Here is a 57,671-nt window from a genome sequence, read left to right as displayed (position 1 = left end):
TTCCGGTGCGGGCTCCGCGGAGGGTGTGTGGCGGAAAAGGGGCGGGAACGAGGGCGGCCGGAGGTGCGAACGACGGGTTTCACAGGGCTGATGACCACGGCGGCGCTCGCGTTAACCCCCGAGCGGGTGTGATGCGGGTCACGGGGAGGGTCCGCCGTTCAGTTCCCGCCCGCTCCCCGCGAGATGATGGGGCGAGGTGGCCGTTTCGGGCGCCGGGAACCCTCGTAGGAAGCGAAGCATCGGAAATGGCGCAGATCAACCCCAGCATCCTGTCCGCGGACTTCGCCAGGCTCGCCGACGAGGCCGAGGCCGTCAGGGGTTCGGACTGGCTGCACGTCGACGTGATGGACAACCACTTCGTGCCCAACCTGACCCTGGGCGTCCCGGTGGTCGAGGCCCTCGCCCGGGCCACCGGCACGCCGCTCGACTGCCACCTGATGATCGAGGAGCCGGACCGCTGGGCCCCGCAGTACGTCGAGGCCGGCGCCGGCTCCGTCACCTTCCACGTCGAGGCCGCGGCCGCGCCCGTCCGGCTCGCCCGGGAGATCCGGGCCAAGGGCGCCCGCGCGTCCATGGCGTTGCGGCCCGCCACGCCGATCGAGCCGTACGAGGACCTGCTGCCCGAGCTGGACATGCTGCTGATCATGACGGTCGAGCCGGGCTTCGGCGGCCAGGCGTTCCTGGACATCATGCTGCCGAAGATCCGCCGCACCCGGCAGCTGATCGACAAGCACGGCCTGGAGCTGTGGCTGCAGGTGGACGGCGGGGTCTCCGCGAGCACCATCGAGCGCTGCGCCGAGGCCGGCGCGGACGTCTTCGTGGCCGGCTCGGCGGTGTACGGCGCGGAGGACCCGGCCGAGGCCGTCGCCAAGCTGCGCGCGCTCGCGGACGCGGCGACCGCGGACTCCTGGTGGGCCTGCAAGCACTGAGTCGTCGGGGACACCGCCCCCGGGCCGCGGTGACGAGTTGTTGATCAGCTGTGACGGACACGGTGCGGCCCGCGGGCCGGGCCCGACGTACAGTGCCGGCTGACTGTCGGAGGGGAGAACCGTGGACCTGGACCAGCAGGGGAGTGGACACGCCGGAGCGGTGGGTGTCGGAGCGGTGGGTGTCGGGGTGGCGGGCGGTGTTCCGGTGCCGCCGCCCCCCGTCGCCCCGCCGCCGCCCGTGATGGCGCCGCCGCCCGCCGCGCCGCCCGTGATCGGCGTGACCGGCCGGGCCCGCACGGGCTTGTTCGGCCCGGGGGCGTTCGGCCCCGGCACGCTCGGGCGGCGCCGGCTGCTCAGGGCGGGCCTCGGCCTCGGCGGCCTCGCCGTCGTCGGCACCGGTACCGCGGTGGCCCTGTCCGGCGGTTCGGACGGCCCGGGCAGCCGGTCCGGCGGCTCCGGTGGCCCGGGCGTGCCCTCCGCCGCCGGTACGACCCCCGCCACGGCGCCCACCGGTACGGCGGCACCGTCCGGCGCCACGGCCGTCGTCCCCTCGCTCCGCAGCGAGGAGCAGCACTCGGCGGCCCGGAACGGCGCCGCGGTGAAGATGATAACGATCGTCCCGGAGGGCATCGCCCGCCCGGCCGACCTGCCGGTCTGCGTCGCCCTGCACGGGCGCGGCGCCACCGCCCAGGCGTGGACCGACCTCGGACTGCCGCAGATCCTGGTGGCCGCCATCGCGGCCGGCGTCCCCCCGTTCGCGGTGGTCGCCGTCGACGGCGGCGACGCCACCTACTGGCGGCGCACACCGTCCGGCGACGACCCGCAGAAGATGCTGCTGGAGGAGCTGCCGGGCTGGCTCGCCAAGCAGGGGCTGCGCGCGCCCGACGCGGCGATGGGCATATCCATGGGCGGCTTCGGCTCGCTCCGCTACGCCCGCAACCGGGGCGCCGGCTTCGGCCCGGTCGCGGTACTCAGTCCGGCGCTGTTCCGCAGCTGGGGCGACGCCAAGGCGGTGGGCGTCTTCAAGGACGAGGCCGACTGGCGCGAGAACGAGCCGCTGCTCCACCAGGACCAGCCGCACGGCCGCCCGATCGGCGTCTGGTGCGGCACCGAGGACCCGTTCTGCGACGCGGCCCGCAAACTGGCCGGCGACACCGTCCAGGCCCGCTTCACCCCCGGGGTCCACGACGCGGCGTACTGGCGCAAGGTCCTGCCGGACGCGGTCGCCTTCCTCGGCCGCGCGCTGGCGGGCCGCGGCGCCGGCTGACGGGGCGGGGCGGGGGGCCGGCTGATCGGCTCACCGGGGGCCGGCCGTCCGGAGTGGGTGGAGCGCCGCCCCCGCATGGTGGATGATCATTGTCGACGCCCCTCCGGCCCGGACCGCACGGCCCCGGCCGGCCCCGACCCGTACGGTGGTGGATCCGCGACATGAGCAACCTCGACCAGAAGCCCGCTCCGACCCCCTGCGGCGGCGAGTCCGGCGCCGGACCGGTCCGCGAACTGCTGACCGGACGCCAGGTCCCGCTGGGTGAGAGCACCGTCGTGCGCCGCCTGCTGCCCAACCTCGGCCGCCGGATGGTCGGCGCCTGGTGCTTCGTCGACCACTACGGCCCGGACGACATCGCCGACGAGCCCGGCATGCAGGTCCCGCCGCACCCGCACATGGGCCTGCAGACGGTCAGCTGGCTCCACCAGGGCGAGGTCCTGCACCGCGACAGCCTCGGCAGCCTGCAGACCGTCCGCCCCTACGAGCTGGGCCTGATGACCTCCGGCCGTGCGATCTCCCACTCCGAGGAGTCCCCGCGCGCGCACGCCCGCTTCCTGGAGGGCGCCCAGCTCTGGGTCGCCCTCCCGGACGCCCACCGGCACACCGCCCCCGCCTTCGAGCACCACGCCGACCTGCCCGTCGTCACCGCCCCCGGCCTGCGCGGCACCGTCATCCTGGGCAGCCTCGACACCGCGACCTCCCCCGGCACCGCCTACACCCCCCTGGTCGGCGCCGACCTCGCCCTGACCGAGGGCGCCGACCTCAAGCTCCCCCTGGAGCCCGGCTTCGAGTACGCCGTGCTCGCCATGTCCGGCAGCGTCGACGTCGACGGCGTCCGCGTCGAACCGGGCTCCATGCTCTACCTCGGCACCGACCGCCGCGAACTCCCCCTCCTGGCCCGCACCGACGCCGCCGTCCTCCTCCTCGGCGGCGAGCCGTTCGAGGAGAAGCTGGTCATGTGGTGGAACTTCATCGGCCGATCCGGTGAGGAGATCCTCCAGGCGCGCAACGACTGGGAGAAGAGCTCGCGGTTCGGCGAGGTCCACGGCTACGACGGCGCCCGCCTGCGTGCGCCCTCGCTTCCCGACATCCCCCTGAAGGCTCGGGGTCGAGTGCGCTGACCTGCGGAAATAGAGGCCATTGACCTCGTCCCGGCTGGATTACATGCTGCTCGGCGCCGCCGAGTGAGCACCGGCCGCACGAAAGAGCCGGTGGAGCGGCTGGGAATCCCCCTGCCCGGCCGCTCCGCCACCACCCTGGCTGCGGCGGTCACGGTGCCCGATGGCCGGCCACCGGACGCGGTCGCCGTGCTCTGGCTTGCGCTCGGCGTCAAAGCCGCCCCCTAGCTAGGGGGGATCCGACATGTCATCGAAAGCTATTCCAGGTACGCGTGGAACGGCCTGTTTCTCTGGGCCGTCCGGGAGCCGGCACGTCGACGAGGGCGTTTGGGGCCGGGAGGCGGGCGAGGCGGGTTGCGGCAGGGGGCCTGGGGAACCCGTTCCCCGCGGAGGCGCACCGGCGGATGATCGCCCAGGTGGCAGCGCCGCACCTGGCGCCGACACCGGTCGCGGACGGTTCGGGCACCGGTGCGGTCAGCGCAGACTCGGCGGAGCCCAGTCGGCATGCCGCAGGATGGCCCGGACGGTCACCCTGGAGGGGACCAGCCGGAGTCCCGTGTTGCGCACGGCCACAGCCAGAGGGTGCGTCAGCTGCTGCCCCATCCGGCCGGCCTGGCGCGCCGCCCGCGCCACTGACTGGCTGCGTGGGCGGCGCACCGCGTCGTAGCGGGTCAGTGCTGATTCGACGCTGGGTTCGGTGGAGAGCGCGGCGGCCAGGGTGGCCGCGTCCTCCAGGGCCTGGCAGGCGCCCTGACCGAGGTTCGGGGTCATGGCGTGTGCGGCATCACCGAGCAGCGCGACCCGGCCCGCGGTGAAGGCGGGCAAGGGCGTTGCCAGTTCGCGGATGTCGTGGTGCAGGACTGCGTCCGGCCGGGTCGCGTCCAACAGTGCGGGGATCGGATCGTGCCAGCCGCCGAACCGGCGGCGCATCGCGGCCAGGGCGTCCCCATGCCGTGTGCCGGGCGGCGAGTTGAGCACCGCGTGCCATTCGGCCCGACCGTCTGTGAACGCGATGTGGCCGAACTCGGCGCCCTTTCCCCAGGTCAGTTCGAAGTCCGTACGCAACGGCACCGGATGCTCGGTGATGGCGCGAAGGACCGTGGATCCGCTGTAGACCGGGCCGGGATGGCCGGGGAACAGCTGGCCGCGCAGACGACTGTCCACTCCGTCGGCCGCCACGACCAGATCCGCGTCCAGGAGGCCTTCCTTGACCGGCACCCGCACCCGGCCGGGGTCCGAGCAGTCGACGGACATCACCTCGGCCCCGATGACCAGGCACTCGGGAGGCAGGGCCTCGCGCAGCAGGCGGTGCAGCACGGCCCGTGGGATGCCGACGATCGGCGTGCCCAGTTCGCGCTCCAGTACGGCTCCGTCCATCCGAGCCAGCCATCCGCCGCCGGGAGCGCGGGTGCCTCCGGTGTACTGCGGCCGCGCGGCCGCGCGTACTGCTTCGCCGACGCCGAGGACGTCCAGCGCGCGGATGCCGTTGGCGTGCAGGGAAATGCCCGCGCCCACGTCAGCCAGGACCCGAGCCCGTTCGACGACCGTCACCTCCCAGCCGATCCGGCGCAGGCCGATCGCCGCGGCCAGCCCGCCGATGCCTCCTCCGACCACCACTGTCCTGCCGCCCATCCCCAGCCCCTCTCCTGCCGCCTTGCCGCGTGTTTCTACAGGTGTAGAAGGAGCGTATCCCGGGTCCTACAGGTGTAGAAATAGGGGGTGCCCGATGATCGACGTACCGTTCTTGCCGACACGGCCATCGCAGTGCTCGCCGATACCGGGATGCGAGGACTGACCCACCGCGCGGTGGACCGGGCGGCGGGCCTGCCGCCCGGCACCACCTCCGCCTACTACCGCACCCGCCAGGCCCTTCTCACCGCACTGGTCCGGCGCTTGGTCGTCCTCGATCAGACGGAACTCCAGGACATCGGGAGCCGGACACCGGTACCGCGCAGTGCCGAGGAACTGGTGACCGGGATCGCCGCTTTCCTCGACCGGCGACTCACGGGAGAGGGGCGGCGGCGCTCCCTCGCGCGCTACGCGTGCGCCATCGAGAGCGTCCATCACCCCGAGCTGCGGGAGATCCTCGTGCCGCGCGCGAACGCGGGGCGACAGGTCGTGTGCGACTTCCTGACCGCGCGAGGCATCGCGGATGCCGAGAGCCGTACCGTCACGTTGCTGACGTGCGTCGACGGGTTGGTCTTCGACCGCCTGGTGACTGGCGGAAGTGTGTCCGACGCGGAGATCCACGGGCTGGTGGCGGCGGCTCTGCGATAACCCGCGTCGGGCGGGAAGCGATCTGTGGCCGATGCCGTGCGCACCGCGTACCCGGAGGGCCGGTCCATCGCCGCCCTCGCCCGCGAGTACGACGTCAGCCGCGGCGCCATCCGCACGGCCGTCGCCGACCTCCTGCCCGACCGTGATGCGAAAGTGGCGATCGCTCGTCGGAGTAGCCGGGACCGCGACGGCGGGCGGTGCGACGCGGGCCCCGCCGCCCTGTTCCGGCCCCCGGCTGCGGCGTACCGTCGGTGGTGAGGGTCGGCACGGTGCGCCGCGGCGTGCGGTGGGCACTGCGGAGGTGACCGGATGGGCGTCGGCGGGCCGGGTGCGGGTGAGGCGCCGTACAGGGGCGACGCCTTGCTCGGGGCGGTGCTGGCGCGGGTGCTGGAGGCCTCGCACCGGATCGCACCGCAGGAACTCCCCGGCCTGGTGACCGGTGCGGCGCGGTCGCTGGGCCTGGGACCGGCGGAGGTCTACCTGGCCGACCTCCAGCAGCGGGTCCTGGTGCCGTTGCCCGATCCGGAGCTGCGCGAGCCGCCGGAGGCACTGGACGTGGACAGCACGCTGGCGGGCCGCGCCTACCGCACGGCGCTGACGGAGACGGCCGCCGGGCCGCCGGAGGTGGGCTGGGTGCCGCTGGTCGACGGCATCGAGCGCGTCGGCGTGCTGCGCGTCGGCGTGCACGTCCGCCCCGGGCCGGTGCTGGACCGGGCCCTCGCGCTGGCCTCGCTGGCCACGCTGCTTCTCGTGTCGAAGTCCACCTTCGGCGACGTTCTGGTGCGTACGGTCCGAACCCGCCCGATGAGCCTGCAGTCGGAGCTGCTGTGGGCGTTCGTACCCCCGCGCACCGTCGGGACCAGGCGCGTCACCTCCAGTGCCGTCCTGGAGCCCGCGTACGAGGTCGCGGGAGACGCCTTCGACCACAGCCTGGCCGACGACCTCCTCCACCTCACCGTGGTCGACGCGATGGGGCACGACCTCGCCTCCGGCGGGGCGAGCGCCGTCGCCCTCGCGGCCTGCCGCTCGACCCGCCGCGCGGACGGCACCCTCGCGGACATCGCGGAGGCGATCGACACCACGCTGACCCGCTGGATCCCGGACCGGCTGCTGACGGCGGTGATCGCGGACCTCGACACCGTCACCGGGCGCCTGTCCTGGGTCAACTGCGGCCACCCGCCGCCGCTGCTGATCCGCGCGGGCCGTGTCGTGCCCGGCGCGCTGGAGCGCCAGGCGCACCCCCCGCTCGGCATCGGTGGGCACCAGCGGCCGGTGCCCGTCCACCAGGCCCGTCTGCAGCCGGGTGACCGCATCCTGGTCCACACCGACGGCGTCACCGAGGCCCGCTCGGCCGCCGGCCAGCTGTTCGGCGAGCAGCGCCTCATCGACACCGTCGTCCGCGCCACCGCCGGCGGCCACCCCGCGCCCGAGGCCCTGCGCCGGCTCATGCACGCCCTCCTGGCCCACCGCGACCACCGCCTGCGCGACGACGCCACCGTCGTGCTCGTCGAATGGCACCCCGACCGGTGACCGCGCGCCGCCCGCGGCACGTCGGCCGCGGGCGGCCGACCCGCGCCTGGCAGGGCCGGTACGGACCTGACCGCCAAGGACTTCCGGACGTGGAACGCCACGGTCCTGGCCGCCGTGGGCCTGGCCGTCTCCGAGCCGGCGGTCGGGGAGTCGCCGGCCCGACGGCGCCGCGCCGCCGCCCGGGTGGTGCGCGAGGTCGCCGACTACCTGGGCAACACCCCGGCCGTGTGCCGCGCCTCCTACATCAACCCGCGGTTGATCGAGCTCTACGACGAGGGCCGGACGATCGCCGCGGCCCTCGACGGCCTCGGGGCGGCGGGAGGTCCGGTCGCCACCCACGGGCCGGTTGAGGACGCCGTCCGGGACCTGCTCGGGTAGGGCCGGGGGCGGTGGGTGGACCGCCCCCGGCCCGGACACTGCCCGGCCCGGACACTGCCCGGCCCGGACACTGCCCGGCCCGGACACCGGTCGGGCGCCCACCGCGCCGCGGCTGATCGGGCCTCCCGGTCGCCGCCCTCCGCGGTGCCGGTGGTGGTTCGTGAGTCGGCTCGACGCCCCGCCGCCTCGGGGCGGGGGATCTTCGGAGGAGTCGGGGTGCGTCGTATTCCGCGGGCCCCGCGGCGCGGCTCCGTCCGGTCGGTGGCGACGTCATCCGTCGTGCGAGTTCCGACGGCACGTGGCTACGATCGGAGGGAGCCCTTCCGGATGGTGGTGAGACGGAAGCCAGGTCGCCGATGCCCCCGAGGTCCGTCCAGTGGCCGCCGTATGTGCGGGCCGCGCCGTGGTTGCTGATCGTCGGCGGGCTGGTGTGGAATTCGCTGGATCCGGCCGACTACTGGGGTGACCCGTTGCTGGCCGCCGCCGCCGTGTTGTCCGGGGCGCTGCTGACCTTGCGGGACACCTGTGCGGTCGGACTGGCCAATGTGACCGGGATCCTGGTGCTGTCCACCCAGGACGGGTCGATCGGGACCGCCGACGGGTTCCTGGAGCTGGCCAACACGGCCTTCGCCGCCCTGCTCGGGGTCGGGGTGAACCGTGTGGTGGCCCGGCACGGGCGGCGGCTGGCGCGGGTGCGGTCGGTGGCGGAGGCGGCGCAGCAGGCGGTGCTGCCGGAGCCGCCGGGGCGGGTGGGGGAGCTGTCGGTCGCGGCCTCCTACCACGCGGCCCAGGACGAGGCGCTGATCGGCGGGGACGCCTACGCGCTGCAGACCACCCGCTTCGGCGTCCGGGTGCTGATCGCGGACGTGCGGGGCAAGGGGCTGCAGGCGGTGGGGGCGGTCTCGGTGCTGCTGGGCGCCTTCCGGGAGGCCTCGCACCGGGTGGCGGACCTGGCGGCGCTCGCGGACGCGCTGGAGGACTCGCTGCTCCGGGAGGCCGACCAGATGAGCGAGGAGCTGCGGATGGAGGGGTTCATCACGGCGCTGCTGGTGGAGCTTCCGCTGGGGGAGGGGGTGGTGCGCACGCTCGACTGCGGGCACCCCGGCCCGTACCTGCTGAGCGCCGACGCCCGTCCCGCGCCGCCCGTGCTGCGGTTGGACGCGGCCGACCCGGGGCTGCCGCTGGGGATGGGCGGCCTGGGGGTCGCGCGGCCCGCGCCGGAGAGCCGGCCGTTCCCGCCCGGGTGCACGCTGCTGCTGGTGACCGACGGCGTGACCGAGGCCCGGGACGCGGCGGGGGAGTTCTACGACCCGGTGCTCGGGCTGGCCGGGCTGGGGCCGGTCGCCGGGCCGGGTGAGGTGCTGGACGCGCTGGTGGCCGGTGTCGAGCGGTGGACCGGCGGTCCGCGGGACGACGACATGGCGGTGCTGGCGATCACCCGTCGGTCGGAGGACTGAGGGCGCGGCAGGTCGGGTGGACAGGTGGACAGGCGGCCGGACGGACGGGTCGATGTTTTGGACGGCGGCCACCGTCGGTCACGCCCATATCACGGTGGGGTGACGTCCTCGCGGTACTCCACGGAATCCGGCCAAGTTGAGTGGTGGCGTCCGATGGCCGGAAAGTAGGGGTCCGAATATCGGACGGAGAAATGGACGACCGACCGCCGACGGGTCCCGGGTGCTCCTCGGCCCGTGCCGCCTAGGCCGACCGGCCGCGTGCGCCCCGCGCCCGGGCCATAAGGGCGCGTAAGAGGCCTGCAAGGGGTGGTCGGGGGAGTGGCGGGATCCGGCCGACCGGCGGTTCGTCCGGAAACGGACCCGGTGGTTGCCCGGTGTCGAAGGGGTGACGGAAAGTCGAACCAATGAACGAGAAGCCTCACCCCCGTCGGGCCCGTCTGTTCGGCCACCGCGACTTCCGGCTCCTGCTGACCGGCGCCGCGGCGGCCCAGACGGGCAGTCAGGTCACGCTGGTCGCGCTGCCGTTGGTGGCGGTGGTGGTGCTGGACGCCACCCCGTTCGAGGTCGGCCTGCTGACCGCCGCCGAGACCGCCGCCTTCCTGCTGGTCGGACTGCCGGCCGGAGCCTGGCTGGACCGGATGCGCAAGCTTCCGGTGCTGATCCGCGCCGACCTCGTGCGCTGCCTGGCGGTCGGGACGATCCCGCCGGCGGCGGCGCTCGGGGTGCTGACCATGCCGCAGCTCTACCTGGTGGCGCTGGTCACGGGGGTGGCGACGGTGTTCTTCGACGTCGCCCACCAGTCCTTCCTGCCCGCCGTTCTGCCGCGCGAGCAACTGGTCGACGGGAACGGGGCGTTGGAGACGGTCCGGTCCTCGGCGCAGATCGCCGGACCGGGCCTCGGCGGCGGACTGGTCCAACTGCTCGGCGCGCCGCTCGCCATCGTGGCCGACGCCTTCGGCTACCTGGTCTCCGCACTGCTGCTCGCCCGGATCCGGGTCGAGGAGCCGCTCGCGGAGCCGGAGCCCGGGCGCTCGCTGCGCGCCGAGGTGGGGGAGGGCGTCCGGTTCGTGCTCGGGCACCCGCTGCTGCGGGCGATCGCGGCCGCCACCGCGGTGTCCAACCTGTTCGCGGCCGTGCTGATGGCCGTGCAGACCGTCTTCTGGGTGCGGGTGCTCGACCTGGCACCGGGGGCCATCGGCGTGCTGCTGTCGGTCTCCGCCGTCGGCGGGCTGGCGGGTGCGCTGTGCGCCGGCCGGCTGGCGCGGTGGGTCGGACAAGCCCGGCTGATCTGGCTGTCCACGCTGGTGACGGCGCCGTTCGCGGTGCTGTGGCCGCTGTCCGACGGCGGCCTGGGCGTGGTGCTGTTCGGCCTCGCCTCCGGGGTGGTGCTGTTCGGGGCGGTCGCCTACAACGTCGCCCAGGTCAGCTTCAGGCAGAGCGTCTGCCCGCCGGAGCTGCTCGGCCGGATGAACGCCACCATGCGCTTCCTGGTGTGGGGCACGCTGCCGATCGGCGCGCTGGGCGGCGGCATCGTCGCCGACTCGGCCGGGCCGCGGGCCGCGCTCTGGCTCTGCGCGGTCGGGTTCCTGCTCGTGCCGGTGCCGCTGCTGCTCTCGCCGCTGCGGCGGATGCGGGAGCTGCCGGGCGGCCCGGACGGTACCGGGTCGACCGCCGCTGGCCGGGACGCCACCGCGACCACAACCGACAGCGCCGCCGGGGGCAGCCCCGATCGCGCCGCCGAGGAGCCCGCCGTGAGCCCCAGCACCCACTGACCGACCCCAGACCTGCCGAGCCGCGACCGGAAACCGGAGACCGTTCCCGTGCACGCCAGCATCACCTCCGCCTACCTCGCCCGGTACCGCAGCGCTGCCGCGGACTCCCCGGCTGACCTGCTCCCGCTGACCGGAGCCCAGCGACGGTTCCTGATCACCCGTCGACTCGCGCCGCACGACCGCTCCGACGTCGTCCCGCTGTTCTTCGCCTACCCGCGGGGCACCCTCAACGTGGAGCGGCTGGCCCGCGCCGCGGCCGCGGTCGCCGCCCACCACCCGGCCCTGTCCGGCGGCTTCGCGACCGTGCGCGGCACACCCGTCCTGCGGGTCGGCGGCCCCTCGGCCGAGGCCGCCCGGATCACCGTCGCCCCCGGCGACACGGCCCGCGCGGCGCTGCGCCGGGCTTTGCTGGACCGCCCCGCCGGCGGCCCCGCGCTGCGCCTGCTGGTGGCCCGGGACCCGGACGGCGAGGAGGAGCTGCTCGCCCTCGCACTGGACCACGCGGCCTGCGACGAGCAGTCGCTCGGGGTGCTCACCGCCGAGCTGAGCGAGGCCTACGAGGGCGGTGACGCCCCGGCGGCACGCCCCGGCCCGCAGGCGCTGGCCGACTACCGCCAGGCCGTCGAGCTCCAACTGGCCGCCGAGGACGCCGCCGGCGGGGCCGCCGCCCAGGCCCACTGGGGCCGTCGGCTCGGCGCCCTGACCGGGGCGGGCGGCGGCGCGGCCACGTCCACCGGGATGCTCACCGAGCGGCTGCCCGCCGCCGAGGGCGCCGCCCGCGGCGCGGTCTTCCCGGCCCTGCTGGACGCCGTCGGGGCCGCCGCGCACCGGCTGCACCCCGTGGACGGCCCGCTCGCGCTCGGCTACCCGTGGGGCGGCCGCCCGCCCGGCGCGCCCGCCGCGCTCGGCTGCTTCCTCAACACCCTGGTGCACCCGGCCGGTCCGACCCCCACGGACGACCTGGACGCCCTCGCCGACGCCTGGTGGGACGACCTCGACCACGCCGGCACCCCGTTCGACGAGGTGGTGCGCGCCGCACGGACCGCGGGGGCGGCCTGGTCGGGCGCGCTGGACGCCATGCTCACCCTGGAGGACCTGCACCGCCGCCCGCCGCTGGTGCTCGGCGGCACGCCCGGCCGGGAGACCCACCTGGCCGGACGACCGCTCGCCGCCCCGCTCGCCGTCTCCGCCTCGCACGGCGACGACCTGCTGGTCCGGCTCGCCTGGGACAGCGACCGCTTCGCCGAGACCGACGCCCACGCCGCCTTCGCCGACCTGCTCGCCGTCCTGCGGCAGCACCTCTACGCCCGGCCCCGCCCGGGCGCGCTCGCCTGATCCGCTTCCGAGGTACGGCGTCTGACGTTCCGTCGGGCGCCGGCGCCCGACCTGCCACCGGTATCCGGCGGCCGACCTGGCGCGGGTCTTCCACAGCCGGGCCACCGGGCCGAACGCGCCCGCCCCGGCCGGGGCTCGCGCCGCACCGCTCCCGCGCCCCACCGCGAGGGCCCGACCTCCCACGGCCCGACCTCGCACGGCCCGACAGCCCTTAGCCGGCCCCCACGGCCCGACCTCCCGCGCCCTCCCGCGCGGGCCTGAGCTCCCCCACCGGATCCGCCTCGCCGGATCCACCGCGCCTGGACGCGCGGGCCCTGACGGGCCCGACCGTGCAGATGCCCCGACCCGGGACCGCACCGTCACCTCGGTGCGCCCCGGTCGCCAGCCGGAACGGGACCACCCCACGCCCGCCGCCGGCGCCACCACCGACGTGCCGACAAGCCCACCACACAAGGGAACCGCCCATGTTCGCACTCTCTCCGTCGCAAGAGATCGTCTGGCTGCACGAACAGATGCTGCCGGGCAGCCGCGCCTACAACTTCACCGCCGTCCTCGACCTGTACGGCACCCTCGACCGGGACGCGCTGCACGCGGGCCTGGCCGCCGTCCTGGACCACCACCCGGGCCTGCGCCTGGAGTTGGTGCCCCGGCCCGAGGGCCTGCCCGGCCAGCGGGTCGCCGAGGGGTGTCGACCGGAGCTGCGCCACAGCGACTTCACCGCCGAGGACGACCCGGACGCCGCCTTCCGGCGACTGCTCGCCGCCGAGGCCGAGGAGCCGGTGGACACCGAGCGGGCGCCGGTGCTGCGCTGGCACCTGGTCCGGATCGCCGAGGAGCACCACCGGCTGATCCACGTCGAGCACCACCTCGTCCACGACGGCCACTCCTTCGCGATCCTGCTGCGCGACCTGTTCACCGTCTACCGCGCCCAGGTCCTCGGCGAGCCCTACGAGCTGCCCGCCGCCCCCTCGTACGAGGAGCACGCGCGGACCGCCGCCGACGTGTCCCGCGAGCGCGCACTCGACTTCTGGACCAAGGAGCTGGCCGACGCGCCGCGCGAGGTCACGCTGCCCGGGCTGGCCCGGCCGGGCGCCGAGCGCCGCCACCGGGGCGGCCAGCTGCGCCAGTCGATCGGCGCCGACCTGGCCGAGCGGCTGCGCGAGCGCAGCAAGGCGGACGGTCACACCCCGTTCAGCACCATGCTCGCCCTGCTCGCCGAGCTGCTGCGCCGGCACAGCGGGCACCGCGAGCTCGTGGTCGGCACCGCCGTCGGCAACCGCCCGGAGGGCTTCGAGGGCACCGTCGGCATGTTCGTGAACACCGTGCCGCTGCGCCTGCGGCTCGATCCCGCCGCGCCCGGCACCGAGGCGGTGGACGAGGTGACCGACGTCCTGATGCGCGCGCTGCCGTACCAGGACCTGCCGGTGCAGGAGCTGACCCGCCGCCTGGGCCTGCACACCAGCGGCGCCGACAACCCGCTGTGGAACGTGATGTTCAGCGCGCACGACGCGGCGCTGCCGGACGTCCAGGCGCCCGGGCTGGAGGTCTCGCTGTACGAGGGCTTCAACACCGGCACCACCCGCTTCGACCTCGACCTGGTGCTGCTGCCCGACGACCGCCGGGTGGTCGGCGAGAAGCACGGCGTCGCCGGCATGACCCTGGTCTGGGACTACGACGCGGACCTGTTCCGCGAGTCCGAGGCCGTGCTGCTGTCCGAGCGGCTGCTGGAGCTGCTGCGCTGCTACCTCGACCGCCCGCTGGCGCCGATCGCCGAGCTGGCCCCGGCGCCCGCGGCAGAGCCGCCCGCCACCGTGCCCGCGGACGCCCCGGCCGGGCCCGCCGACGCCTCGGCGTTGCTCGACCCGGCCGCCGCCCACGATCCGAGCGCGCTCGCCCTGCTGGCCGGCAGCGAGCGGATCAGCTACGGCGAACTCGACCGCCGCGTCGCCGCGCTGGTCGAGCGGCTGCGCGCCGCCGGGGTCGCCCCCGGTCAGCCGGTGGCCACCGTCCTGCCGCGCGGCGCGGACAGCGTGGTCGCCCTGCTCGCCTGCCTGCGCCACGGCGCCGTCTACGCCCCGCTGTCCACCGAGGACCCGGCCGCCCGGCTCGGCCTGCTGCTGGAGCGGCTGAGCCCGGCCCTCGTCCTGGCCACCCGGCAGAGCGCCCTCGCGCTGCCCGCCGAGGGTGTCACCCCGGCGCTCCTGGACGGCCCGGCGTTCCCGAAGGCCGAGCCCGCCGAGGTGCTGGACGGCGCCGCCTACCTGATCCACACCTCCGGCTCCACCGGTGTGCCCAAGCCCGTCCGGGTCGGCCGTGAGGCGCTCGCCGGCTACGTCGCCGCGATCGCCGCGCGCTACGAACTCACTTCCGCCGACCGGGTGCTGCTGTTCGCCCGGCCGTCCTTCGACGTGGCGCTGGAGGAGGTGCTGCCCGCGCTCGCCGTCGGCGCCGCCCTGGTCGTGCCGCAGCGCGAGGTGCCCACCGGGCCCGAGCTGGTGGCCGTCCTCGCCGCCCGCGGCGTCACCGTCGCCAACCTGCCGACCAGCTACCTGCTCGCCGTCCGCGAGGACCTGTGCGAAGCGCTGCGCGACGACCGCTGGTCGCCCCGGCTGCTCGTGCTCGGCGGCGAGCGGCTGCCCGCCCGGGCGCTCGCGGACCTGATCGAGCACACCACCGTGCTGAACGGCTACGGCGTCACCGAGGCCACCGTCACCTCCACCGTGTACCAGGTGACCGCCGCCGACGTCGCCGCGGACGCCGAGGTCCCGCTCGGCACCGAGCTGGACGGCGTCCGGATGTACGTCCTGGACGACACCCTGCGCCCGCTGCCGGCCGGCTGCGTCGGCGAACTCGTCGTCGCTGGGCCGATGCTGGCCGACGGCTACCTCGGCCTGCCGGAGCCGACCGCCGCCCGCTTCGTCAGCGTCCCCGCGCTCGACGGCGCCCGCGTCTACCGCACCGGCGACCGCGGCTACCGCGACCTGGACGGCCGGCTGTGCTTCCTCGGCCGGGCCGACAACCAGGTCAAGCTCCGCGGCCACCGCATCGAGCTGGAGGAGATCGAGGCCGCCGCCTCCGCCGAACTCGGCGGCCGTTCCTGCGCGGTGGTGCTGCACACCGACCCGCAGACCGGTCCCCGGCTGCTCGGATTCCTGGAGGGCACCGACCGCCCCGACCAGGCCGGCCTGCACGAGGCGCTCGCCCGCCGGCTGCCCGGCGGACTCGTCCCGGCGAGCTGGACCGCCGTCGCGGCGATGCCGACCCTGCCCGGCGGCAAGCCCGACCGCGCCGCCCTCGCCCGGCTGGCGGACGAGGCCGAGGAGGCCGCCGACGCGGAGACCGCGCCGAGCGCCTTCGCCGACCCCGCCCAGGAGTTGATCGCCGCCGCCTGGCGCGAGGTGCTCGGCCACGACCGCTTCTCCGCGGACTCGCACTTCTTCGAGGTCGGCGGCCACTCGCTGCTCGCCGCGCAGCTCGCCGCCCACCTGGAGCCGCACCTCGGCAGCCGCCCGCCGCTGCGCACCCTGTTCCGCCACGCCGTGCTGGCCGACCAGGCCCGCGCCCTCATCGGCCAGAAGTGAAAGGCGGCACCGAGATGACCGCGCCCTCCGCCGTCCTGGAAGACGGCCACCGCGAACTCGTCGAGGCCTTCGAGAGCTTCGTCCGCCGCGAACTCGTCCCGCTGGCAGCCGAGTTGCCCGAGACTGCCGACCAGGTTCCGGGCGACCTGCGCAGCTACGTCCGCAAGCGCTCCGCCGCGCTCGGCTTCTACGCCGGCGACTACCCGGAGGAACTCGGCGGCTCCGGCATGCCGTTCACCGCCGTCGTCCTGCTGCACCACGCCGCCGGGCGCAGCGGCTGCGTCCTGGCCCCGTACGCGCTGGCCGGCTCCGACGGTCCCAGCCCGCTGCTGCGCCACGGCACCCCCGAGCAGATCGAGCGCCACCTGATCCCGCTGGTGCGCGGCGAGCAGACCCGCTGCCTCGCCCTCACCGAGCCGCACGCCGGTTCCGACGCCTTCCGGCTCACCACCACCGCGCGGCGCGACGGCGACCGGTGGGTGCTGAACGGGCGCAAGACCTTCGTCAGCAACGCCGAGCACGCCGGGATCGCGCTGGTCGTCGCCGCCACCGACCTCGGCGACGGCGCCGGTCCCACGACCGGGTCCACCGCCTTCGTGCTGCCGATGGACCAGCCCGGGCTGCGGATCGGCCAGCGCTATGAGGGCATGTCCGGCGAGCCGCTGTTCGAGCTGCTCCTCGACGGGGTCACCGTCGGCCCGGAGGCCGTGATCGGCGGCGAGGAGGGGGTCGGCGCGGCCACCGCCCTCGCCATGGACAGCCTCTCGCGCGGCCGCCTGGTGGTCGCCGCGATGTGCAACGGCATCGCGGAGTACGCGCTGCGCATCGGCGTCGAGTACGCCAGGGACCGGCGTGCCTTCGGCCGGGTGATCGGCGAGTACCAGCACGTCCAGGAGCACCTGGTGTCGACCCGGGCCGAGGTCGAGTCCTCCAAGCTGCTCACCCTCGCCTGCGCCCGGCTGGTCGACGAGGGCACCGAGTCGCCCGAGAACGCCGCGCTCGCCAAGCTCACCGCCTCCGAGACCGCGGTGCGGGCGGTCGACCGCTCGCTCCAGGTGCACGGCGCCACCGGCTGGGTGCGGGGCCACCCGCTGGAGTTCCTGTACCGCTACGTGCGGATGACCACGATCATCGAGGGCACCTCCGAGGTGCAGAAGGTCATCATCGCCCGCTCCATGGGCCTGAACTGACGGTTCGTCAAGACTGAGGAGACCATGATGGAATCCCTGAGCGTCGCATCCGGCCGTCCGTACCGGGACGGCGCGATCCTCGACCTGTTCACCAGCTGGGCGCAGCGCACCCCGGACGCCCCCGCACTGATCGACGGCGAGCGGACCTACAGCTACGCCGAGCTCGACCGCCTCGCCGACAGAACGGCCGAAGCCCTGCGCGGCAAGGTCGGCCCGGGCGACCTGCTCGGCGTCTGCCTCGGCCACTCGGTGTCGCTGGTGGCCGTCACCCTGGCCGCCGCCAAGCTCGGCGCCGTCCACCTGCCGCTCGGTCCGCGCCCCGGCGAGCGCCGGCTGCGGGCCGTCGCCGAGCAGCTGCGACCGGCCTGCCTGGTCGGCGAGCCGGACCTGCTGCCGCCGGGTGGCGAACGCCTCGCGCTGGACCTGCCCACCGAGGGCGTGGTGGCCGCCCTGGCGTCCGGCACGCAGGTGCCCGTCCCGGCCGGCACCCACTACGCGGTGCTCACCTCCGGGTCCACCGGCACCCCGAAGGCCGTCGCCGTCACCGGGCCCGCGCTCGGCGCGATGCTGCGGTGGTACCGCGAGCTGACCGGCCTCGGCCCCGGCGAGCGGCACAGCCTGCTGATCGGCGTCGCCTTCGACCCGCACGTGATGGAGCTGTGGGCCGGTCTCACCTCCGGCGCCGCCCTGGTGGTGGCCCCCGAGGCCGTCCGCTGGGACTCCGGCGCGCTCACCGACTGGTGGGGCGAGGCCGGCATCACCGTGGCCGTCCTGCCCACCCCGCTGGCCGAGCCCGTCCTGGGCCGCCCCTGGCCCGCCGGGCTGGCGCTGCGCCACCTCACCGTCGGCGGCGACCGGCTGCGCCGCGCCCCCGGGCGGGACGTCACCGCCACCGTCCACAACGCCTACGGCCCCGCCGAGGCCACCGTCACCACCACCGTGCACACGATGGCCCCCGGCGGCGACCACGGCGACGGCGCACCGCCGATCGGGCTGCCGATCGCGGGCGCGGTCGTGCTGGTCACCGACGAGGACGGCCGGCCGGTGCCGCGCGGCGTCTCCGGTGAGCTGCGGATCGGCGGACGCGGCCTGGCCGCCGGGTACCTCGACCCCGAGCTGACCGCCCTCCGCTTCCTCGATGCCCCCGAGGGCGTGGACGGCACCGACCGGGTCTACCGCACCGGCGACCGGGTCGTCATGCGTGCGGACGGGGTGCTGGAGTTCCAGGGCCGCCTGGACGACCAGGTCAAGGTCAGCGGTGTGCGGATCGAACCCGCCGAGGTCGAGGCCGCGTTCGAGCGCGACCCGCGGGTGCGCCGGGCGGTCGTGGCCGCCGAGCAGGCGCCCGCCGGTGGCGTCCGGCTGCTCGCCTTCGTCCAGGTGGGCGACGGCGGGGAGTCCGGCGGGGCCGCCTCCGAGGGCGGCATCGACCCGGCGCGGCTGCTGGACGCCGTCCGGCCCTGGCTTCCCGAGCAGGCGGTGCCCTCCGCCGTCCGGTTGGTGGACCGCTTCCTGCTGGACGCCAACGGCAAGGTGGACCGCCGGGCGCTGCTGGCCGCGGTGCCACCGGAGCCCGCGGCGGCGGAGGAGGGCGACACCCCTGCCGAGCGCACCGTACTGAAGCTCTGCCGTGAGCTGATCGGCCGTGCCGACCTCGGCCTCGCCGACAACTTCCTCGCCTCCGGCGGCAACTCGCTCGCCGCCGCCCGACTGCTGGAGGCGCTCGAAAGCGCGTACGGGATCCGGCTGCGCGCACCCCTGGTGCTGCGCCAGCCGGACCTGCGGGCCGTCGCCCGACTGGTCGAGGAGCGGGCGGCCGCCCCGGCCGCGACCGCCTGACCCTCCCGCACCGCCTCACTGGGGCGCCCCGGCCGTACCGCCGGGGCGCCCGGAAGGGAACACCATGACCATCGCGACCTTGCCCGCGCTGATCGCCCAACAGGCCGAACGGCAGCCCGACGCGCTCGCCGTGACCGACGGCTCCACCATCCTCACCTACCGCGAACTCGTGGACGCCGCAGCCAGGTTGGCCGCCGTCCTGACCGCCCGGGGAATCGGCCCCGGCAACGCCGTCGGCCTGCTCTGCGCCCGCTCCACCCGCCTGGTCGTCGCCCAGCTCGCGATCTGGCGCACCGGCGGCCACGTCCTCCCGCTCGACCCGGCCTACCCGCGCCCGCGCATCGCCGAGATGACCGCCGACGCCGGAGTCCGGCTCGTCCTCGGCGACAAGGCGCTGCTCGCCGAGGCCGGCCTCACCGAGGACCGGACCTTCGTGCTGACCGAGCACGGCACCGACGCGACCGGGGCGGTGGCGCCCGACGCCGCCGACCCGGCCGCGCCCGCCCTGGTCTTCTACACCTCCGGCTCCACCGGGCGGCCCAAGGGCGTGCTCGTCCCGCACGCCGCCGTCACCGACCTGGTCACCGCCCCGGACGCCATCGCGGTCGGCCCGCGCGACCGGGTGCTCTTCCACTCCGCCGTCACCTTCGACGCCTCCACCTTCGAGCTGTGGGCCCCGCTGGCCCGCGGCGCCGCCGTCGCCGTCTCGCCGGCCGACCGGCCGACCGCGGAGGACCTGGGCCGCGACGTCGAGCGGTTCGGCGTCACCACCCTGCTGCTCACCAGTGCGCTCTTCCACCACCTCGCCGCCCGGCAGTCGCGGATCTTCGGGGTGCTGCGCACCCTGGCGGTCGGCGGCGAGGTGCTGTCGCCCGAGCACGCGGGCTCGGTGCTGCGCGCCTTCCCGTGGCTCGAACTGGTCAACGTCTACGGACCGACCGAGGCCACCACCTTCACCACCCTGCACCGGGTCACCCAGGCCGACTGCGCCGGCGCCGTTCCGATCGGCCGGCCCTTCGGCGGTGCCCGCGTCCTCGTCCTGGACGAGCGGCTCGCGCCGGTCCCGCCGGGCACCGTCGGCGAGCTGTGGATCGCCGGTGAACGCCTCGCCCAGGGCTATGTCAACCGGCCCGAGCTGACCGCCGAGCGCTTCCGCGAGCTGCCGGACGTCGGGCGTGCCTACCGCAGCGGCGACCTGGTGCGCGAACTGCCCTACGGCACGCTGGAGTTCCACGGCCGCACCGACGAGCAGGTCAAGGTGCGCGGCTTCCGGATCGAACCGGGCGAGGTCGAGCACGCGCTGCTGCAGCTCCCCGAGGTCGCCGAGGCGGCCGTCGTGGTCCGCAGGGCCGGGCAGGACGACGCCGCCCTCACCGCCTGCGTCGTCCTCGCCGAAGGCGCCGGCCAGGCCGTCGGGACGTTGCGCGCCCGACTCGCCGAGCGACTGCCCGCCCATCTGCTGCCCACCGCCTGGACGGTGCTCGCCGCGCTGCCGCTGACCGGCGCCGGAAAGGTGGACCGGCGGGCACTGGCCGCCGCCGACGAGGTCGGGCAGCGCCCCGCCGAGCGCGTCGCGCTCACCCCGATCCAGCAGGTCGTCGCCGAGGCCTGGAGCCGGGCCCTGGAGCGTCCGATCACCGACCCGACCGCCGACTTCCTCGCCGAGGGCGGCCACTCGCTGCTCGCCATGTGGGTCGTCGACGACCTGCGGGAGGACCTCGGCGTCGAGCTGTCGCTCGGCGACTTCCTCGACCACCCGACCGTCGCCGGGCAGGCGAAGCTGCTCGAACGGGGCCTGCGGGCCGCCGACGGCGTGGGCGGTGCGGGAGCTCCCGCCGCGACGGGCCCCGCCGCCGCTTCGGACGAGGCGCCGGGAGCGGGCCGGTGACCGCCGTCGACCAGGCCGACCTGCTGCGCCGCGCCCGTGGCCGGCGCAGCGCCGCCGCCCCGCCGCGCCGCCCGACCGTGCCCGACGGCCCGGCCCCGCTCTCGCACGCCCAGCAGCGGATGTGGCTGATGGACCACCTCGGCCAGGGCGGCGCCCTGTACAACGTCCCGATCGCCGCCCGGCTGCGCGGTCCGCTCGACCGGGCGGCCCTCGCCGCCGCGCTCACCGGGCTGACCGAACGGCACGCCGTCCTGCGCACCCGCTACCCGAGCCGCGCCGGACAGCCGTACCAGCAGACCGACCCGGTCGCCCCGGTGCCGCTGCCGGTCGTGGACGCCACGACGGACGAGGCGGCCGCGGTGCGGCTCGCCGCCGAGGCCGCCCGCCCGTTCGACCTCGCCACCGGACCGGTGCTGCGCGCCCTCCTGCTACGGAACGGGCCGCAGGACCACACCCTGGTCCTGACGATCCATCACATCGCCGTCGACGGCGGCTCGCTGCCGGTCCTGGCCGCCGACCTGGCCGCGCTGTACGAGGCCGCTCGCGACGGCACGCCGCCCCGGCTCCCGGCGCCCGGACCGTCGTACGCCGAGTACGCCCGCCAGGAGCGCGCCCGGGACGCCGAACTCACGGCCGCCGCCGACGCGCTCGCCGCCCGGCTGACCGGCGCCCGCCCGCCGGCGCTGCTGCGGGCCGTCCCGCCCGGCGCCCGCGAACGCCGGGCCGCGCTGCACGCCGCTCCGCTGGACCCCGCCGTCCTGGACCGCCTGCGCGGCCTCGGCGCCCGGCACGGCGCCACCCTGTTCACCGTCGTCCTGGCCGCCGCGTTCGCCACCCTGCGGACCGCCTCCGGGCAGGACGACCTCGTCCTCGGCTGCGCCAGCGGCCACCGCGCCCGGCCCGACCTGCGGCACACCGTCGGCCTCGCGGTCAACACCCTCGCCGTCCGGGTCGACCCGGCCGGAGACCCGTCGTTCGCGGAACTGCTGACCGCCGTACGGGGCCAACTGCTCGACGCCCAGCGGCACCACGACGTGCCGTTCGACCTCGTGGTCGAGCGGCTCGGCGCGGCCTCCCGCGGCGCCGACGGCACCCCGCTGCTGTCGGTCACCTGCGACCTGATCCAGCCCGCCGCACCGCTGACGCTGCCGGGCCTGACCTCCGAGAACGTCGAACTCGACCTGGGGCTGGCCAAGTTCGGCCTGGCCCTGCTCGTCGAGGAGGGCCCCGCGCCGCGCTGCCTGGTGCAGCACGACCGGGACGTGCTCGACGAGGCCACCGCCGTCCACCTGCTCGACGCCTTCGCCGCCGTGCTCACGGCGGTGGCGGGGGAGGCGGACCCGCACCTGTCCGAGCTGCCGGGACGCCTCCTGGCCGCCGCCGAACACCCGGTGGTGGAAGGCCTGCTGGCCGACCCCGGCGTGGTCGAGGCGGCCGTGATCGAGCGCGCCGACGGCCCGCCGCTCGCCTACGCGGTGGTCCGCGGACCGGTCGCCCCGACCGGCACCGAGCTGCGCGCCGCCCTCCGCGGACGCCTCCTGGCCGCCGAACTCCCGCACGCCGTCACCCTGGTGGACCGACTGCCGCGCCACCCCGACGGCGCCCCCGACCCCGCCCGGCTGCCGGGCGCCGCCACACCTCCCGGTGACGGACTGCCTCCGGACGGCCCGGTGGACACCGTCCGGGAGGCGTTCGGCGAACTGCTGGGCACCACCCCGCCCGCCGACGGCGACTTCTTCGCCCTCGGCGGCCACTCCCTGGTCGCCGTCCAGCTCGCCGAACGCCTGCGGATCCGCACCGGGCTGCCGCTCACCGGCCTCGACATCCTGGAGCAGCGCACCCCGCGCGCCCTCGCCGCGGTGCTCGCCAGCCGCGAGGACGAGCGCCGCGCGGCCCTCGCCCGGACCTCCGGCGCCCGCCCGCGCACCCGCTCCCGCACCGGCACCGTGCTGCTCACCGGCGCGACCGGCGGGGTCGGCGCGGCGGTCCTCCAGGAGCTGATGGCCCAGGGCAGGCCGGTCCGCGTGCTGGTCCGGCCCGAGTCCGCGCACCTGGCCGCCCTGAACGGCGCCGAGGTGGCGGAGGGCGACCTCGCCGACCCGGACAGCCTGCGGCGCGCCGTCGAGGGGGCGGACGCCGTGATCCACTCCGCCTGCACCTTCACCGACCACGCCACCGACCTCGCCGCGATGCGCGCCCTGGTCGACGGCTGGCGGGGCGGCGGCCCGTTCGTCTTCGTCAGCAGCATCGACGCGTACGGCCGCCCGACGGGCACCCAAGTCCCCGAAGGCAGCCCCAGCGGCGCGGCGGTCACCCCGTACGGGCAGGCCAAGCTGGACTGCGAACGGATCCTGTTCGAAGCCGCCGCCACCCGGAGCGGTCAGGCCACCGCCGTGCGCGCCCCGATCGTCTGGGGCCCGCACCACCGCCTGCGCGACCAGCTCCGCTGGGGCTCCACCGGCGCCCTCTACCAGGCCGCCCTGGCCGGCCGCCCGATCGCCCTCCCGGTGGCCGACCACTGGTACGGCGCCTCCTGGGTGCACGCCGCCGCCCTGGCCCGCGCCCTCGCCGCCTGCACCACGCCGGGGCACCCGGCGGCCGGCCGGGTCGTCAACGCGGTGAGCGGACACGTCTCCTGGGCGGAGTTCACCGCCGAACTGGTCCGCCTCCTCGGCACCGACAGCCCGATCACCACCGCCCCCGACACCGACGAGGAACTCCGCCGCCCCTGGCACTACCTGACCGAGACCCTGACCGCCCCCCTCACCCCCGAACCGGGCGAGGACTGGCGCACCGTCCTGGCGGCAATGGTCGGCTGAGCCGGCCCGCAGCACGTCAAGGAGCCCCGCCAGAACTCCTTCTGGCGGGGCTCCTCGGATCTGTTCTACGGCCGACGACCCCCGGTTCCTGGGCAACGCCGACCGGGTCGCCCACCGGGACGAAGTCGACGCCGTCGTGCGGGAGACCACCCCGGGCCTGAGCACCGCGGACCTCGTCGACCGGTTGGACGAGGCCCCGGCAGGCGTGTCCGTCCCGCGAACAGAGCCGTCCGCCACGTGTCTGTCACGGCCGCGGGCCAGTGCCTACCGTCGATCCCGAGCCGGGCGGGAGCCTCCCGCCCGGGCAGGACGAAGGAGTGAGAGCGTGACGGTGACCGACCTCGCGGCCCTGGCCGAGCAGTACGCGGAGAACGGCTACGTACTGGTCAAGGGGCTGCTCGACCGCGCGGAGGCGGCGGAGCTGCGCCGCGGCGCCCACCGGCTGCTGGCCGCACTGGACACCGGCGAGGACCCGACCTGGGGCGCGGCGGCCGACCTCGCGGCCGGCCGGCCGACCCGCCTCCAGCACCTGCACGACGCGCAGTTCCACTCCGCGGCCTTCTCCCGGCTGCTGGTGGACGAACGCTTCACCTCCGTCGCGGCGGCGGTGCTGGGCGGTCCGAACGTGCAACTGCACCACACCAAGCTGTTCGTGAAGCCCCCGGAGAACGGCTCGCCCTTCCCGCCGCACCAGGACCACCCGTTCTTCCCGCACACCCGCCACCGGGTGGCCGCCGCGATCTTCCACCTGGACGACGCCCCGGAGGAGAGGGGCTGCGTGCGGATCGTCCCGGGCAGCCACCTGCTCGGCCCGCTGGAGCACGTGGAGGAGGGCGGTCACCACCTCCCGCAGGTGCCGTCGGCCTCGGCGCTGCCGCTGCCCGCCGAGGCCGGGGACGTGCTCTTCTTCTCCTACCTGACGGTCCACGCCTCCGGGGTCAACACCAGCGAGGAGGCCCGGACCACCTGGCTGGTGCAGTTCCGCGACCCGGCGGATCCGCCGGCGGTCCGCACGCATGACCACTCGCTTGGCCAGGGCATGATGCTGGCCGGGGTCGACCCTACGGGCAGGAGGAACGCTTGACCCTGGAACAACTGGCGCACGCCGGGGCCTTCGGCGAACTCACCGGCGTCCTGCGGAGCTGCCAGGTGGACGACTTCCGAGCCGACTTCGTCCACCTGGGGTTCTATCCGACCTCGCCGTGGCGCAACTACTGGCACCGGCACTCCTTCTACGAGGTCTGCCTCGCCTACGGCGGCGCCGGCCGGTTCAGCGCAGGCCAGGAGCACCACGAGGTCGGAGCGGGGGACGTCTTCGTCGCCCGCCCCGGCGTGGTGCACGAGATCGAGTCGAGCCGCGCCGAGCCGCTCGGCATCGTCTACTGGGGGTTCACCCTGCGGGAGGGGCGGCCCGGGCCGCTGCCGGGCGAGCGGGGCTGGTGGTCCGGACTCACCGACCTGGCCGGGCCGGCGGTGTCGCGGAGCACCGGGTCGCTGGCCTCCCTGGTGGCCGCCCTCGCCGAACAGGCGGTCCCGCTGCGCTCCGGCTACCAGGCGGGGCTGACCGGTCTCGGCACTGCCCTGGTGGTGGAGACGGCCCGGGCCTTCGCCACCGAGGAGGACCTGCGGGTGGCGGCGAGCCCCGGTACCCGCCTCTCGCCACCGGTGGTGCTGATGCGGCGCTACCTGGCCGACAACCTGGCCCGACCCGTCACCGTCCGCGACGTGGCGGCCGCCGCGCACCTCTCCGCACGCCATGCCGAACGCCTCTTCCTGGCCGAGACCGGTTCCTCCCTGATGGCCTCGCTGCGCCGGATGCGGCTCGACCTGGCGGCGATGCTGCTTCTGGACTCCGCCACCGGCATCGCCGACATCGCCCGGTCCTGCGGCTACCTCGACACCCGCGCCTTCACCACCGCCTTCCGCCGCCACCACGGCCACCCACCCGCCGCCCACCGCACGCTCCGGGGGACCCTGCACCTCTGAGCCGCCCGGCGGGGCGTTCACTCTCGATCCGTTGCAACGAATGGATAGCGGCTCGTTGCATGAGGCGCGAAGCCATTGCAATGAAATCACCGCAGCTGCCCACCGTCGGCCGGCTCAACGGCTCCGCACTGCTCAGCACCCGCAAGGGCGACCTGCGGATCACCGAGGCCACCGGCGGCACCCTCGACCTGCGCACCGACGCCGGCGCCATCGAGATCGGCGCCGCCCGCGGCGTCTGCGCGACCCTCGACGCCGGCACCGCCCACGGCCGGATCCACAACACCCTCCAGAACACCACCGGCACCGACGCCGCCCTCACCATCCGCGCCACCACCTCCCACGGCGACATCACCGCCCGCAGCCTCCGAACCGCCCGCAGCCCCGAACCGCCCGGAGCCCGGTCATCAGGCCGACGGTCGTGACGTCCCATCAGGTGAATTTCGCGGCGGCCGACCCCCGCCGACTCTTCGCACGGGAACGAATCGACGCAATCGAGGCCGTACCGCCCGCCTCACGCTGTCGAGGGAGCACCCCCGTGTCGCGTTTCCCGCACGCCAAGAAGTCCGCCGCCGTGCTGTGCGGCTCGCTGATGCCGGCCGGCGGGTGCTTCGTCGGGAGCTCCAGCGGGGTGGGGGACAGGCTCGGGGTGGCGTTCCCGGCCACCCGGGACTGACGCCCGTCGGCCCCGGCGCCCTGCGTCCGCCCGGGTGGGGCCGTCCACGGTCCCGCCTGCGAGGACCGAGGGTCTCGCCCGCCACCTCCGCCCCCCCGCACGACACCCGCTCCGGCGTCCGGCTCTGAGCCGGGCGGCCTCCTCGGCAGCCTCGGGGACCCCCGATCCAGGATCAGAAGAGAGAGCAGCACCTTGCCCAGTCCCTTCCGTCCGAGTTCGTTCCTCCCCCCGCTGGCCCTGGGCGCGGCTCTGCTGCTCGTCGCACCGGCCCATGCGACCGCCATGCCGGGCCTCGCCGTCGGCTCCCTGCCTCTCGGTACCCCGGCGGTCGGCGGTCACCCTGTCGCTACCCCCGCCGTCGGAGCTGCGCCGCTCGGTGCCACGCCCCCGGGTGCCACGGCTGCCGGCCCCCCGCCCCCGGCTCCCGTGCCGCTCGGTGTCGTGCCCGCGAGCGCCGTCTCCCGCGGCTCCACGGGCCCGGTGCGGCCGCCGATCCACCACCGCCCCGGGTTCCCGGCCCACTTCACCGCCCCCTACCTGGAGACCTGGAACTCGCCCGACGCACTCGCCGAGGTCCGCAGGAACACCGGTCTGAGCTACTTCACCCTCGCCTTCGTCGTCAGCGACGGCGGGTGCAACGGCGCCTTCGACGGCACCATCCCCGTCGACGACCCGGAGTGGCTGTCGGCCCTGCGGGGTCTGCGGACGGCGGGCGGCGACGCGATCGTCTCCTTCGGCGGGGCCGGCGGGCGTGAACTCGCCCAGGCCTGCGACACGGTGAGTGCCCTGAAGGCCGCCTACCGGCGCGTGGTGAACACCCTGGGCGTCACCAGGATCGACCTCGACATCGAGGGCGCGGCGCTGGACGACCAGCAGTCCGACGACCGCCGCAACCAGGCGCTCGCCGAACTGCAGCAGGAGTACCGCCTGCTCGGCCGCCCGCTCGACGTTGACTACACCCTGCCGGTCAACCCCTGGGGCCTGTCCGACAACGGGGTGTGGCTGCTGACCAACGCGCGGCAGCACGGACTGGACGTGGACGTGGTCAACGTCATGACGATGGACTACGGGCCCGACCTCGACATGGGCGCCGCCGCGATCGGGGCCGCGACCGGACTGCACGAGCAACTCGGGCGGCTCTGGCCGGAGAAGAGCCCCGAGCAGCTGTGGGCGATGCAGGGCAACACCCCGATGATCGGGGTCAACGACGCCGTCAACGAGGTCTTCTCCACCGAGGACGCCGCCCGCCTGGCGAGGTTCGCGGCCGAGAAGGGCATCCGGCTGCTCGCCTTCTGGTCGGTCGGGCGGGACCGGCCCTGCGCGGTGGCGGGCACCCTCTCGGAGCGGTGCAGCGGCACCGCCCAGGATCCCGCCCACTTCTCCCGCATCCTCGACCCGTTCCCGCGCACGCACTCCCGGCCGTGGACCGCCCGCACCCCGGACGCCTTCCGGAAGACCCCCCGGTGACGGTGACGGTGGCGGCGGGCCGTTACTCCCGGCCCGCCGCAGCGATCACCGGGCGGAGCAGGTCGAGCACCCGGGTCCAGTCGTACGCGGCGCCGGCCCCCTCGGCCTTGGGCTGGTGGGGGGTGGCGTCACCGATCAGGACGCCCATCGACCGGAGCCGGGTCAGGCTCTCCGCGTAGGCGGGGTGGGCGGCCTGGGCGGCGTTGAGGTAGGGCTGGACGGCCACCGGGATGCCCAGGCCGTACGCCTCGCAGAGGATGCCGAGGGCGAGGGTGTCGGAGATGCCGGCGGCCCACTTGTTGATGGTGTTGAACGTGGCGGGCGCCACCGCGATGGCGTCCGCCGGGGGCAGCGGCCGGGGGTCGCCCGGCGTGCGCCAGGCGGAGCGGATCGGGTAGCCGGTCCGGGCTTCGACGGCCTTCCGGTCGATGAACCCGAGTCCGTTGGGGGTGGCGATCACGCCGACTCCCCAGCCCTCGGCCCGGGCGGCGGTGATCAGCTCGTCCACCCCGCCGGCGATGCCCGACGCGCAGACGACGATGTAGAGGAACGGCTCGCGATGCGCGCTCACACCTGAACTCCCGACTCTCCCGGCCGCCATGGTGAAGCCCCAGGGCGGCGCTCCTGCGGCCAGTCTGCCCTGCCGGTGGGGCCAGTACAGTTGGGTGAGGCATACCTTACGAACATCCGACCGGATCGTCTACGACCATGTAGTCGGCCGTGGTGAGGGCGCAGGCGTCGCCGGGTTCGCTGTACGTCTGCCCGGCGGCGCGGCCGTGGACGGGAGACATGGTGGACGACAGTCGGGACACGAGGCGGCCGCACGGCGAGCTGGTCGCGGACGTACTGGCCGTGCTGTGGGCGGCCGAGCGGCCGCTGACGGCGCAGGAGGTCAACGAGGCGCTCGACCGGGGGCTGGCCCGGACGACGGTGGCGACGGTGCTGGGCCGGCTGCACGAGAACGGGACGCTGCAGCGCAGCCGCCCGGGGCGGGGCTTCGCGTACGCGCCGGTCGCCGACGCCGCCGGTCTGGTGGCCGGGCGGATGCGCCGTGAACTGGAGAGCGACCCGCACCGTGAGCTGGTGCTGAAGCGGTTCGTGTCGTCGCTGTCCGAGGGGGACGAGGAGGTGCTCCGGCGCCTCCTGCTGGAGGCCCCGGACGGAGAGGGCCGCGCATGACCCTGGCCCTCGCCCTGGTCGCGCTGACGCTGCTGGCTCCGTGGGGCGCGGCGCCCGCCGCCCGCCGGCTGGCCGCGCTCCTCCCGCCGCGCGAGGCGTCCGTGGCGCTGACGGGTGCGGCCGTACTGCTGGCGGGCGGCACCGCGGCGGCGCTGGTCGCGCTGTTCCACGTGCCGTTCCTCACCTCGATGGAGCGGGTGCCGCCGGCGCGCGTGCTGGAGCGGTGGCCGGCCGTCGTGCCGGTCTCCGGTGCGGCCGGGGTGGTGCTGGCGGTCCAGGCCGTGCTGCTGGCGCGCCGCTGGCTCGCCCATCGCGCGCTGCTCGCGAAGGCCTGGGAGTCCACCGGTGACGGGGTGGCCGACGGCGACGTGCTGGTGGTGCCGGGCGGCGACGCGGAGGCCTTCGCCCTGCCCGGCTTCCGCTGGCGCCCCGGGCGGGTCGTGGTGACCTCGGGCATGGTGCGCGAACTCGGTCCGGCGGAGCGCGAGGTGCTGCTCGCGCACGAGCGGGCCCACCTGGCGGGGCGCCACCACGTGCTGTCCGTCGTCACGGACCTCGCGGCGGCGGTGCACCCGGCGCTGCGGGGCCTGCGGGAGGCGCTGGGATTCCACCTGGAACGGTGGGCCGACGAGGCCGCGGCCGGATCGGTGGGGGACCGCCGGCTGGCGGCGACGGCGATCGCGCGGGCGGCGCTGGCCGGGTCCGCCGCCACCCGGGCGGGCGGGAGCCGGAACCCGCTGCTGTCGGTGGGCGCCGGTCCGGTGCCGCGGCGGGTCGAGGCGCTGCTGGGGTCGGTGCCGGTCCTGCCGCGCGGTCGCGCGATGCGGGTGGGCGTGGCCTGGCTGGTGGCGGTGGTGGCGGTGTCGGTGCTGATCCCGGGGCTGGCGTACGGGCTGCACGAGTACGTGGAGTACGCCGCGCGGGCCGTGTCGGGCCGGTGACGGGCCGTTGTCGGCGCCGGCCGCCGGCGGCGGGGGAGCGGGTGTCGCGGACGACATCGATGTAGACCGATCGGCGCGGCGCGGCTATCGTTGGCCTCGGTGCGCCGTGCGGCGCGATGCGGCGCCGTGCCCGGCGCGGCGCGCGAGCGGGTTTCGCGGCCCTTCGGCGATCGGCGTTCGGCAGCGTGGCATGGCGTCGGTGGTCCCGTGACCCCCGCCGGAGGTGGTGCAGCCCTCCACCAGCGATTGGATGCGACGTGTACGACAGGGGGAAGGGATCGTCGAGTCCCTTCGAGCAGACCGTCCACCTCCTGTCGGCGGCCGGCCGGGCGGCGGACGCCCTGCTCGCGGCGCGCCTGGAGTTCCGGGGGATGAGCCCGGCGCACCTGTCCGTCCTCTCCACGCTGGCCCGGCTGGGCCCGCACGCCCGGCCCGATCTGGTCGCCGGGATCGACGGGGGTGCGGTCGACACCGCGCAGACCCTCGACGATCTCGTCGCGGCGGGCCTGGTGCAGTCCCTGTTCGTCCAGGTCGGCGGTCGGCACGAGGTGCTGACGCTCACCTCCTCGGGGCAGCTCGCGCTGGAGATCCTGCACAGCGACGAGTCGGCCGTGCAGGACGACCTGCTGGTGTCCCTGACGCGCGGTGAGCGCACCCAGTTGAACTCCCTGCTGCGGCGGGTGTGCGCCGCCGCCGCCCGTAGCGGCTCGGCGGGTTCGGCTCCGCGCCGGGCCGCCGACTGGGTCCTGACCCGCGAACGCCGTACGGAGTGGGCCGTCGAGCGCGAGGGCGCCGGCGGGGCAGCCGGGGCGCCCGGGGTGGCCGGCGAGCGGTCCGAGGACGTGGCCGACCGGGACGACGGCGGGGCCCCGGCCGGTTCGTAGCCGTCCCGCCTCACCAGGTGAAACGGGCGCCGCGCGCTACTGATCGGTCACCCCGGCCGCCTCGGCGACGGGGCCGGCCTGCTCTGGGCCGAGATGTGGCGCCGCTTCAGTCCGGTCGCGATGATCTGCGTCGGCGCGGTCACCGTCGCCGGCCTCTGGCTCGGCTGGAAGCACGTCGGCGCGGTCTCTCCGCTCTGGACCACCGGCTACGGCACCGCCCTGCTGGTCGAGATCCTGCTGGTCGTCGGCCCGGTCACCGCGGGCGCCTTCAACCAGTTCCGGCTGATGCCCCGGATCGCCCGGGCCCCGGGCCGGTCGGCCCGGGGGCGGGTGTGGGTCAGCTCCCGGAGCGGCGGAGGAGGTAGGTGTCCATGATCCAGCCCTTGCGTTCGCGGGCCTCGTCGCGGAGCGCGCGGATCCGGGGGGCGGTTTCGGCGAGGGGGCCGGCGACGAGGATCTCGTCCGGGGTGCCCAGGTAGGCGCCGTAGAAGATCTCCAGCCCCTCGGGGTCGATCCCGGTGAACGCGGCCCGCCCGTCCAGCATCACCACCACGTCGTCCACCTGCTCGGGGAAGCCCTCGGCGAGACGGCGGCCGGTGGTGATCTGCAGCGGGCGGCCGACCCGGGTCAGGGTGGTGCGGTGCCGGGCGGCGAGCGCCGAGACGCTGCTGATGCCCGGGACCACCTCGTACCCGAAGGTGGCGCCGCCGCGGGCCAGGACCTCGTCGATCACGGCGATGACGCTGTCGTAGAGGCTCGGGTCGCCCCAGACCAGGAACGCGCCGGTCTCCTCCGGGCCGAGGTGTTCGGCGACCAGCCGCTCGACCAGGTCGGCCCGGCGGGTGCGCCAGTCGTCCACGGCCGCGGTGTACGCCGGGGTGGCGCGGTCCCGCTCGGCGTCCGCGACCTCGATGACGCGGTGGCCCGGGCGGCCGTGCTCGGTCAGCAGCTGCCGGCGCAGCCGGATGAGGTCCTGCCGTTCCTCGTTCTTGTCGAGGATGAAGAAGACGTCGGTGCGGGCGAGGGCCTTGACCGCCTGCAGGGTGAGGTGGTCGGGATCGCCCGCCCCGATGCCGATGAGGAAGATGTGCCGCATGACAGTGATTGTGCCGTGCGGCTGCCCGTCCGCCGGGCGCGGCCGGTCCCGGGCGAACCGCCGGGTGGGCCGCGGGCGACCGGTCCGGTGGCACTGCGACGTCATGCGCGTGCCCCTGACCCGGCCTTTCGGCCGTCGTCATGACGGCCCGTCATGTTCTGACTCCGCCGTTGGGGGTAGCCGGCACGGCGTGCGCGGCGGCGAGCACCTTGGCCGGGGTGACCAGCACGTCCTTCTTGACGCGCTCGTCCTCGACCACCGCCTCGACCACCACCTGAACTGCCCGGGCGGCCGGGGGCCGCCGGGGCCGTCCGGCCATCCGCGATCCGGACAATCACTGACGCGCCGCCGGCGATGGGCCTAGGGTGGGCGGTGCAGTCGGTTCGCCGTGTCCTCCAGCCACGGCGTCGCAAGAGGGAACCCGGTGGGAATCCGGGACTGCCCCGCAGCGGTGAGTGGGAACGACCGCCGTCACATGCACTGGGCCCAGCCGGGCCCGGGAAGCGACGGCCAGTAGGTGTCCGGCCTGGGAGCCAGGCGGACGTGCCCGCGAGTCCGAAGACCTGCCACTGCCCGCGTGCACCCCGCACGCGGTGATCTCGGTGACCTCGAGGGCGGGTCGGCGGAGCGGGCGGGCCCACCCCGGTGCCGTGCCCCCACTGCCGTACCTCCACGCCGTCGTGCTCTCCCGGGATCGCAGCGCGACTCGCGAAGGAGAGTTCCGTGTCACCGAGTTCCACCACCCCGCAGGCCACCGTGTACGGCTACCCGAGGCAGGGTGCCGACCGGGAGCTGAAGAAGGCCGTCGAGGGGTACTGGGCGGGCCGCGTCGACGCCGCCGCCCTGTACGCCACCGCCGCCGTCCTGCGCCGCGCCAACTGGCGGCAGCTGGCGGACGCGGGCATCGCCGAAATCCCCACCGGCGACTTCTCGCTCTACGACCACGTCCTGGACACCACGGTCGCGGTCGGCGCGATCCCGGCCCGCCACCGCGCCGCCGTCGACACCGACCCGCTGGACGGCTACTTCGCCATGGCGCGCGGCACCCAGGATGTCGCACCGCTGGAGATGACCAAGTGGTTCGACACCAACTACCACTACCTCGTACCGGAGTTGGGTCCGGACACGGTCTTCGCCGCGAACTCCGCCAAGCCGGTCTCCGAACTGCGTGAGGCGCTCGGCCTCGGCCACCGCCCCCGGCCCGTGCTGGTCGGACCGCTGACCTACCTGCTGCTCGCCAAGCCCGCCCCCGGCGTGGCCGCCGACTTCCGGCCGGTCACCCTGCTGGACCGGCTGCTGCCCGTCTACGCGGAACTCCTCGCCGACCTGCGGGCCGCCGGCGCCGACTGGGTCCAGCTGGACGAGCCCGCGCTCGTCCAGGACCGCACCCCGGCCGAACTGAACGCCGCCACCCGCGTCTACCGCGAGCTCGGTGCGCTCACCGACCGCCCGCGACTGCTGGTCACCAGCTACTTCGACCGGCTCGGCGAGGCCCTGCCCGTCCTGGCCAAGGCCCCGATCGAGGGCATCGGCCTGGACTTCACCGGCCCCGGCGCCGCCAACCTCGACGACCTCGCCGCCGTCGGCGGAGTGCCCGGCAAGCGCCTGGTCGCGGGCGTGGTGGACGGCCGCAACATCTGGATCAACAACCTGGAGAAGTCCCTCGCCACCCTCGGCACGCTGCTCGGTCTGGCGGACCGGGTCGACGTCGCACCGTCCTGCTCGCTGCTGCACGTCCCGCTCGACGCCGACCTCGAGCGCGACCTCGACCCGCAGGTCGCCCGCTGGCTCGCCTTCGCCCGTCAGAAGACCACCGAGGTCGCCACCCTGGCCCGCGGCCTGGCCCACGGCACCGACACCATCGCGGCCCAACTGGCCGCCAACCGGGCCGACCTGGCCTCCCGTGCCGGCTCGGCGCTGACCCGCGACCCGGCCGTCCGGGCCCGGGTCGCCGCCACCGCCCCCGAGGACGCCCGCCGCGCCCCGGCCTACCCCGAGCGCGCCGAGGCGCAGCGGGCCCGGCTCGGCCTGCCGCTGCTGCCGACCACCACCATCGGCTCCTTCCCGCAGACCACCGACCTGCGCACCGCCCGCGCCGACCTGCGCGCCGGCCGCATCGACGACGGCACCTACCGGGACCGGATGCGGGCCGAGGTCCGCGAGGTGATCGGCTACCAGGAGAAGGCCGGCCTCGACGTGCTCGTCCACGGCGAGCCCGAACGCAACGACATGGTGCAGTACTTCGCCGAGCAGCTGACCGGCTACCTGGCCACCCGGCACGGCTGGGTGCAGTCCTACGGCACCCGCTACGTCCGGCCGCCGGTGCTGGCCGGGGACATCTCCCGCCCGCACCCGATGACCGTGGACTGGTACCGCTACGCGGCCGATCTGACGGACCGTCCGGTCAAGGGCATGCTCACCGGACCGGTGACCATGCTCGCCTGGTCCTTCGTCCGGGACGACCAGCCGACCGGCGACACCGCCCGGCAGGTCGCGCTCGCCCTGCGCGACGAGGTCACCGACCTGGAGGCCGCCGGCGCCGCCGTCATCCAGGTCGACGAGCCGGCGCTGCGCGAGACCCTGCCGCTGCGGTCCGCCGACCGGGCGGCCTACCTGGAGTGGGCCACCGAGTCCTTCCGGCTCTCCACCTCCGGGGTCCGCGCCGACACCCAGATCCACACCCACATGTGCTACGCCGAGTTCGGCGCGATCATGACCGCCATCGACCAGCTCGACGCCGACGTGATCTCCCTGGAGGCGGCCCGCTCGCACATGGAGGTCGCCCACGAGCTGGCCGGGGCAGGCTACCCGCGCGAGGTCGGCCCCGGCGTCTACGACATCCACTCGCCCCGGGTGCCGAGCACCGAGGAGGTGGCCTCGCTGCTCCGCGCCGGGCTGGCCGCGATCCCGGCCGAGCGGCTCTGGGTCAACCCCGACTGCGGCCTGAAGACCCGCGGTTGGACGGAGACCCGGGCCTCGCTGGAGCACCTGGTCGAGGCGGCCAGGCTGGTCCGCGCCGAACTGGGCGGCTGACACCGTGCCGGGGTGGGCGGCGGTCCGGCCCCCGGCCCGCCGTCCGCTCCGGTCCGTCCGCGGTGGTGAGGTCCATGTGGAGCGGAAGGACGTCGGTCGTGCGGCCGAGCGCGGTGAGGTCCTCGGTCACGGTCCGGGAGGCGGCCGGCACGCTGACGCCCTCGGCGGCGAGGACCCGGGTGACGGCGAGGCCGATGCCTTTGCCCGCCCCGGTCACCACGGCGGCCTCGCCCGACAGGTGCAGGTCCATCGTCGACTCCTCCAGCGCGCTGCCGGCCGCCGTCCGCCCGGCCGGATGCGGCCCAGGCTGGAACCATCGCAGCTCTGCCCCGGGCCGCATCCGGGCCTCGGGGGCGGGTCAGACCCGGTCGGAGGCCAGGTCGGCCGGGGTGGTCCACTCCTCGGCGAGCAGGCCGAGCACGACCTCGTCGCGGTGGGCGCCGTAGGCCCAGGCGGAGCGGCGCAGGGTGCCTTCGAGGGTGAAGCCGGTGCGGGTCGCGGCGGCGATCATCGGCAGGTTCTCGGCGAGGGTGTCGATCTGGAGGCGGTGCAGGCCGCGGACGGTGAAGCCGTAGTGGCACAGCAGCGCGACGACCTCGCGGGCCAGGCCCCGGCCGCGGAGGGCGGGGCGCAGGGCGAGACCGAGATGGGCGGTGCGGTTGTGGGTGTCGATGCCCCAGAGGAGGGCCTCGCCGGCGAGGTCGCCCGAGGGGAGGGTGGTGACGGAGAAGCAGGCGGCCTCGTCCGAGGGGGCGGCGACCGCGTACGGGGACCGGGCGGCGCCCGGGGAAACGGGCTGCCAGGGCCGGGAGTCGGCCCGGGAGCGGGTGGCGACGTCGTCGTACAGCTCGGCCTGCAGGACGGGGACGTCGGCGTCGTGTCTGGCCCGGAGGGCGACTTTGGAGTTGTGTAGCATGTCACATTGCTATCAGGGTCGGCGCCGTCCGCACCAGCGAATTCCCGCACACCGGGCGGGTGATGGAGTTCCCGCCCGGGCCTGCGGGCGGCCCGCCGGAGCCGGCGAGGCGCCCGCCGGGTCGAACCGTCCGCCCGGGGCGGCCGGAGCGGTGCGACCCGGCGCCGGGTTCACCCCCGGTCGGTCGGCCAGCCGTCCACGGTGGTGAGGGAGCGGTGGTACGGGCCGTCGGGCCCGGTGCTGCGGTAGTCCTCGACGGAGCCGCCGGTGCGGACGGTGCTGTCGCCGTCGTGCCGGTGGGCGGTCGGGCGCAGGGTGTGGTCGACGCCGGAACGTTCGGTGGTCCGGCCGCCGACGGTGCCGGTGGTGTCCCGGTGGTAGCCGAGGTTCATGGTGGTGGCCTGGTCGCTCGCGCCGGCCGTGTCGTGGGTGACGCGGTAGTCGACGTCCAGCGGCTCTCCCTCGTGCACGGTGGTGGTGCGCCGCGGCCCGTCGCCCCAGGTGCTGGTGGTGCGGGTCAGGTCGGTGCGGTTTCGCAGCGTCAGGTCGTTGCCGCTGTCCCGGAACCGCTGGGTGGAGCCGAAGACGAGGGTGTCGCGGACCTCGGTGGTGACCCGGCCGTGCGAGGTCTGTACCCAGCCGCGGGCCCGGTCGTGCCGGCCCGCGGTGACGGACCAGTCGCCGCTGCCGCCGCCGTGGTCGGTCAGCGCGGTGGAGACGGCGGCCTCCGGGGCGACCGCGTGGTCGGTGAGCGCCCCGGTGGTGCGGGCGGCGCCGTGGTCGACCTCGGCGAACAGGTTGACCTGGCCCGTCCAGACGTCGTTGCCCTGGGCCTCGGCCGCGTTGACGGTGATGCCGACGGCGTGCGGGCGGCCGTCCAGCAACAGGCCGACGTACGGGGTGAGGTCGAGCCGGTAGGCGGGCAGGTCGAAGGCGAAGATGCCGGGGGTGGGCCGCCAGAGCAGCGGGTCCCAGCCGCCGGTGTAGATCACGGGGTACGGCCAGACCGCGCCGGCCACCCGGCCGTCCACGGTCAGCCGCAGCTCGCGGAACGGGCCCTTGCCGCAGGCGCCCAGCCCGGGGTTCGCGCCGACGAACGCGTCGGGCGCGGAGGCGTACGCGAACTCCTCGCAGGCGCCGCCGCCCCGGGCGTACACCTCGGCGGTCAGGCGTTCCAGGTTCGGCGGGAAGGCGAGGTCGCGGGTGGCGGTCGGGGCGGCCTGGGTGAGCCCGAACGGCCCGGTGGTGAGCAGCCGGTCGGCGGTGCGGGGGGCGGGCCACCGGGCGGAGGTGGTGTAGAAGGTGAGCTCGGCGGTGATCCGGAAGACGCCGGTGTAGGTGGCGTCGGTGACGTTGGCGAGGTCGAAGGCGAACGGCTGCGGGCCGCCGGCGAACAGCGGCGCGTACCGGGTGACGTCCCGTTCGACCGTCCATCCGATGCCGTCGGCGGAGGGCTCGGGGGTGGAGGAGAGCAGGACCTCCACGCCGCCGATCCGGACGGTGAACAGCCGGTCGAACTGCCGCCCGGCGACCTGCCCGTGCAGGGTCAGCACGACCGCCGACCAGGGTCCGGCGCAGGCGGCGGGCGGGGTGACGGTGGCGGTGTACGGGGTGTCGGGCGGGTTGCCGTAGCCGTCCCGGAACGGCTGGTCGTGCATCGCCTCGACGGTGCAGGCGCGGGTGTCCGGCCGGGTGAGCGGCTTCGCGGCGGTGAGCGGGTCGTGGTAGTCGGTGCCGAAGTCGGCGTGCGCGGGGCCGGCGGCGGTCAGCGCGCCGGTGAGGGCGAGGACGACGGCGCCGAGCAGGCGGGCGGCCCGGCGGGCCGGGCCGCCGGGCCTCGGCCCGCGGCGGATCAGCGGGGGTACGGCCAAGGGTCTTCCTCTCCTCGGCCCGGACGGGCGGTCCGGGTGGCGCCCCCGACAATGGCATGTCATCGTCAATCGGTGAAGAGGGGGCGGCCGGCGGGACGGTCCGGCACGGCGGCGCCGCCGGGCGGGTGATCACCCGGCGGCGCCGGTCCGCCGGCGGCCCTCCCGCTCCGCCGGAACGGGAGGGCCGACCGCTCAGCCGGCCGGCCGGGCCCGGATCGCGGCGACCAGTTCGCCGACGCCCCGCTCCCTGAGCACGCCGTAGTGGTCGCCGCTCAGTTCGACGACGACCGGCGGCGCGGCCGAGTACCCCGAACTCCCCTCGATGAAGGAGTAGTCGTCACCGGCGGCCTTGACGATGGTCACCGGCGCGTCCAGCCGCCGCTGCGCGAGTTCGCCGAAGCTGTAGTCGAACTCGTAGGTCTCCCCGACGATCCGGGCGATCCGGCGGATCAACTCCTCGCCCAGCTCCGGCAGCAGGCGGTGCACGAAGGCCGTGAAGCCGTCCTCGTCGTGCGCCTCGGCCAGGCAGGCCTCCAGGTCGGGCCCGCGGACCGAGCCGGCGAACACCGAGTAGAGGATCGCCACGTAGGCCGGGTCGCGGTACGAGGCCTCGCGTCCGTGCCGCTCGCCGCCGCCGCGCCGCAGCTCCGGGTTGCCGGGGCAGATCAGCAGCAGGTCCGCGACCCGCTCGCCGGCCTGCTCCAGCTGCCAGGCCGTCTCGAAGGCGACCCGGGCGCCGAAGGAGTAGCCCCACAGGGTGTAGGGGCCCTCCGGCCGCACCCGGCGGATCTCGGCGAGGTCGGCCGCGGCCATCTCCCGGATCGTCGGGTACGGCGTCTCACCGGCGTTGATGCCGTGCGCCTGGATGCCGTAGAACGGGCGGCCCACGGTGCTCCCGAGCAGCCGCAGGTTCATCGGGTAGCCGCCGAGCCCCGGCCAGCAGAACACCGGGTCGCCGGTGCCCGCGCGGTGCAGCGGCACCAGCCGCGAGCCGGGCTCACCGGTGTCCTCGTCGATCCGGGCGGCCAGGTCGGCCAGCCTCGGGCTCTCGAAGAGGACCTGCAGCGGCAGCCGGGTGCCGAACTCCCGGTTCAGCCGGTTGATCAGCGCCACGGCGATCAGCGAGTTGCCGCCGGCGGCGAAGAAGTCGTCCCGCACCGAGACCTCCTGGTACCTCAGCGCCCCGCCCCAGGCGGCCGCGAGCCGGTGCTCGGTCGGCGTCGACGGCGCGACCTTCGGCCCGCCCGCGTCCGCCGTCCGGACCGCCGCACCGGCGGCCAGCGCCTTCGCGTCGACCTTGCCGTTGGCGGTCAGCGGCAGCTCGTCCAGGACGAGCACCCGGTTGGGGAGCATGTAGTCGGGCAGGACGGCGGCCAGTTCGTCCCGGACGATCTCGGCCGGACCCTTCATGTGGACGGCGTCCTCGATCATGCCCTCGCTGCGGATCTGCTCCTCGCTCACCCTCCCGCCGAGGAAGAAGTACGACGGGCCCGGCGCGATCCCGCAGGAGGCCAGCACCGCGTCGATCCGCCGGGCGGACGGCAGCGGGTGCCCGGTCTTCGAGCTGTAGCCGGAGGACATGAACCCGAGGCCGAGGGCGAGGCCGCCCCGCTGGAGCCGGTGCAGGGCCGTGCCGAGACCGAGGTACTCCAGCCACGGCTCCTCGGCCCGGCCGACGGCGGTGATGCCGAAGCCGGCCCGCTCGTACACCTGCTGGTTGATCGCGATCACGTCCCGCGACCGCACCAGCTCGTCCGAGATCCGCGCCAACCCGCCGTCCGTCCAGCGGTACTGGCCGGCGGCCAGGCCCTCGACGCCACCGGGGTGGGCCTGGACGTAGTACTCGGTGCGGTCCGCCGCCGGCCGGCCGTCGGCGGGCACGATCGCGAAGGTGCCGAGGTAGTGGTCCTCCTCGGCCACGTCCAGCCCGGCCCGGACGGACGGCAGCAGGCCGACCGGCCGGACGGCCAGCCCGTGGGCGGGCAGCACCTCCTCGAACACGCCCAGCATGTGACCCGCCTCGAACTCCAGCACCTCCAGGATGTTGTTCCGGTAGACGGGCGCGATCGCGCGCCGCTTGCCGAGGAAGTGGACGGTGAGGCCCGGGCCCCCGGTACCCTCGCCGACCCGGACCAGGGTGTGCTCGACCGGGTGGTAGTAGTACACGCCGGCGTCGAGGCCGCCGGTCCCGCCGGTCTCCAGGTACAGCTGGGTGGCGTACAGCGCGCCCGGGGAGGCGTACGCGTACTTCGGCAGCAGCCGCTCCGCGCTGTGGAACTGGCCGAACCACCGCAGGATCACGCCCAGTTCGGCGAGGTCCGGCTCGCCGTTGCGCGGCGCGACGGGGCCCGCCGGGGCGGCCGGCGGTGCGAGCAGCGCCAGCAGGTCGTCGCGGGTGACCCGGCCGCCCTCGTAGAAGCGGTAGGTCTTGCGGGCGAAGGTCTCGCGCCGCTGCCGCTCGCTCTCCCGCCCGCCGGGCAGCGCCACCACCGGCCGGCCGGCCAGTTCGGCGGCGTCCCGCACCCCGGGGTCGGACAGCTGCGCCCGGACCTGCAGCCGGCTCGCCTTGGACCGGTGGTGCCCGCCGTGGCTGCCCTGGTCCATCAGGGCCGCCTCCTTGGGGTTCAGTTCGACGCAGGCCACCAGGTTCCGGTGGCCCGTCCGGGGGTCGTCGGTGACGATCGCCGCCGCCCGGCGGACCCAGGTGTGCTCCTCGATGGCGAGCGCGATCTCGTCCAGCTCGACCCGGTAGCCCCGCAGCTTGACCTGGTTGTCGACCCGGCCGGCGCACTGGAGCGTGCCGTCCGGGTTCCCGTGGGCGAGGTCCCCGGTCCGGTACAGCCGCTCGCCCGGGAGGTGGGGCGAGGCGACGAAGCGCTCCGCCGTCAGGTCGGGCCGGTTCAGGTAGCCGCGGGCGAGCTGGACACCGCTCAGGTAGAGCTCACCGGTGGCGCCGGGCTCCACCGGCGCCAGGTCCCCGTCGAGCACGAAGCAGTGGGTGCGGTCGACCGGCACGCCGATCGGCACCGACCCGGCGTCCTCACCCACGGTGGCGGGGTCGACGAGGTGGGCGGTCGCGTTGATGGTGCACTCGGTCGGCCCGTAGAGGTTGACCAGCGCGGCCTGCGGCAGCTCGGCGGTGAGCGCCCGGGCGAGCCGGCGCGAGAGCGCCTCGCCGCCCGAGTACAGCCGCCGCAGCGTGCCGCAGTCGCCCAGCCGCTCGGTGTCCAGCAGCGCCTGGAGCAGGGTGGGCACGCACTGCAGCGTGGTCACCCCGTACTCCCGGACGGTGTCGATCAGGGCTTCCGGGTCCCGGTAGACGCCGGGGGCGCCGAGCACGACCCGCGCGCCGCCGGCCGGTGCCAGGATCTCCCACTGCGCCGCGTCGAAGCTCATCGGCGTCTTCTGCAGCACGGCGGCGTCCGGCCCGAGGTGGCCGCCGGCGACCAGCCAGCGCAGCTGGGACACGATGCTCCGGTGCTCGATCATCACGCCCTTGGGGCGGCCGGTACTGCCGGAGGTGTAGATGACGTAGGCGAGCGACTCCGGCCGGGGGCTCGCCGGGCCCCGGCTCTGGTGCGGGAACGGGGGCGCGCCGTCGGCTCCGGCCGCGCCGGGTGTCCCGGGCGCCAGGTCCGGGCCGGCGGGGACGAGGATCCGGGTGCCCGGCGGGACGAGTCCGGCCAGCCGGGTGCCCAGGTGCTCCTGGGTGACGATCACCCCGGTCCGGCTGTCCTCGATCATGTAGCGGATCCGGTCCTCGGGGTACTCCGGGGACAGCGGCAGATAGGCGGCCCCGGCGTAGAGGATGCCCCAGGCGCCCACCATCAGCTCCGGCGAGGGGTCGACGTAGAGGCCGACGCAGTCGTCGGCCGCCACGCCGAGCTGGTGCAGGTGGGCGCCCAGGCCGGCGGCGGCGGCGCGGAGGTCCCGGAAGCTGAGGTGTGCGCCGCGGCCCGTCACGGCGACGGCGTCCGGCCGCTCGGCCACCTGCCGGTCGAGCAGGTCGGGCAGGCAGCGGGCGCGGCGGGTGTCGTGGAGGGTGAGCTGCGCGGACTGTGCGGACATGTGGGTTCCCCATCGGGTGGCGAGGACGGATGACGTCGCCCGTCGAGGCGGGCGTGTCATCCAAGCTCCGCCACCCGGTGTCCCGGCCGCCTGGGGCACCGGCCGTCTCTTCCGCCCGGCCGCCGTCCGGCCGCGCCCGGGCCATGTCCCGGGCGTCGCGCCCCGGCCCGGGACCGCCGGCCCGCCGGCGGGTGCTCGGTCAGCCCGGTCCGTCGCCGTGGCCCACCGGGTCCGGTACCGCGTCCAGCAGGGCGGCGCCGTTGTTGCGGACGCTGTTGACGGTGGTGGAGACCGCCCGGACCGCGAGTTCGTCCCCGGCCGGGGTGTGCAGGAGCCGCCGGAGCTCCACCGGGTCGTCGTGCTCCGGGTCGAGCCAGGCGTCCAGGTCGGCCGGGCCGATGGTGAGCGGCATCCGGTCGTGGACGCGGCCGGCCGCGTCGGTGGCGTCGGTGGTGATGATCGTGGCGGTGATGAGCCAGGCCGCCGGGTCGTCCTCGGGCAGCGAGCGGTCCCGCCAGAACTCGTACAGCCCGGCCATCACCAGCGGGCCGCCGGCGCGGGGGTGGAGGTAGTAGGGCTGCTTGTAGGCCTTGCGGCCCTCGGCGGCGGGCACCCGCACCCACTCGTAGTAGCCGTCGGCGGGCAGGACGCAGCGGCGCTTGGCGAATGCGGAGCGGAAGGCGGGCTTCTCGTGCACCGTCTCGGCCCGGGCGTTGATCAGCCTGGCGCCCGCGGCCGGGTCCTTGGACCAGGAGGGGACCAGGCCCCACCGCACCGGGCGGAGCCGGCGGGCGAGTTCGCCGGTCTCGCGGTCGACCCGTTCCAGCACCGTCCACACCGGGTCCGTGGGGGCGACGTTCCAGCTCGGCGCGAGGGTCTCGGCCGGGTTCCAGCCGGTCACCCCGAGCAGGCCGAGCAGGTCCTGGGGCGTGGTGGTGAAGACGAATCGGCCGCACATGGGCGCCACTCTGCCACCACCGGGCCGCCGGGGCCACAGGCGCGGGCCCGGCCGGAGGCGGTGTCAACCCGGGGCCGGCGCCCGGGCGCAGGGCCGTCCGGGCGTCCGGCGGGCCCGGTCCCGGCGACGGCGCCGCCCGCGCCGGGTGCGGGCGGGTGGGCGCCGCGCCGGGTGGCGGCTCAGTGGCGGGCCGGGCGCCACATGGTGGAGACGGTGTGGCCGGACGGGACGGTGATCCGGTCGAGTTCGGTGAAGCCCGCCCGGGCGTAGCGCTCGTTGTTGGCGGGGTTGCAGGACTCCAGGTAGGCGGCCGCGCCGAGGGCGTCGATCCGGGCCAGGTTCTCGGCGAGCAGACCCATGCCGAGGCCGTGGCCGCGGTGGTCGCCGTGGGTGGCCAGCAGGCTCAGGAAGAAGTGCGGTTCGCTTCTCGGGTGGGCCGCTTCGAGGTCCGCGAGGATCGCGAGCAGGCCGTCGGCGGTGGCCCGGTCGGTGATGCCGACCAGGAAGTCCTCCAGGCCCTCCTCCTCGTCGGGGCTGAGGTCGTTGCCGCCGGGCGGGATCCACAGCGCGGCGGACTCCACGTTCGGCGTCACCAGGGTCCAGGGGTAGCGCAGGGCGGAGGTGGCGAACAGGCGCCACATCGCGGAGGCCTGGGCCGCCCGTCGCTCGCGGTCGGGGAACGCCGGGCCCCAGAGCGGGTCGTCGAAGAACGCGGAGGTCAGGGTGGCGACGATCGCGTCGACGTCGGCGGAGGTCGCGGTGCGGGCGGTCACGGGTGCGGTCGGTCGGTTCAAGGCGCCACCTTCGGGAGGCCGGGAGAGGGTGATCGTCAGCGTACGACGGTGCCGGGGGCGCCGGGCGGGACGGGACGCGCGGACGGGCGCCGTCCCCCCGCGCGGTGCGGGGGGACGGCGCCCGGGGGGCCGGTGCGGGCTCAGCCGAGCCGGCGGGTGAGCGGCGCGTCGGCGCGGGTGAACAGGACGGCCAGCAGTCCGGCGAACAGCGGGACGGCGACGGTGGTGAGCCCGATGTTCGCCCAGGGCACCACGATCGTGCTGCTGCCCGCCTGGTTGGCGACGTCACGGGCCATCAGCAGGGCGACCGCCGGGACGAAGCCGTTGATCGTGCCGAGGGCCGCGCCCAGGACGGCGATCAGCGCGCACTGGATGCCGGAGAGGGTCCGGCGGATCCCCGGCGGCGCGCCGACCGCGGCGAGGGTCGCCTGGTCGCGCCGGGAGTCGGCGGCGGCGAGGCCGGTGGCGATGCACGCGGCGCCGAGCACGACCAGGGCGGCGAAGCCGGTGAGGGCGATGGTCGGTACGTCGCTCTTCGGCTCGAACCCGCGCTCCACGTCGAGCAGGGCGCTCGGCAGGATGCGGTCGGCGGTGGCCGCGGCCCGCTGCGTCGCCTTGCGGTCCGGCGCGGTGGACGGCAGCCAGACCGAGCCGCTGGGCTTCGTCGTGAGACCCAGTCCGGTGATCGTCCGGGTGCCGATGACGCCGGCCCCGTACCGGGCGGCGGTCGGGTTCTCGACCACGACGGCGTCGACGGGGATCTCCCGGATCTCCTGCGCCGGGGCGGCACCCGGCTGCGGCGGGGCGGTGAAGCCACCCGTCAGCTGGAGCACGAGCTTGTCGCCGCTGAGCAGGGAGCGGTCGAAGACCACGGCCTTGCCGGCGGCCAGCGCCTGCTCGGCGGCCGGGTCGCGGACGGCGAAGGCGTTGTGCAGGACGGTCGCGTCGCCGACGACGAGGGCCCGGGAGCCGAAGCCGACCCCGCCCTTGACGGTGACGTTGCTGGAGCACTCCGCGCACCACGAGTAGACCGCGGTGCCGAGATCGGCGCGTTCCCCGAGCTCGGGCAGGTCCTGCTCGATGGCCGCACGTACCTGGGGGAGCAGCGGGCTGTCGGTGAGCACGCCGAGCGAGACGGAGTTGACCGGGCTGTGCGGCCGGTAGGAGGCGGCGTCCATGACGTCGCTGCTCGCGGTGTAGAGGCCGATCGCCACCGAGCCGGCGACGGCGGCCATCACGGCCGCGATGGCCGGGGCGGTGCGGCCGCGGTGGCGGGCCGAGTCGCGCAGGGCGAGCCGGCCGCCGAGCGGCAGGAACCGGGCGAGCCGGCCGCAGAGGGCGATCAGTACCGGGGTGAGGGCGAGCAGGCCGAGTTCGGCGGTGGCCGAACCCGCGAGCACCATCAGGGTCATCTTGTCCAGGCCGGCGAAGACCGGGATGCCCCGGCCGGTGCCGTCGTTGGTCCCGACGGCGAGCAGCGCGACGGCCGCGCCGGAGACGAAGAGCACGATGCCGGCGGCGGTGGTCCAGCGGCTCGGCGGCCTGACGGTGTCACGGCCGGTGAGGCCGGCGGTGACGCTCTGCCGGGCAGCCTGGAGGGCGGGCAGCGCGGCCGCGAGCAGCGCGGTGACCACGCCGACGACCGCGATGGCGAGCAGGTCGGGCGCCTGGACGCCGAAGTGGCCGAACCGGCTGCCACCGGTCTCCTCGATCCACGACCGGGTCAGGGCCACCAGGCCGGTCCCGAGCACCACACCGGTGACCGCGCCGACCGCGCCGAGCACCAGGCCCGAGCCGAGGACGACGGAGGCGATGTGGCCGCGGTCGCCGCCGCTCGCGCCGATCAGGGCGAGCTGCCGGCGCGACCTCCGGGCGCCGACGGCGAAGGCCGGCCCGGCGAGCAGGGCGACCTCCAGCAGGGCCATGCCCGCGACGGTGCCGACCACCACGGCCTTGTCGGAGCGCAGCGGGCTGCTGGAGCCGAACTCCAGCCGCTGGTAGGTGATCTGGGACTCGGACGGCGGGTCGAGCGCCACCGCGCGGGAGGTCGCGGTGAAGCCGTACCGGTTGAGCTTCTTGACGCCCTCCCAGTCGAGGGTCGCCCCGGCGGGCAGTTTCAGCAGCCAGGCCGGCTTGCCCGGGGTCGAGCGGTCGCCCGCCCCGGTCGGGGGCTTGGCGGCGGCCGGCGCGGCCGCGGCCAGCGGGGCGAGGACCTCGCCGGGGCGGCCGACGAACTCGACCTTGGCGAGGTCGTCGGGGTGCTCCACGACGCCGGTCAGGGTGAACGGCGTCTTCTCCAGCCCCTTGAGGGCGGTGGTCTGACCGAGGCGCAGGCCGGACTCGGTGAGGAACTCCCGGGTGACGGCCGCCTCGTGCGCGGCGTTCGGGGTGCGGCCCTCGACCAGGTCGAGTCGGCCCTTCCAGACCGGATCGGTGAGGTCGGCCTCGGCGGTCTCGGTCCGGACCAGGCCGTTGGGCGAGCCGGCGCTGGCGTTGAGACCGGCGGCGGCGGGCAGCAGGATCGAGCCGGGCAGCAGCTCCTTCAGCAGCGCGGCCGGGTCGGCGCCGGCGCTGCGGATCTGCTCCGGGGTCGGTCCCTGGTTGGCCCGGACGCCGATCGCGAGCGCGCCGTCCTCGGCGAACGGGCGCTGCTGGACGGTGCTGCCGAGCTCGTAGGCGGTGACGAGCGCGTCGGCCCCGCCGGCCAGCCGTTCGACCCGCTCCACCAGGGCGAGCTGGCCGCTGCGGTAGACGATGTCGGCGCCGGCCACGCCGAGCACGGGCAGCGAGATCATGGCGATGACGAGGGCGCTGCGGCCCTTGGCGCGCAGGGCGTCGCGGCGGGCGATCCGCAGCGCGACCTTCAGCGGTCCGAGCTTCATCCGGTGGCCTCGATCCGGTTCCCGTGGCGGGCGGCCATGGTCTGCAGGCCCTCGACGCTGCGGCCGAAGCCCTCGTCGACGATCAGCCCGTCGCGGAGGAAGACGACCCGGTCGGCCCAGCTGGCGTGCCGGGGTTCGTGGGTGACCATCATCGCGGCGGCGCCGGCGTCGCAGCGGGCCCGCAGGACGCCCAGGACGGCTTCGCCGTTGGCGGAGTCGAGGGCGCCGGTGGGCTCGTCGGCGAGGACGAGGCGGCGCTCGCCGACCAGGGCGCGGGCGATGGCCACGCGCTGCTGCTGGCCGCCGGACATGTCGTCGGGGTAGCGGCCGGCCAGCTCGGGGATGCCGAGTTCCTCCAGTGCCGCCAGTGCCTCACGGCGCGTCACCCGGCCGGAGACGCCGTCGAGTTCGCGCGGCAGCGCGATGTTCTCGGCGGCGGTGAGGGCCGGGATCAGGTTGTAGTCCTGGAACACGTAGCCGATCGAGCGCCGCCGGGCCGCGGCGAGCTTCTTGCGGCTCAGGCCGCCGAGTGCGACGCCCTCGACCAGGACCTGGCCGGTGGTGGGGGTGTCCAGGCCGCCGGCGAGGGTGAGCAGGGTCGACTTGCCGGAGCCGGACGGGCCCATCACGGCGACGAACTCGCCGGCCTGCACCCTGAGGTCCACGCCGCGCAGCGCGTGCACCTCGGCCGCGCCGCGGCCGTGCACCCGGGTGACGTTGTCCAGGTGCAGCACCGGGGCGGCGCCGTTCCTGGACGGACTGGTTTCGAACATGGGTCCCCCTTTGAGACAGGGCATCAGGAAGCCTTCGGCGGGTGGGGCGGGGCGCCTCCGGCCGGACCGGCTTTGCATACCCCGTATGTATATCGCACCTGCCGAGCAAAAGTATATGCAGGTTGCCGACATATCTTGTCCGCTGGACGGTCACGATTCTGTCCGGGCCCGGTCCGACCGCCGGCGGGGCGTCCGCGACCGCCCCGGCGGACCGGGCGGGACGGCTCGCGCCGACGGGGGAGCGAGGCGACAGCAGGAGGCAGCAGGAGCAGGAGGGGCAGCCACCATTTGGGCCGGCGGTCGTCAAGGTGCCGTCAAGGAACGCCTGTTGTGCGTACGCCCCGCGTCAAGGCCGGCCCGGGCCGGGGCGGACGGGGCTCCACTGGAGCTGCGGGCCCGCACCCCGGCGGCCCGCCGGTACTTCGGAAGGAACGTCCACCATGAGCGACACCCAGGTCCTCTTCGGCCACCCCGGCGCCACCGCGGGCACCGCCGTGCGGCGCCCGCTCGCCGTCGTCGAACGCGACGCCGTGCCGCCGCGCCGCCGCGGCCCCGCCCCGGTGCCCGACGTCCTGGCCGGGGCGGACGGGGAAGGCGACGAGCCGTCCGGGGCGGCCGTCCGGCAGTGGCGCGGCCGGGCGGCGCACTGCCGGATCGCCCTGCAGTACCTCGACTGACGCCGCCCGCGCCGGGCGGGACACCGCCGGCGCCCCGCCCGCCCCGCCCCCGCCCGCAGGAGCCGCCGCCATGACCGTCCTTCCCGCCCCCGCCCCCGCCCCCGTCCCCGTCCCCGCCCCCGTCCCCGTCCCCGCCCCCGCCCCCGCTGCCGACCCCGTGCCGGAGGCGGCGTCGCCCGTACCGGCGGGGGCCGCCGAGCCGCTCGGCGGCCCGTGGCCGGCCTCGGCGCACGCCGCCCCCGGTGGGGACCTGCTGGTCGGCGGGGTCGGCCTGGCCGAGGCCGCCGACCGGTTCGGCACCCCGCTGTACGTCCTGGACGAGGACGAGGTGCGGGCCCGCGCCCGCGCCTACCGGCAGGCCCTGCCGCACGCCGACGTGCTCTACGCGGCCAAGGCCTTCCTGTGCGGCGCGATGGCCGACTGGGTCGGCGAGGAGGGCCTCGGCCTGGACGTCTGCTCCTCCGGGGAGCTCTCGCTGGCCGCCGCGGCCGGGTTCCCGGCGCAGCGGATCCTGCTGCACGGCAACGCCAAGACGCCGGAGGAGCTCCGGCTCGCCCGGCGGCTGAGGGTCGGCCGGATCGTCATCGACGGACCGGGGGAGATCGCCCGGCTGGCGGCCCTGGTGGCCGCGGACACCCCGCAGCGGGTGCTGGTCCGGGTGGTTCCGGGCATCGCCGCCGGCCACCACGAGGCGGTGCGCACGGGCGTCGGCGGCCAGAAGTTCGGCCTCCCGATCGAGGGCGGGGACGCGGCCGACGCGATCGCCCGGGTGCTGGCCCAGCCCGGCCTCGACCTGGTCGGCCTGCACTGCCACCTGGGCTCCCAGATCACCGGGGTCGAGCCCTACCTCGCCGCCGTGGACACGGTGGTGGCCTTCCTGGCGGAGCTGCGCGAGCGGCACGGCGTCGAGCTGCCCGAACTGGACCTCGGCGGCGGCCACGGCATCCGCTACCTGCCGGGAGACGACGCCTTCGACCTCGCCGACTTCGCCGCCCGGGTGCCGCGCCGGCTCGCCGAGCGCTGCGCCGGGGCCGGGCTCGCGGTGCCGCGCCTGGTGATCGAGCCCGGCCGGGCCGTCGCCGGGCCGGCCGGGGTGGCGCTCTACCGGGTGCTGTCGGTCAAGCACGGCGCGGACGGCCGGGTCTTCGCCGCCGTCGACGGCGGCATGAGCGACAACCCGCGGCCCGCGCTCTACGGCTCCCCGTACACCGCGCGGCTGGTCGGCCGGCGCTCCGACGCCCCGGCGGCCCGCGTGGACGTGGTCGGGCGGCACTGCGAGGCCGGCGACGTGCTGGTGCGGGGCGCCGGCCTGCCGGCCGACCTGCGGGCGGGGGACCTGCTGGCCGTCCCGGCGGCCGGCGCCTACCAGTTCTCGATGGCCTCCGGCTACAACCTGGTCGGGCGCCCGGCCGTCGCAGCCGTCCGGGACGGCCGGGCCCGCCTGCTGATCCGCCGTGAGACGGTCGAGGACTTCCGGGCCCGCGAGGTCGGCCGCTGACCGGCGCCGCCCGGGGCGGGCGCGGACGCCCCCTAGGCCCGGTGCACGACCTCCCCGCCGACGACGCTCAGCTCGACGCGCGCCTCCGGGATCGCCTTCGGGTCGACGGCGAACAGGTCCTCGGAGATCAGGACGAGGTCGGCGAGCTTGCCGGGGGTGAGCGAGCCGAGGCGGTCGTCCAGGAAGTTGGCGTAGGCACTGCCGAGGGTGTAGCCGCGCAGCGCGGTGGCCAGCGAGACGGTCTCGCCCTCCATCCACGGCTCCCCGCCGGCCAGGCCCCGGCGGGTGACGGCGGTGTAGAGGCCGACCAGCGGGTCCATCTCGGCGACGTTCCAGTCGCTGGAGAAGGCGAGCGTCGCCCCGGCCTCCTGGAGGCTGCGCATCGGCCAGGCCTTGGACCAGCGGCCCTCGCCCACCGCCTCGGCCCAGTCCTTGCCGGGGCCGGCGATGTCGGGGGAGCAGTGCCGGGGCTGCATGCAGGCGACCACGCCCAGCTCGGCGAAGCGGGAGACGTCGGCCGGGTCGAGGCACTCGACGTGGACCACCTGGTGGCGGGCGTCGCGCGGCCCGTTGACCCGGCGGGCGTGCTCGACGGCGTCCAGCACGGTACGGATGCCGCGGTCCCCGGTCGCGTGCACGAAGGCCTGGAAGCCGGCCGCGTCGAGCGAGGTCAGGAGCTCGGCGAACTCCTCGGCGGGGTAGAAGGTCTCGCCCCGGTGGCTGTGGTGGCCCGCGTAGGGCTCCAGCAGCGCGGCGGTGTGCGGCTCGACCACGTCGTCGATGTACAGCTTCAGCGGGCCGACCCGGAAGCGGTCGCCGGTGTGGCGGCGGGCGGCCGCCGCGAACTCGGCGAGTTCCGCCGCGGTGGTGCCGCGCGGGTGGAACAGCGCGGCGACCAGGCGCGAGCGCAGCCGGCCCTCGGCGATGGCCCGCTCGAAGAGGGCGAGGTCGTCGAGCGAGTTCTGCGGTTCGACGACGGTGGTGATGCCGTAGCGGGCGGCCAGGTCGAGGCTGGCGGCGAGCCGCCCGTACTGCCGCTCGGGGTCGGCCCACGGCACCCCGGCGGCGCGCAGCGCGCGGTGCCCGTCGCGGGAGAGGCCGCGCACCGCGAAGTCGGTGAGGAACCCGGTGGGCTCGCCGGTCGCCGGGTCCTTCCGGACGGTGCCGAAGGCGAGTTCCCGGGTCTCGGCGGTGATGCCCAGGCGGCGCAGCGCGGCGGTGTTCAGCCAGGCGGTGTGCACGTCGTAGCTGAGGACCAGGGCCGGGTGGTCGCCGGTGTAGGGGTCGAGGTCGGCCGCGGTGGGCATCCGGCCGCCGGGGACGGCGGTGTAGTCGAAGGCCTCGGCCTCGATCCAGTCGGTGCCGGGGTTCCGCTCCAGCCACCGGCCGATCCGGCGGCCGATCTCGGGCAGGTCGGTGGCGCCGGCGAGTTGGACGCAGGCGGCGTCGGAGCCGAGCCGGACGTGGTTGTGGCTGTCGACGAAGCCGGGCACCAGCAGGCGCCCCCGGCCGTCGACGACCTCGGTGCCGGGCCCGGCCAGGGCCCGCCAGTCGTCGCCGTCGCCGACGTGGACGATCCGGCCGTCGCGGACGGCGACCGCCTCGGCGCGCGGCCGGCGGTCGTCCACGGTGTGGACGTGGGCGTTGTGGACGATCAGGTCGGCGGGGCGGTTCACGAGAACTCCGGAGCGGTGGCGGGAGCGGAAGCGGGGGTGCGGTCGGTGGCCGAGAGGCCGGCGGCGGCGCCGCGCGGGGCCTCGGCCTGGTCGGCCGGGAGGCTGAGCACCCAGTGGGTCGCGCTGCGCGGGCGCAGGTAGAGGAACCAGTAGAGGACCCCGACGAGCAGTACGGCGAGGGTGATCAGCAGGTCCCGGCCGGCCTGTTGGGTGAGCGCGTAGCCGAGCACCACGGTGGTGAGCACGGGCGCCACGGGCCAGAGCGGCATCCGCCAGGCGGGCGCGCCCCGGTGCCGGCCGCGCCGGGCGAGCAGCGCGGCGACGCCGAGCAGCAGGTAGATGACGGCGACCACGACCCCGGTGAAGCCGAGCAGCGCGTCGATCGGGACGGTCAGGGCGAGCACGGCGCCGGGCGCGCCGATCGCGAGGGTGGCGACCCACGGCGAGCCCCAGCGCGGGTGCAGGGTGCCGAGTGCCCGGTTGACCGGGTCGGGCCAGGTGCGGTCGCGGGCGGAGGCGTACAGCACCCGGCCGTTCTGGATCACCATGACGATGACGGCGTTGAGGATCGCGGCGGCGATGCAGAGGCTGACGAAGGTGCCCACCGTGCTGCCGGCCCAGGAGTCGACGATGGCGACCAGGTCACCGGCGGCCAACTGGTCGGGCGACGCGACCCCGAGGCAGATCGCCACCACCGGGACGGTGATCACCACGACCCCGGCCAGCAGCGACCAGAGCACCGTGCGGGCGACCGTGCGGCGCGGGTCGCGCAGGTCCTCCGAGAGGTAGACGGCGGTGCCGAAGCCGTTGTACGTGAACATCGCCACGGCCAGCCCGGACACCAGCAGTCCGAGGGTGAACGGTCCGGTGCCGCCCTGCCCGTCCGGGACGACGGCGTGCACCAGTGAGGAGACCGGCTGGTGGACGTGGGTGAAGCCGAGCACCGCGACGATGCCGGCGGCGAGCACTTCGAGTCCGAGGAAGATGCCGGTGATCAGCGCGTTGGACTTGATGTCCAGCACGCCGACCGCGACGGCCAGCGCCATCACGGCGGCGCCGGCGACCGCCGGGTCCAGCGAGAGCACCGAGCCGAGGTAGTCGGCGGTGCCGAGCGCGATGATCGGCGGGATGACCAGCAGCGAGACGATCGAGATCATGAAGACCAGCCAGCCGGCCAGTCGCCCGAGCACCTGGCCGACGATCGAGTACTCGCCGCCGGCGCTGGGCACCAGGGTGCCGAGTTCGGCGTAGCAGAGGCCGACGCCCAGCGAGAGCACGGCGGCGATCAGCAGGCTGATCACGGCGCCGCTGCCCTGCGACATCAGCAGCGGGGGCACCACGATGAAGAGCGACGAGGCCGGGGTGACGCAGGACAGGGTGAGCAGGACCCCGCCGAAGACGCCCAGGGAGCGGGGGAGCGCCTCGACCGCGGGCCGGGGGGAGCCGGCGGGCTGCGGGGGACCGGCGGGCCGGGGGCCGTCGGCGGTCTGTGGGGGAGGGGAAGAGGCCATCGGGGGACCGGACTCTCTCACGGGGAAGGTGTCCGACCATTGAAAGGGTGGCGAAAAGAAAGCGTCAAGGGCTCACGACTGTCATTTCGCCCAGAGAATCGGCCTCATTCTGCGAATCATTTGCCAATCATCATTCAGGGTTGTCGAATGCCGGTCCGATGGGCAGATCGTAGGTGTAGGACTCCTTGACGATGTCGAGGTGCACCCAGGACTCCGAGCGCGTCACGCCGGGCAGTCCGCGGAGCGCCTCCAGACCCTGCAGCAGGGCCGGGCGGTCCGGGGCGTCCAGCCCGCAGACGAGGTCGAAGCGGCCGTAGCCCGAGGCCACGTAGTTGACGCCGGGCAGCGCGGCGGCGGCCTCCGCGACCTCGCGTGCCGGTCCGAGCACCCCGAGCCCCACCCCGGCGGCCTCCCGGACGCCGAGCGCCCGCGACTCCACCAGGCCGGTGACGTGCACCGCGCCGACCTCCAGCAGGCGCAGCACCCGGGCCCGGGTGGCCGGCTGGGAGAGGCCGATCCGGTCCGCCAGCGCCGCGAAGCTCGCCCGCCCGTCGGCCTGGAGGAGTCCGAGCAGCCGCCGGTCGGTCCCGTCCAGGGCGGGCAGCGCGCCGGTCCGCAGGTCCGGCCCGGACGGCGCGTACGCGTCCCGGACCAGCTCGGTGCAGCGGAACACCTCGACGCCGCGTACCCCGGGCACCGCCCGCAGCGCGGCGAACTCGCGCTCCAGCGCCGCGTCGTCGGCCACCCGGAGCTCGGCGATCACGCTCCGCCGCCCGGCGGTGCAGGAGACGAAGCTGGCCGCCCGCCGGCCGGCGGCCGCCACGGCCACCGGCCGGGCCGGGCCGGCCACGTCCAGGGAGGCGTGGGCGACGGTGGTGATCCCGGCGACGGCGGGCGGCACGATGCCGACGATCCGCACCTCGCCCCGGGTCAGCAGCCGCTGCACCCGGGCCCGCGCGGCCTCCCGGGAGATCTCCAGCAGTTCGGCGAGCCGCTGGTAGCTGACGCGGCCGTCGCGCTGGAGCTCCCGTACGAGGGCGGCGTCCGTGGTGTCGAGCACGAGGGGCTCCCGGGGGCGGCGGGGTGGCTGGTCCCGGCAATCTATCCGGCCGCGGCGGGGCCGGGCCGGACGGGTCCGCGCGACTGCGCCGGGGGCGGAGGGTTACCGCAGGTGGGGCCCGTCGTTGTCCAGGCATGAGAAACGACCTCCAGGCCTTCGCCCTCGCAGGCGAAGAAACGATTCCTCATGAGCAGGCACCGATCTTCACGCACCTCGTCGCCCTCTGGATCGGCTACGGGCGGACGGTGCCCGGCCACGTCGACCAGGAGTGGCACCGGCTGGTCCAGCCACCCCGGTTCGCCCCGCCGGCCCTCGGTGCCACCGGTCCCGCCGGAGAACCGGAATGACCGGCCGGGAGACACCGCACGTCCCCCCGCAGCGCTCCGGCGCGGAGGCGACGGCCCTGGACCTCGACCTGCGGGCGGTCGTCTGTCCGGGCCTCACCGTCTGCGTGAAGGCCCGCCTGCGCTACGACGTGGCCGAGCCGTACGCGGTCTACCTGGACAGTCACGTCGACCGGGCGGAGCCGATCACCTGGATGTTCGCGCGCGAGCTGCTGGCGGCGGGGACCACGCGGGAGGCGGGCATCGGCGACGTGTCGGTCCGCCCGGGCACCGGCGAGGAGGCCGGTACCGTGCTGGTCGCGCTCGGCGGGGACGAGGGCAGTGTCGTGCTCCGGGCCCGGGCCGCCGAGGTCAGGGTCTTCCTCGGGCGCACCGACCGCCTGGTCCCGCCCGGCCGGGAGCACGAGTACCTCGACCTGGACGGGCTGGTGCGCCGGCTGCTCGACCACGGCAGGCCGGGGCCGTGACCGGGGGCGGCGGAAGGTGCCCGGCTGCCCGCGCGGGCGGGGCGGTGACCGGGGGCGGCGGAAGGTGCCCGGCTGCCCGCGCGGGCGGGGCGGTGGACCGGAGGGGCGGCCGGGAGCGGTCGGCCGCGGCAGGCCGTCGGCGCGGAGCCGTCGGCGCGCGGGCGGTGCGCGGGAGCGACCGGGCGGCGGAAGGCGAGGAGGCCGCCGCCCCGGACGGGATCAGCGGGTCTTGGCGGGCGGCGTCGCGGCGGCCTGCTGCTCGTTCTTCTCCTTGATCCGCACGGCCTCCTTGCGGACGTCGGCCTGAACGGTGCGCTCGCGCTCCAGCCAGGTGGGGTTCTCGGTCTTCAGGGCCTCGATCTGCTCGGTGGTGAGCGCCTCGGTGACGCCGCCGCGGGCCAGGCCCGAGACGGAGACGCCGAGCTTGGCCGCGACGACCGGGCGGGGGTGCGGGCCGTTGCGCCGCAGCTCCTGGAGCCACGCGGGCGGGTCGGCCTGCAGGGTGTTGAGCTCCTCGCGGGAGACCACGCCCTCCTGGAACTCGGCGGGGGCGGCGTTGAGGTAGATGCCCAGCTTCTTGGCGGCCGTGGCCGGCTTCATGGTCTGGGTCGTCTTCGACTTGAGCGATGTCATGGTCACTAGGGTAAGCGAGTGAGTGGCGGCCCCGATCACGGTCGGTAGCCTTGCAGCGTGACAGAGATGCAGGCGAACCCCTCGTTCCGACTGGTGTACGTTCCGGGCGTGACGCCCGGTAAGTGGGTGCGCGTCTGGGAGGAGCGGCTGCCCGACGTCCCGCTCACCCTGGTCGCGGTACCGGTGGAGGAGGGCGCGGCGACGCTGCTGGCCGACGCCGCCGACGCGGGGCTGGTCCGGCTCCCGGTGGACCGGGACCGCCTCAGCGCGATCCCGCTCTACACCGAGGCCACGGTCGTCGTGTTCCCGAAGGACCACTGGCTGGCGGCGGCCGACGAGGTGCCCCTCGCGGACCTCGCCGAGGAAGTGGTCTTCCACCCGCTGGACGACACCCTGGGCTGGGCGGAGTTGCCCGGCCGCCCGGCGATCGAGCGCCCGGCCACCACCGCGGACGCGATCGAACTGGTGGCGGCGGGGGTCGGCGTCCTGCTCGTCCCGCAGTCGCTCGCCCGCTTCCACCACCGCCGGGACCTCACCTTCCGGACGGTGTCGGACGCCCCCCAGTCGCAGGTCGCCCTGGCCTGGCAGCTGGACCGGACCACCGACCTGATCGAGGAGTTCATCGGGATCGTCCGCGGCCGGACGGTCAACAGCTCGCGCGGCCGGGGCCAGACGCCCCCCGCGGCCGAGCAGCCGAAGAAGGCCGCCGCCGGTGGCGGCCGCCCCCGCGCCGGTTCCGGCAAGCCCGCGGCCGCGGGCCGCTCCGGCGGCGGGAAGTCCGGCGGCGGCCGCCCCGCCGCGGGGAAGTCGGGCTCCGGCAAGGCCGGCGCGCCCCGCCGCGGCCGCCCCCGCCGCTCCTCCTGACCCGCCCGCCGGCCCCCGCCACGATGGACCGGGGGCCGGCGGCGGTGGGGTCGGGACGAACCCCGGCCGGGCCCGTGACGCCTCCGGCCGGCGGTCACCGCCCGCGCGGCGGTGCCGTCAGCTGGGCTGCCACAGTTCGATGCGGTTGCCCTCGGGGTCGGTGACCCAGCCGAACCGGCCGACGCCCGCCATGTCCTGGGTCTCCTCGGCCACGTCCGCGCCCTTGGCGCGGAGTTGCGCGAGCATCGCCGCCAGGTCGCGGACACGGAAGTTGAGCATCGTCCGCTGCGCGGGGGAGCCGAAGTAGTCGGTTCCGGACTCGAAGGCCGCGAACACCGTCGGCCCGGCTTCCTGCTGCCACAGGCCGTGCTCGTCGGCGTCGAGACCGAGGCAATCGCGGTACCAGGCGCCCAGCGCCACCGGGTCGGTGGCCCGCATGAAGTACCCGCCCACTCCCAGCACACGTTCCATGCCGCCATCCTGCCAGGCCCGTCGATCCGGCGAGTGGCGCGGCGGGCGGACCGGTGCGCTCCAAGGGTTGCGCTGGATACCCCCTGGGGGTATGAATGGAGCCACGCCCGATTGGTACCCCTAGGGGGTATCTAACCACGGGCGTCACGACAGGCTCGTCGACCGCTCCGGAGGAAACCATGTCCTGCTGCTCCACCACCGGCACCTGCTCCACCGGCGCCACGACCGTCGCCACCATCGGCGCCGTGACCACGGTCTACGCGGTCACCGGCCTGACCTGCGGCCACTGCGAGCAGGCCGTCGGCCGGGCGATGACGGGCCTGCCGGGCGTCACCGCCGTCGACGTGGACGTCGAGGCCGGCCTGGTCACCGTCGTGTCCGAGGCCGAGCCGGACGACGAGGTGCTGCGCGAGGCGATCGACGGCGCGGGCTATGCGCTGACCGGCCGGGTCTGACCCGGCCCCGTACCCCCGAGGGGTATCAACGGGAGCGGTCCCGCGAGGGTCCGCCCCGCAGCACCCGCAAGACGGTCGCGCCGAGGGCGCCACCGACGACGCACCACGAGGAGCCCAGATGACCACTCAGGCGCCCGCCTCCACGGAGGTGGACCTCCGGATCGGCGGCATGACCTGCGCGTCCTGCGCGGCCCGGATCGAGAAGAAGCTCAACCGGATGGAAGGGGTCGAGGCCACGGTCAACTACGCGACCGGGAAGGCGCGGGCAGTCGTGGCCGACGGCGTCCGGATCGCGGACCTGGTCGCCACCGTCGAGGCCACCGGCTACACCGCGGCCCTCCCGGCCCCCGACACCGCGCGGGCGCCGGCCGCGCGGCCGGCGGGGGCCGGTGCACAGGGGGCGGAGGCCGGTGCCGAACCGGACGAACTCGCCCCACTGCGGCAGCGGTTGGCCACCGCGCTCGCCCTGGCGGTACCGGTGATCGCGATGGCCATGGTGCCGGCCCTGCAGTTCGACAACTGGCAGTGGCTCTCGCTCACCCTCGCGGCGCCGGTCGTCACCTACGCGGCCTGGCCCTTCCACCGGGCCGCCTGGACCAACCTGAAGCACGGCGCCGCGACCATGGACACCCTGGTCTCGCTCGGCACGCTGGCCGCCTTCGGCTGGTCGCTCTGGGCCCTGTTCCTCGGGCACGCGGGGATGCCGGGCATGCGGCACGCCTTCGAGTTCAGCCTCGCCCGCGGTGACGGCTCGGCCGACATCTATTTGGAGGCGGCGGCCGGCATCGTCGCTTTCGTGCTGGCCGGCCGCTACTTCGAGGCGCGCGCCAAGCGGACCGCCGGCGCCGCGCTGACGGCGCTGCTGGAGCTCGGCGCCAAGGACGTCACCGTGCTGCGCGGCGGCGTCGAGGTCCGCCTCCCGATCGCCGAACTCGCCCCCGGGATGCGGTTCGTGGTGCGTCCGGGGGAGAAGATCGCGACGGACGGCACCGTGGTCGAGGGCTCCTCCGCGGTGGACGCCTCGATGCTCACCGGCGAGTCCGTCCCGGTCGAGGTCACCGTCGGCGACACCGTCACCGGCGCCACCCTCAACGCCGGCGGCCGCCTCGTCGTC

General features: G+C 75.5%; 46 protein-coding genes, 2 pseudogenes and 1 riboswitch. Of the genes and pseudogenes, 31 read left to right on the top strand and 17 right to left on the bottom strand.

From position 1 onward, the window contains the following. Positions 1-245 precede the first annotated feature (245 nt). From rpe to ABZ495_RS16855, 3 genes are all read left to right on the top strand, one after another. A complete protein-coding gene (gene rpe, locus ABZ495_RS16865; protein ID WP_329486720.1) occupies positions 246-929 on the top strand; it encodes a ribulose-phosphate 3-epimerase in 684 nt (227 codons plus the stop codon). Positions 930-1,134: 205 nt separating this feature from the next. Next, positions 1,135-2,196, top strand: a complete 1,062-nt coding sequence (locus ABZ495_RS16860) for an alpha/beta hydrolase-fold protein (protein ID WP_359836548.1) — start codon at positions 1,135-1,137, stop codon at positions 2,194-2,196. Between the two features lie 161 nt (positions 2,197-2,357). Beyond that, positions 2,358-3,317, top strand: a complete 960-nt coding sequence (locus ABZ495_RS16855) for a pirin family protein (RefSeq protein ID WP_359836546.1) — start codon at positions 2,358-2,360, stop codon at positions 3,315-3,317. Positions 3,318-3,788: 471 nt separating this feature from the next. On the opposite strand, the gene ABZ495_RS16850 is transcribed toward ABZ495_RS16855, so the two are convergent. Then, positions 3,789-4,946, bottom strand: a complete 1,158-nt coding sequence (locus tag ABZ495_RS16850; RefSeq protein WP_359836544.1) for an FAD-dependent monooxygenase — start codon at positions 4,944-4,946, stop codon at positions 3,789-3,791. An 87-nt stretch (positions 4,947-5,033) separates the two neighbouring features. Between ABZ495_RS16850 and ABZ495_RS16845 the strand changes: the two genes are divergently transcribed. The 16 genes and pseudogenes from ABZ495_RS16845 (at position 5,034) to ABZ495_RS16770 (ending at position 27,506) form a co-directional block, all read left to right on the top strand. After that, positions 5,034-5,591 carry a TetR family transcriptional regulator gene (locus ABZ495_RS16845; protein ID WP_359836542.1) on the top strand — a complete coding sequence of 186 codons (558 nt, stop codon included), beginning with the start codon at positions 5,034-5,036 and terminating at the stop codon, positions 5,589-5,591. A gap of 309 nt (positions 5,592-5,900) precedes the next feature. After that, positions 5,901-7,121, top strand: a complete 1,221-nt coding sequence (locus tag ABZ495_RS16840) for a PP2C family protein-serine/threonine phosphatase (protein WP_359836540.1) — start codon at positions 5,901-5,903, stop codon at positions 7,119-7,121. A 54-nt stretch (positions 7,122-7,175) separates the two neighbouring features. Next, a pseudogene (locus ABZ495_RS16835) lies at positions 7,176-7,499 on the top strand (DNA topoisomerase IB); the annotation flags it as partial. A 356-nt stretch (positions 7,500-7,855) separates the two neighbouring features. Then, the gene (locus ABZ495_RS16830) at positions 7,856-8,956 is read left to right on the top strand and encodes a PP2C family protein-serine/threonine phosphatase (protein ID WP_359811383.1); all 1,101 of its coding nucleotides are present in this window, start codon (positions 7,856-7,858) and stop codon (positions 8,954-8,956) included. A gap of 404 nt (positions 8,957-9,360) precedes the next feature. Next, entirely contained in the window at positions 9,361-10,728 is a 1,368-nt protein-coding gene (locus tag ABZ495_RS16825; RefSeq protein ID WP_359836539.1) for an MFS transporter, read from the top strand. Between the two features lie 48 nt (positions 10,729-10,776). Next, positions 10,777-12,063, top strand: coding sequence for a non-ribosomal peptide synthetase (locus ABZ495_RS16820; RefSeq protein WP_359836537.1), 1,287 nt, complete (start codon positions 10,777-10,779; stop codon positions 12,061-12,063). Between the two features lie 464 nt (positions 12,064-12,527). Further along, the gene (locus tag ABZ495_RS16815; protein ID WP_359836534.1) at positions 12,528-15,644 is read left to right on the top strand and encodes an amino acid adenylation domain-containing protein; all 3,117 of its coding nucleotides are present in this window, start codon (positions 12,528-12,530) and stop codon (positions 15,642-15,644) included. Between the two features lie 14 nt (positions 15,645-15,658). After that, the gene (locus ABZ495_RS16810; protein WP_359836532.1) at positions 15,659-16,834 is read left to right on the top strand and encodes an acyl-CoA dehydrogenase family protein; all 1,176 of its coding nucleotides are present in this window, start codon (positions 15,659-15,661) and stop codon (positions 16,832-16,834) included. A gap of 27 nt (positions 16,835-16,861) precedes the next feature. Further along, entirely contained in the window at positions 16,862-18,673 is a 1,812-nt protein-coding gene (locus ABZ495_RS16805; RefSeq protein ID WP_359836530.1) for an amino acid adenylation domain-containing protein, read from the top strand. A 64-nt stretch (positions 18,674-18,737) separates the two neighbouring features. Continuing rightward, complete coding sequence (locus ABZ495_RS16800; protein WP_359836528.1) at positions 18,738-20,561, top strand: non-ribosomal peptide synthetase; 1,824 nt, start codon at positions 18,738-18,740, stop codon at positions 20,559-20,561. Then, positions 20,558-23,380 carry a condensation domain-containing protein gene (locus ABZ495_RS16795; RefSeq protein ID WP_359836526.1) on the top strand — a complete coding sequence of 941 codons (2,823 nt, stop codon included), beginning with the start codon at positions 20,558-20,560 and terminating at the stop codon, positions 23,378-23,380. Before ABZ495_RS16800 ends, ABZ495_RS16795 begins: the two co-directional genes overlap by 4 nt. 325 nt (positions 23,381-23,705) lie before the next feature. Further along, complete coding sequence (locus ABZ495_RS16790) at positions 23,706-24,464, top strand: phytanoyl-CoA dioxygenase family protein (protein WP_359836524.1); 759 nt, start codon at positions 23,706-23,708, stop codon at positions 24,462-24,464. Next, positions 24,461-25,366 (top strand): AraC family transcriptional regulator, encoded by a 906-nt coding sequence (locus ABZ495_RS16785; RefSeq protein WP_359836522.1) that lies wholly within the window; start codon positions 24,461-24,463, stop codon positions 25,364-25,366. The genes ABZ495_RS16790 and ABZ495_RS16785 overlap by 4 nt, the downstream gene beginning before the upstream one ends. Before the next feature lie 101 nt (positions 25,367-25,467). Continuing rightward, positions 25,468-25,788: pseudogene (locus ABZ495_RS16780) on the top strand (hypothetical protein); the annotation flags it as partial. A gap of 113 nt (positions 25,789-25,901) precedes the next feature. Next, entirely contained in the window at positions 25,902-26,039 is a 138-nt protein-coding gene (locus ABZ495_RS16775; RefSeq protein WP_359836521.1) for a hypothetical protein, read from the top strand. Positions 26,040-26,480: 441 nt separating this feature from the next. Further along, positions 26,481-27,506 (top strand): chitinase, encoded by a 1,026-nt coding sequence (locus ABZ495_RS16770; protein ID WP_359836519.1) that lies wholly within the window; start codon positions 26,481-26,483, stop codon positions 27,504-27,506. A gap of 22 nt (positions 27,507-27,528) precedes the next feature. Here ABZ495_RS16770 and ABZ495_RS16765 read toward each other — a convergent pair whose 3' ends face one another. Continuing rightward, positions 27,529-28,077, bottom strand: coding sequence for a flavoprotein (locus ABZ495_RS16765; protein ID WP_359836517.1), 549 nt, complete (start codon positions 28,075-28,077; stop codon positions 27,529-27,531). A 218-nt stretch (positions 28,078-28,295) separates the two neighbouring features. Between ABZ495_RS16765 and ABZ495_RS16760 the strand changes: the two genes are divergently transcribed. From ABZ495_RS16760 to ABZ495_RS16745, 4 genes are all read left to right on the top strand, one after another. Then, a complete protein-coding gene (locus ABZ495_RS16760) occupies positions 28,296-28,685 on the top strand; it encodes a BlaI/MecI/CopY family transcriptional regulator (protein ID WP_359810906.1) in 390 nt (129 codons plus the stop codon). Continuing rightward, on the top strand, positions 28,682-29,626 hold the full coding sequence (locus ABZ495_RS16755) for a M56 family metallopeptidase (RefSeq protein ID WP_359836514.1): 945 nt from the start codon (positions 28,682-28,684) through the stop codon (positions 29,624-29,626). The genes ABZ495_RS16760 and ABZ495_RS16755 overlap by 4 nt, the downstream gene beginning before the upstream one ends. Positions 29,627-29,883: 257 nt before the next feature. Beyond that, a complete protein-coding gene (locus tag ABZ495_RS16750; protein ID WP_359810910.1) occupies positions 29,884-30,510 on the top strand; it encodes a MarR family winged helix-turn-helix transcriptional regulator in 627 nt (208 codons plus the stop codon). Positions 30,511-30,603: 93 nt separating this feature from the next. Next, on the top strand, positions 30,604-30,885 hold the full coding sequence (locus ABZ495_RS16745) for a CopD family protein (RefSeq protein WP_359836512.1): 282 nt from the start codon (positions 30,604-30,606) through the stop codon (positions 30,883-30,885). Here ABZ495_RS16745 and cobF read toward each other — a convergent pair. Both cobF and ABZ495_RS16735 read right to left on the bottom strand, forming a co-directional pair. After that, on the bottom strand, positions 30,848-31,606 hold the full coding sequence (cobF, locus tag ABZ495_RS16740; protein ID WP_359810912.1) for a precorrin-6A synthase (deacetylating): 759 nt from the start codon (positions 31,604-31,606) through the stop codon (positions 30,848-30,850). The genes ABZ495_RS16745 and cobF overlap by 38 nt on opposite strands. 151 nt (positions 31,607-31,757) lie before the next feature. Beyond that, a complete protein-coding gene (locus ABZ495_RS16735; protein ID WP_359836510.1) occupies positions 31,758-31,925 on the bottom strand; it encodes a hypothetical protein in 168 nt (55 codons plus the stop codon). 92 nt (positions 31,926-32,017) lie between these two features. Beyond that, a riboswitch (cobalamin riboswitch) is annotated at positions 32,018-32,171 on the top strand. Positions 32,172-32,329: 158 nt separating this feature from the next. Here ABZ495_RS16735 and metE point away from each other — a divergent pair. Next, positions 32,330-34,639 (top strand): 5-methyltetrahydropteroyltriglutamate--homocysteine S-methyltransferase, encoded by a 2,310-nt coding sequence (gene metE / locus ABZ495_RS16730; RefSeq protein WP_359836508.1) that lies wholly within the window; start codon positions 32,330-32,332, stop codon positions 34,637-34,639. Here metE and ABZ495_RS16725 read toward each other — a convergent pair. The 8 genes from ABZ495_RS16725 to ABZ495_RS16690 all read right to left on the bottom strand — a co-directional run bounded on the left by ABZ495_RS16725 (position 34,533) and on the right by ABZ495_RS16690 (position 46,901). Further along, the gene (locus tag ABZ495_RS16725) at positions 34,533-34,889 is read right to left on the bottom strand and encodes an SDR family NAD(P)-dependent oxidoreductase (RefSeq protein WP_359836506.1); all 357 of its coding nucleotides are present in this window, start codon (positions 34,887-34,889) and stop codon (positions 34,533-34,535) included. The two genes, metE and ABZ495_RS16725, sit on opposite strands and share 107 nt — an antisense overlap. A 108-nt stretch (positions 34,890-34,997) precedes the next feature. Then, on the bottom strand, positions 34,998-35,555 hold the full coding sequence (locus ABZ495_RS16720; RefSeq protein WP_359836504.1) for a GNAT family protein: 558 nt from the start codon (positions 35,553-35,555) through the stop codon (positions 34,998-35,000). A 170-nt stretch (positions 35,556-35,725) separates the two neighbouring features. Further along, positions 35,726-37,426 (bottom strand): peptide-N4-asparagine amidase, encoded by a 1,701-nt coding sequence (locus tag ABZ495_RS16715; protein WP_359836502.1) that lies wholly within the window; start codon positions 37,424-37,426, stop codon positions 35,726-35,728. Between the two features lie 192 nt (positions 37,427-37,618). Further along, on the bottom strand, positions 37,619-41,494 hold the full coding sequence (locus ABZ495_RS16710; protein WP_359836500.1) for an amino acid adenylation domain-containing protein: 3,876 nt from the start codon (positions 41,492-41,494) through the stop codon (positions 37,619-37,621). A 199-nt stretch (positions 41,495-41,693) separates the two neighbouring features. Continuing rightward, the gene (locus ABZ495_RS16705; RefSeq protein WP_359836499.1) at positions 41,694-42,452 is read right to left on the bottom strand and encodes an SOS response-associated peptidase; all 759 of its coding nucleotides are present in this window, start codon (positions 42,450-42,452) and stop codon (positions 41,694-41,696) included. 179 nt (positions 42,453-42,631) lie between these two features. Next, the gene (locus ABZ495_RS16700; protein WP_352290846.1) at positions 42,632-43,246 is read right to left on the bottom strand and encodes a GNAT family N-acetyltransferase; all 615 of its coding nucleotides are present in this window, start codon (positions 43,244-43,246) and stop codon (positions 42,632-42,634) included. A gap of 140 nt (positions 43,247-43,386) precedes the next feature. Beyond that, the gene (locus tag ABZ495_RS16695; protein ID WP_359836497.1) at positions 43,387-46,128 is read right to left on the bottom strand and encodes an ABC transporter permease; all 2,742 of its coding nucleotides are present in this window, start codon (positions 46,126-46,128) and stop codon (positions 43,387-43,389) included. Beyond that, positions 46,125-46,901, bottom strand: a complete 777-nt coding sequence (locus ABZ495_RS16690) for an ABC transporter ATP-binding protein (protein WP_359836494.1) — start codon at positions 46,899-46,901, stop codon at positions 46,125-46,127. Before ABZ495_RS16690 ends, ABZ495_RS16695 begins: the two co-directional genes overlap by 4 nt. Positions 46,902-47,341: 440 nt before the next feature. Here ABZ495_RS16690 and ABZ495_RS16685 point away from each other — a divergent pair, with 440 nt between their 5' ends. Together ABZ495_RS16685 and lysA are read left to right on the top strand one after the other, a co-directional pair. Further along, complete coding sequence (locus ABZ495_RS16685; protein ID WP_359836491.1) at positions 47,342-47,578, top strand: hypothetical protein; 237 nt, start codon at positions 47,342-47,344, stop codon at positions 47,576-47,578. Positions 47,579-47,648: 70 nt separating this feature from the next. Continuing rightward, positions 47,649-49,076: a diaminopimelate decarboxylase gene (gene lysA / locus ABZ495_RS16680; protein WP_359836489.1), complete on the top strand. Its 1,428-nt coding sequence runs from the start codon at positions 47,649-47,651 to the stop codon at positions 49,074-49,076. Between the two features lie 32 nt (positions 49,077-49,108). Here the strand turns inward: lysA and ABZ495_RS16675 are convergent, their stop codons facing one another. From ABZ495_RS16675 to ABZ495_RS16665, 3 genes are all read right to left on the bottom strand, one after another. Then, positions 49,109-50,752: an amidohydrolase gene (locus ABZ495_RS16675; RefSeq protein WP_359836488.1), complete on the bottom strand. Its 1,644-nt coding sequence runs from the start codon at positions 50,750-50,752 to the stop codon at positions 49,109-49,111. Beyond that, positions 50,749-52,263, bottom strand: a complete 1,515-nt coding sequence (locus ABZ495_RS16670; protein ID WP_352290851.1) for an APC family permease — start codon at positions 52,261-52,263, stop codon at positions 50,749-50,751. The genes ABZ495_RS16675 and ABZ495_RS16670 overlap by 4 nt, the downstream gene beginning before the upstream one ends. Before the next feature lie 130 nt (positions 52,264-52,393). Beyond that, positions 52,394-53,323 (bottom strand): Lrp/AsnC family transcriptional regulator, encoded by a 930-nt coding sequence (locus ABZ495_RS16665; RefSeq protein ID WP_359836485.1) that lies wholly within the window; start codon positions 53,321-53,323, stop codon positions 52,394-52,396. 134 nt (positions 53,324-53,457) lie between these two features. On the opposite strand from ABZ495_RS16665, the gene ABZ495_RS16660 reads away from it, so the two are divergent. Both ABZ495_RS16660 and ABZ495_RS16655 read left to right on the top strand, forming a co-directional pair. Further along, entirely contained in the window at positions 53,458-53,670 is a 213-nt protein-coding gene (locus ABZ495_RS16660; protein ID WP_359810949.1) for a hypothetical protein, read from the top strand. Next, positions 53,667-54,134, top strand: coding sequence for an SsgA family sporulation/cell division regulator (locus tag ABZ495_RS16655; RefSeq protein WP_359836483.1), 468 nt, complete (start codon positions 53,667-53,669; stop codon positions 54,132-54,134). Before ABZ495_RS16660 ends, ABZ495_RS16655 begins: the two co-directional genes overlap by 4 nt. 219 nt (positions 54,135-54,353) lie before the next feature. Here the strand turns inward: ABZ495_RS16655 and ABZ495_RS16650 are convergent, their stop codons facing one another. Further along, a complete protein-coding gene (locus ABZ495_RS16650) occupies positions 54,354-54,767 on the bottom strand; it encodes a DUF5997 family protein (protein ID WP_359810952.1) in 414 nt (137 codons plus the stop codon). A gap of 57 nt (positions 54,768-54,824) precedes the next feature. On the opposite strand from ABZ495_RS16650, the gene ABZ495_RS16645 reads away from it, so the two are divergent. After that, positions 54,825-55,631, top strand: a complete 807-nt coding sequence (locus ABZ495_RS16645) for a LysR substrate-binding domain-containing protein (protein WP_329486579.1) — start codon at positions 54,825-54,827, stop codon at positions 55,629-55,631. Positions 55,632-55,748: 117 nt separating this feature from the next. Here ABZ495_RS16645 and ABZ495_RS16640 read toward each other — a convergent pair whose 3' ends face one another. Continuing rightward, complete coding sequence (locus ABZ495_RS16640) at positions 55,749-56,102, bottom strand: VOC family protein (protein WP_352290856.1); 354 nt, start codon at positions 56,100-56,102, stop codon at positions 55,749-55,751. Positions 56,103-56,281: 179 nt separating this feature from the next. Here ABZ495_RS16640 and ABZ495_RS16635 point away from each other — a divergent pair, with 179 nt between their 5' ends. Next, positions 56,282-56,557 carry a heavy metal-associated domain-containing protein gene (locus ABZ495_RS16635; RefSeq protein ID WP_359810957.1) on the top strand — a complete coding sequence of 92 codons (276 nt, stop codon included), beginning with the start codon at positions 56,282-56,284 and terminating at the stop codon, positions 56,555-56,557. 118 nt (positions 56,558-56,675) lie between these two features. After that, positions 56,676-57,671, top strand: a 996-nt coding sequence (locus ABZ495_RS16630) for a heavy metal translocating P-type ATPase (protein WP_359836481.1), incomplete at its 3' end; no start/stop codon positions are given.

This window comes from Kitasatospora sp. NPDC005748 (assembly GCF_040630735.1).
Taxonomy (GTDB): Bacteria; Actinomycetota; Actinomycetes; order Streptomycetales; family Streptomycetaceae; genus Kitasatospora.
Note: the sequence above shows the minus strand (reverse complement) of the source record. Positions and strands in the feature narration are given on the sequence as shown.

What these genes read in the sequence shown, in the direction of transcription:
- rpe (WP_329486720.1), top strand. Translation starts at nt 246, where the DNA reads ATGGCGCAGATCAACCCCAGCATCCTGTCCGCGGACTTCGCCAGGCTC.
- ABZ495_RS16855 (WP_359836546.1), top strand. Translation starts at nt 2,358, where the DNA reads ATGAGCAACCTCGACCAGAAGCCCGCTCCGACCCCCTGCGGCGGCGAG.
- ABZ495_RS16850 (WP_359836544.1), bottom strand. Translation starts at nt 4,946, where the DNA reads ATGGGCGGCAGGACAGTGGTGGTCGGAGGAGGCATCGGCGGGCTGGCC.
- ABZ495_RS16840 (WP_359836540.1), top strand. Translation starts at nt 5,901, where the DNA reads ATGGGCGTCGGCGGGCCGGGTGCGGGTGAGGCGCCGTACAGGGGCGAC.
- ABZ495_RS16830 (WP_359811383.1), top strand. Translation starts at nt 7,856, where the DNA reads ATGCCCCCGAGGTCCGTCCAGTGGCCGCCGTATGTGCGGGCCGCGCCG.
- ABZ495_RS16825 (WP_359836539.1), top strand. Translation starts at nt 9,361, where the DNA reads ATGAACGAGAAGCCTCACCCCCGTCGGGCCCGTCTGTTCGGCCACCGC.
- ABZ495_RS16815 (WP_359836534.1), top strand. Translation starts at nt 12,528, where the DNA reads ATGTTCGCACTCTCTCCGTCGCAAGAGATCGTCTGGCTGCACGAACAG.
- ABZ495_RS16810 (WP_359836532.1), top strand. Translation starts at nt 15,659, where the DNA reads ATGACCGCGCCCTCCGCCGTCCTGGAAGACGGCCACCGCGAACTCGTC.
- ABZ495_RS16805 (WP_359836530.1), top strand. Translation starts at nt 16,862, where the DNA reads ATGGAATCCCTGAGCGTCGCATCCGGCCGTCCGTACCGGGACGGCGCG.
- ABZ495_RS16800 (WP_359836528.1), top strand. Translation starts at nt 18,738, where the DNA reads ATGACCATCGCGACCTTGCCCGCGCTGATCGCCCAACAGGCCGAACGG.
- ABZ495_RS16760 (WP_359810906.1), top strand. Translation starts at nt 28,296, where the DNA reads ATGGTGGACGACAGTCGGGACACGAGGCGGCCGCACGGCGAGCTGGTC.
- ABZ495_RS16755 (WP_359836514.1), top strand. Translation starts at nt 28,682, where the DNA reads ATGACCCTGGCCCTCGCCCTGGTCGCGCTGACGCTGCTGGCTCCGTGG.
- ABZ495_RS16745 (WP_359836512.1), top strand. Translation starts at nt 30,604, where the DNA reads ATGTGGCGCCGCTTCAGTCCGGTCGCGATGATCTGCGTCGGCGCGGTC.
- cobF (WP_359810912.1), bottom strand. Translation starts at nt 31,606, where the DNA reads ATGCGGCACATCTTCCTCATCGGCATCGGGGCGGGCGATCCCGACCAC.
- ABZ495_RS16735 (WP_359836510.1), bottom strand. Translation starts at nt 31,925, where the DNA reads ATGGCCGGACGGCCCCGGCGGCCCCCGGCCGCCCGGGCAGTTCAGGTG.
- ABZ495_RS16725 (WP_359836506.1), bottom strand. Translation starts at nt 34,889, where the DNA reads ATGGACCTGCACCTGTCGGGCGAGGCCGCCGTGGTGACCGGGGCGGGC.
- ABZ495_RS16720 (WP_359836504.1), bottom strand. Translation starts at nt 35,555, where the DNA reads ATGCTACACAACTCCAAAGTCGCCCTCCGGGCCAGACACGACGCCGAC.
- ABZ495_RS16710 (WP_359836500.1), bottom strand. Translation starts at nt 41,494, where the DNA reads ATGTCCGCACAGTCCGCGCAGCTCACCCTCCACGACACCCGCCGCGCC.
- ABZ495_RS16705 (WP_359836499.1), bottom strand. Translation starts at nt 42,452, where the DNA reads ATGTGCGGCCGATTCGTCTTCACCACCACGCCCCAGGACCTGCTCGGC.
- ABZ495_RS16695 (WP_359836497.1), bottom strand. Translation starts at nt 46,128, where the DNA reads ATGAAGCTCGGACCGCTGAAGGTCGCGCTGCGGATCGCCCGCCGCGAC.
- ABZ495_RS16690 (WP_359836494.1), bottom strand. Translation starts at nt 46,901, where the DNA reads ATGTTCGAAACCAGTCCGTCCAGGAACGGCGCCGCCCCGGTGCTGCAC.
- ABZ495_RS16685 (WP_359836491.1), top strand. Translation starts at nt 47,342, where the DNA reads ATGAGCGACACCCAGGTCCTCTTCGGCCACCCCGGCGCCACCGCGGGC.
- lysA (WP_359836489.1), top strand. Translation starts at nt 47,649, where the DNA reads ATGACCGTCCTTCCCGCCCCCGCCCCCGCCCCCGTCCCCGTCCCCGCC.
- ABZ495_RS16670 (WP_352290851.1), bottom strand. Translation starts at nt 52,263, where the DNA reads ATGGCCTCTTCCCCTCCCCCACAGACCGCCGACGGCCCCCGGCCCGCC.
- ABZ495_RS16660 (WP_359810949.1), top strand. Translation starts at nt 53,458, where the DNA reads ATGAGAAACGACCTCCAGGCCTTCGCCCTCGCAGGCGAAGAAACGATT.
- ABZ495_RS16655 (WP_359836483.1), top strand. Translation starts at nt 53,667, where the DNA reads ATGACCGGCCGGGAGACACCGCACGTCCCCCCGCAGCGCTCCGGCGCG.
- ABZ495_RS16650 (WP_359810952.1), bottom strand. Translation starts at nt 54,767, where the DNA reads ATGACATCGCTCAAGTCGAAGACGACCCAGACCATGAAGCCGGCCACG.
- ABZ495_RS16640 (WP_352290856.1), bottom strand. Translation starts at nt 56,102, where the DNA reads ATGGAACGTGTGCTGGGAGTGGGCGGGTACTTCATGCGGGCCACCGAC.
- ABZ495_RS16635 (WP_359810957.1), top strand. Translation starts at nt 56,282, where the DNA reads ATGTCCTGCTGCTCCACCACCGGCACCTGCTCCACCGGCGCCACGACC.